This is a genomic window from Arthrobacter horti (genome assembly GCF_030731045.1).
GTDB classification, from domain to species: Bacteria; Actinomycetota; Actinomycetes; order Actinomycetales; family Micrococcaceae; genus Arthrobacter_E; species Arthrobacter_E nanjingensis.
This window is the reverse complement of record NZ_JAVALS010000017.1, coordinates 1-45,488: the sequence shown is the minus strand read 5'-3', so window position 1 is coordinate 45,488 and position 45,488 is coordinate 1. Positions and strand designations below refer to the sequence as shown.

Sequence of the window (45,488 nt, the reverse complement as noted above, 5' to 3'; positions counted from 1 at the left end):
TATCGCCACCGGCTGGACGGTGAACCGGTCCGTGCGGAACAAGGCTGCGAAGTGGGTGTTCGAGGCGCTGGAGTACGTCACCGAGGTCTTCCCGTTCCCAATCCTGGGCATCGATTCGGACAACGGCACCGAGTTCATCAACGATCACCTGTTCCGCTACTGCACCGAGCAGCAGATCACCTTCACCAGGTCCCGGCCTGGGAACAAGAACGACGGCGCCCATGTGGAGCAGAAGAACTGGGCCAGGGTGCGGGAACTGGTCGGGTATCTGCGCTATGACACCCTCGGGGAATTGGAGTTGCTGAACCAGATCTGGGACCTGGACCGGGTCTTCACGAACTACCTGTTACCGCAGCAGAAGCTGCTCTCCAAAACCCGGCACGGAGCCCGGATGGTCAAGAAACACGACCACGCCCAGACCCCCCACCAGCGGGCCGTCACCGACCCCACCCTGCGCAAGATGCCGATCATCCGGATGAACGCGGAATTCAAGAACGTCCACCCCGCCGCGCTCTCACGACAGATCCTTCAGCTCACCAAGCAGCTGCAGACCATCGCCACCGCCAAGAAACCCGCCCCCGTCAAACCACCCGTGAACACCACCTGGAACCACCCTCATCCGGAGGCCGCCAGACGAGGCAACGACTCCCCACTCCCGGAGGTATTGACATGAGGCAACAGGCTCGAGGCGAGGCCGAGCACCGGCCTCTTCAGGATTCGCAATGGGGCGGGAACCTTGCTTTGCGAACACGAGCCTCTGGCACTGCCTTCAAGGTATTTCTACATGTATAGGAATACCTGTAGAGTTGCCAGCATGGCACGGAAACAAGTCTCAGCCGAGGACCGGGAGGTCGGTCATCGGCTTGGCGCTGCCCTCCGTGACGCCAGAAACGCCGCCGGCATGTCAGCGCAGACCGTCGCCTCGGTGAGTGAGCTGAGCATCGACACGGTGCGAAGTATCGAGACGGGGCGGACTGCATCCCCATCCTTCATCACCGTGGCGCGGATCGCTGATGCCCTTGGCGTGAGTTTGGATCGGCTCCACAACGCGGTGCGGTCGGAGAGCTCCTCGTGACGGTTTCTGTCGGGCTAGGTGGGAGATCCGTCTGCGCGCTAATGCTGAACCCGAGCTTTGATGAAAAGGCTTCCACTTCCTACGCGGTCCTGGAGGTAGTTGCGGAACTTAAGGGGTGGAGCGGCGTCGAAGTCGCAAACCTGTTTCCGATGAGAACGCGCAACAGTAAGGCGCTTGCTGCCACTTCGGTCAGGCGTGCAGACATCCTGGAGGCGAGGATCAACATCGAGGCCGTCCTTGGCCGTGCAGCGGAAGTGCTATTTGCGTGGGGCGTTTCTCGTCTTCCGGGCGAGCACGGGCGGCTGCACCGCGAACAGGTTGAGTGGGTGGTTTCTCGCGTGGCCTTTTACGGCCACGAGTCTGTCTGGGTGATGGGGGGCGAAACGCGGCATCCGTCCCGGTGGCGTCAATACGTAGGCCCGCAGCGTGCCCTCATTTCAGGCGGATCGACTGTCGAGAGGCTTGATCGGGCACTTGTCCGTCGCCCGCTGCGGGATTTGGCCGAAGCGATGTCGGTAGTGCAGGGAGGAATCGACGGCGATCAGGGGGCACTTCGCAGATGACTTCGACATTAAAGCTGAACGAGGAATCCGCCGACAGCGTGGCGTCAAGGCTGCGCGACAGGCTCAATGCGCGAACCGCGAACGATCCGGACTTCTGGTCGTTCTCCGCGCTGCGAAGCCGCACAGGCAATCACGCTCTCTTCCAGTACCCAGCGATGATGGTTCCAGAACTCCAGGGTGCCTTGCTCGATGATTTGATCGCCGTTCAGCCCGACGTGGGGCTTGTGTACGATCCGTTTGCAGGTTCCGGCACGGTGATGCTTGAGAGCCTGTACCGCGGGCTCGACTTCCACGGTAGCGACATCAACCCTCTCGCCATACTGCTCTGTCAAGTGAAGGCAGACCCGCCGACCGCAGAGACTGCACTGGCCGGAGTGAACGAGGTTCTCAAGACCGCCAAGAACCTTGTCGAGCCGCCGGTGCCTGATTTTCCCGGTATCGATAAGTGGTTCAAACCGGAGATCAAATTCGGATTGGCCCTTATTAGAGAAGCCATATCGCAATTGTTAGACTTGACGACGCGCAGATTCCTTTGGGTTTGCCTGGCTGAGACTATTCGTCTTGTCTCCAATTCGCGCATTTCGACCTTCAAGCTGCACGCATATAGCGCCGAAGAGATCGCTCGTAGAGAAAGCGATGCAGTGAAATCGTTCAGCGTAGTTGCAAAGCAAAACGTCGCTCGCCTCAGGCTGCATTGGGCGCGGATGCTCACTCTTGACCCAACCAAAGCTGCACCAACGACTCTACTTCTGCCCGGTTCGGTGTCCGATCCATGGATCGCTCCTCGGCATGCTGACGTCATGATGACCTCGCCTCCGTACGGTGACAACAAGACCACCGTGCCGTATGGCCAGCACAGCTATCTCCCACTCCAGTGGATCGACCACGCCGATATTCCGGGTGTGTTTGACAACTCGCTGCTGGAATCTACTCACAGAATCGACCTGCTCAGCCTCGGGGGCTCACTGAAGTACGCGGACCTGGCGCGAGACGAGCTTTGCGAAATTTCGCCTGCTCTCGATCGATTCTTGAAAGGGCTCGGTGACGCACCAGCCCTGCGGAAGAAGGTCCTCTCGTTCGTTAGAGACTACCGCGATGCACTTACTGGCGTGCGTCCCCGACTAGTCGATGGGGCCTTCTGCTTTTTCACGCTGGGTGAGCGTCGAGTTGGCAAGCGAACGTTCCCTTTGGTCGAGATTACACGTGAACTGCTCCTGGCAGATGCGCACGAATATGTCTCCACGATAGAACGCGTTCTTCCAGGATCAAGGAAAAGGATGGCGGCCAAGAACAGTGAGGGGTCGACAATGGCACAAGAGTGGATCCTTGTTACCCGGTCGAGAGCAGCGAAGCCGTGAGCGAGAACTCAAAGTTCGACCCGAAGGTAGTCGAAACCCTCCGACTCGAAGTTCACCCCTCTGTCGTCTTCAAGCTCGGTGCCGACCTTATTACTGACGATATGCAGGCTCTGATCGAGTTGATCAAGAACTCGTATGATGCCGACGCCACCCGTGTGAGAGTCGTCATCGACACGCACACAGCATTCGACCGTGCCACCGGCGAGGTCCGCGATGATCTGCCATTCCCGGTCTCGGATAGTGCTTCTGGCGAGGAAGTCGGTCAAGAGTCAGACCCGGCCGATGACTTGCGTACTGCATCGGGAGACCTGGCGAACGACGGACAAGCTGACCCGTACCTGCTCGGTTCGATCACCATCGTGGACGACGGCGTCGGGATGGACATGGATCGCATCCGACGGGGATGGTTGACAGTGTCGCTGAGCGAGAAGCATGCGATGAAAGCCAAGGGCGAGACGACCAAGAAGAAGCGCACGCCCCTCGGTGACAAAGGTCTCGGTCGCCTCGGGGCGCAACGCCTCGGTGATCAGATGATTATGACGACGGTCCGGCGTTCCGAGGATGACGGGCCTGCTGCCCATCCGCTCCAAGTGACCATGAACTGGAGCGAGTTTGCGGACGCGGACAGCCTCAACCTCGTCCCGATTGAAGTTCACGAGCTTCCGAGTGGCGAGGCCCGACGGGGCACACGTCTGGAGATTCGAGGTTTGAGAGAACCCTCGTTCTGGCGGCAGCACGAGACGAACGATCTGCAGCGGGAGCTCGCGGCGATGATCTCTCCGTATGAGGGCGTTGCAGGCTTCAGGATGTCGTTGTCGATCGACTCAGAGCCCATCAACCTCCGCGAGAAGGCGCAGGAGGTTCTTCTTGCGGCGCCGGTCGCATACAACTTTGGTTTCGATGGTCATGTGATGAAAGTCCACGGGAGCTTTACGGCGGGCTTTCTGCGCCCGCATCAGGGTCGAGAGGATATCGCAGCGTATGAGCAGCTTATTGGGCGAGATAACGGATTCGCCTTCTCTGAGTGGCTCCTAGCCAGGCCCGGGAAGACGCGGGGGAGGCCGTTTGGTGTTGTTTCAGGGGATGACAAGCATTTCCTGAAGAGCGAGGCTGTGCTTGAGTTAGCGAATCTGAAGGAAGTCGAGTTCGAAGGAAACAGCCCGATTTCGCCGGGTCCGTTCAAAGGCGAGGTCAGTGGTATCCCGCTCACGCGAGACACCACAAGCGTCTTCGACAAGGCTTCAGACTACAAGGAGTTCGTTCGCGCACTTGTGGGCATCAAGGTGTACCGAGACGGATTTGGGGTCCGTGTCGATGATGACTGGCTCGGTCTGGGCGCGCAGTGGACTTCTGGCGGATCGTTCTACAGCCTCCGGCCAGGGAACGTGACGGGTTACGTAAGTATCTCCGCCAAGGACAACGCTGCGCTTGAGGAGACAACGAATCGCGAGGCGTTTCGCGATACTCCCGCATACCGGAACTTTCTTCGAATCATGAAGGCGTGGGCTGACTACGCGGCGCTCGTTCAAGAGCACTTGCGGCGCGGATACAACGACTACCGAAGAGAACTGCTGGCGGAATCGATCGACGTTACGCCGCGAATAACTCCGGAGTCGCTGATCAAGGAGGTCAATCGCCAGATCAATGAGGGTTCTGACCTCACGCATCAAGCCGCTGAAGCCCGAAGGTCGCTTGAAAATATCGAGGCGGCGGCTTCGGCGCTTGAAAGCGAACGACAAAACAACGGCAATACCGTCTTCCACGATCCCGCGCTCACGGCCGCTCTCGATCGAACGGTCGGACAGGTTCGTCGGTCAGTCTCCGAGGCGCAATCCATGATGGTCCACCTCGATGAACTGGTCGAAACACAGCAGCGACTCAAAGCCGGCGTCGACTTGCTGGAGCAACAGCTTCAACTTGCTCAGGAGCAGATCGGGGATGCATGGGAGTCGGTAGCCCTCGGTCTTAGCGCCGAGGCGCTGTCGCATGAGGTCCAGCACATCAGCGATGGGCTTCGAGGCCGAAGCGCTCAGATCACGCAGTATCTCAAGTCCATCAACAGCGAGGATCAGCGGGTATGGACATACGTTGAGCATGTACGGTCATCGGCCAGCGCGTTGGGCAAGCAAGTAGCCAGAGTGACCCCTTCCCTTCGCTACATGCGAGAGCGCCGTACTGAAGTGGCGATGTCAGATGTCGTTCAGAATCTCCTTGACTACTACAGCGCGCGGTGGGGGAAGAATGGACTTCGTATCGAAGTCGATCTGGTGCACGACTTCAAGATTCGAGTCAATGAAGGAAAGCTGACGCAAGTTTTTGACAACCTCGTCCTCAATAGTGAGTATTGGCTGCTCCAGCAGCTTGCGGCAAAACGGATCGACCAAGGACTCATTTCAATATCTATCGACGCACCGTTTGTGACCGTTGAGGACAACGGTATCGGTATAGATGAGTCGATTGAAGAACTCGCTTTCGACCCGTTCATCACGACCAAGCCGGCCCAGAACGGCCGCGGCCTGGGACTCTTCGTGGTACGTCAGCTGTTGGACTCAATGAGTTCAACGATCGTGCTCTCGCCGGACCGGAATCTGAACGGACGACGTTTCCGTTTCCGAATGAACTTCGGAGGAAATCAATCTGTCGAACTGGGGCATGACAAATGACCGGCGAGCCGACTTCGGGTCCTAGCCCGAAAGAACTGACACGGGATCTGCTTGCCGCGCTCGGCATCGTTCGCGTCATTAGTGTCGATGATGACCACGCTCAAGAAGCACATCAGAGTAAGGAAGACGTCCTCGGTGCGATTCGTGCAGGCACGATCGACATCGTGCTTGCAGCTCGCGTGGTGCTCCCTGATGAAGAGGACGGCGACGCCGCCAACCTGTCGACGGATGAGGTCCGCGACCTGGTCGATGAGAGCTGGGACGAGCTTGAGGACCAGGCTCGAATCGTGTTGACTCAGGCCGCGCTGCGCGCATCTAGCGCCGAGGAGGGCGCTGTAGTGACTCAGTCCCCAGCCGTCTCTGGTAACAACGCCGCGCTCCTCGCACTGCCCGAGATATTCGCCGATGTTGCCGAGTTCCTTCCTATGGGATTGAACGAATGGCGTAGTTCTGGGCAGGTCTTGCTGGACGATTCCAAGCCCACATTGCTCATTTTCGATCGGAGCTTTGAGCGGGAGGGCGGATCGGCCACAGGTGGTGATGATCTGGTGCGTGGCGTCCTATCGCGCACTGACCGCGAGCATGTCTACGTTGGCCTTCTCACGCATACAGCAAGCGACCTAGGGCGTGAAGCCGAGATCGCGGCGCAAATCAGCCAAGGTCTTGATTCAACTAGGCCGGTAATCGTAGTAGCAAAGAATCGGCTACAAGATGAGAGCTTCCCGGAGGCCCTACGAGTGGTGCTCTTCGCCTCCGAGATTGAGGCGTTTCGAGAGCACCTGATCAGAAGCTTCAGCCAAGCGACCGATACGGCCATCTCACATTTTAGGCGTATTGAGAAGTATCTGCTGTTTGCGTCGATCGAGGCCGCTAGAGCCGAGGGCGCATACGAGCCGGACCATGCGACGCGGATCGCTTCCGCATTCGCTCGCAAGACACTCGCCAGGTCCCTCCGAGATGGCGACTTCATTGCCGACGTAATGACAAGGCTAAGGCGCGCTGGTGCGGTGCGCCTCTATCTTGACGGAGCTTCCAAGCCAGCAGCTCTCGCGGAAGTCGCGTGGGATGAGCACTTCGAGACCGGCGAACTCTTGTCCGCTCTGGCTATGCCACTCGAAGTCGGGGACATCTTCAAGATTCATGATCTTCATGGAGTCGGAAAATCAAAGGGAGCTGACCGCTACTACGTTCTCCTTGCCCAAGAGTGTGACCTCAGCGTCAGGGCAGATGGCAAGCGCAGCAATGATCTCACACGGGTCGTACTGACAGAGTTGCGACAGACTGTGCACAACGAGGAGGGGCTGCCGGCCCCGCTGAAGGAGAACCAGGCGGAGTTTGGCCCGCTACAGAGGGATTCGTCGTCCCCTTGGCGAGTCCAGTTTGCCCGGCAGATTGTCGTACCAATGCTCGCCCTTGACGCCTGCGTCGTTAGCGGCACTGGGCGCGCGGTTATTTCGACTGAAGGCAAGGCCCCGTCTGCGCTTCCTGAGTCCTGGAAAGCAAGATTCACGAGGATGCAAGCCGAAGTCAAGTCCTTGATAGGTAGCTATCGGGGCATGGAGACCATGCTTTCTTCAGTTGAAGGGTCAGCGGACCAGGTTCGGCTGGCTACTAAGCACGTCACTGCCGCCGTGCTTGGGACCGCGACCAAGCACAAGGACGGACTCACCGCAAAGATAGATGTACAGAACTCGCGTGTAGAGTTCGGCATTGAGCGGTACGCGCGGCTCGCTGATGGCAGCGCCCGTGGGCTCCTGTCCCTGTTGCTCCAGCATCAGTCGCGACCGGCCTTTGACGGGAAGCTTTTTTATGAGGCTGGTGCCTAGGTTGATGCATCTGGTCGTCATGCGTCTGGGGGACTAGAAGGGGAACACAACCACGCAATCCACGCAATCCATGCAATCCATGCAATCCACGATATGCAATGAGGTGGCCTGAGCGGCAGAACCACGCGGAGAATAACGTCGAGCGTCGTTTTTTGGACGCCTGGGGGTCAGAGGTGGCAGGTTCAAATCCTGTCAGCCCGACCGCGTGTGAAGTCCCAGGACATCGTTCACTCGATGTCCTGGGACTTTTTGTTGTCTGGCGAGGCAGGCCCCGCATCATCGACCCGGGCATGTCCCGGGTCATCGGCCCGCCTGGCCAGGCCCTCATCCTAGGAGTTTCCGGCCTGCGGTCCGGTTGGCCAGCCTCCGGTCGGCACCGATGTCATCGCGAAGCAGGGCTTCCCGTACGGACAGGAACTAAGGGGCCAGGCCTTCTTCACGGTGCCGGCCAGCAGGGTCCTGACCCAGCGCGTGCTGACTGCCAATCGGCTGGCGGCTTCGGGCACGGTCAGTTCGCCCTTCACGATTGCGTGGTTCCTAGTTTGCGGGCTCTTCGCGAACAAGGGTCCGTCGCTATCGTCAGGAACATGGGCGGAGGACGAACGTATTCGGGCTCTTCGCGAACGAGGGTGTAGTCGGTTGAGCGCGTCGGTGTCCGGGTAGGGGTCGAGGTCTCCCAGCTGATGGAAGCTCTTCACGCTTGCCATCCCGAAAGACCTCGACATGTCCCACCCTACTTTCGAGACCCCTGACCTGACCACGTTCTGCCGCCTCGATGAGCTCGGTCTGGTCGCTGTCGGCCAGCTGATCCAGCCGAACCGGGCGAGGATCGAGCGCCGGCCGGTCGCGACTGATCCGTGGTGCCGGGAGTGCGGCACCGAAGGCACGCCGAGAGACACGGTGACGCGTCGGCTCGCGCACGAGCCGCTCGGGCATCGGCTGACGACCCTGCTGGTGCGGGTGCGCACCCTGCCGACGCACGTGGCGGCAGGACATGACACGCGCCGCCACGCGACGAGCGAAGATCTCCCGCCTCGGCGTGGAGTGGGCGCTCCGGGGCATCGTCATCGACCACCTCACCGTGACATGTATCGCCGCAGGCCTCGGGGTCTCCTGGAGCGCCGCGAACACTGCGGTGCTTCACGAGGGCCAGCGTCGACTCATCGACGATCCTGCCCGGTTCGATGGGGTTACCACGATCGAGGTCGACGAGCACGTCTGGCGGCACACCCGGCGCGGGGACAAGTACGTGACCGTGATCATTGATCTCACCCCGGCCCGTGAGAAGACTGGCCCCGCACGGCTGCTCGCCATTATCGAGGGCCGTTCCAAGACCGTGTTCAAGCAATGGCTCGCCGCCCGACCGAAGGACTGGACCCAGCGGATCGAGGTCGTCGCGATGGACGGGTTCTCTGGGTTCAAGACCGTCGCCGCTGAAGAGCTCCCCGACGCCGTCCCGGTCATGGATCCCTTCCACGTTGTCCGCCTCGCCGGCGACGCTTTGGACCAGTGTCGACGACACGTTCAGCAGGACCTGTTCGGCCGCCGCGGGATGAAAAACAACCCTCTCTACAGAGCCCGCCGCGCCCTCTACACCGGCGCGGACCTGCTCACAGACAAGCAGCGCTTTCGGCTGGAGGCGGTGTTCGGTAGCCAGGAACACGTCGAGGTCGAGGCGACCTGGGGCATCTACCAGCGCATCGTCGCCGCCTACCGGGAACCCGAGAAGAAGAAAGCCAAGGAGATGATGCAGGCCGTGATCACCTCCGTCACCAGAGGAGTCCCGGTCGACCTCGTCGAGTTGCGACGCCTCGGCCGCACGCTGAAGCAGCGTGCCACTGACGTCCTGGCGTTCTTCGACCGGCCCGGCACCAGCAACGGGCCGACCGAAGCGATCAACGGGAGGCTCGAACACCTCCGCGGCTCCGCTTTGGGCTTCCGGAACCTCACCCACTACATCGTTCGCTCACTACTCGAAGCCGGCGAATTCAGACCCGCGCTACACCCTCAATCTTGAAGAGCCCCTTAACCTCGGAGATCAGTCGCCGATCCCGGCGTTCTCTGGACAGCGGGCGGGGATCGGCCGTGACTTCTTCAGAGATAGACCGGTGCCCGAAGGCAGGATCGTCCCGGGGATAGTCGACGGCGGCTTGGATTAAGGGGAATCCTACTCAGTCTCGGATCGACTCTGGTTTGGCAGTGCCCTGTTCCTAGGCCAATCTGGAATAACTCAGCACTCGGCACGTCACCGCACCTGGGGAACCTTGATCGCAGCGTCGCCGGTGGCCAGCTCGCGGACCAATGGGTGCGCTATCTTTGTAGCTTGATGTCGCGGGACAGACAGGCTGTTGCACGGGTCATGACTTCCGCGTCCTCTTCCAGACGCCGGATGCGCATGTTGACCTCGCACAGGTTCGCAGCTTCGAGGGACACGACCTCGGACTTTTCGCTGCTGTCTCCTTCGCCAAACCGGACAGTCAGGTTAGCGCGAGTCGATCGAGAACCTGCCGATATTTGTTGATGAATTCGTCCGCAACCCCTTCGACATCCGAGTAAAATGCATCTGAGTCGAACCCGTGTACCTCATCGAGTTTCAACAAACTGCGTACCCGCTTGACATCTTTGACTGCCACCGGGAACTGTGGTCGAGGGTATCCCATTTTCGCTGAGAACCGTCCATTGGGCGTGTCTCGATAGACCTTTATGAAGTTTCTGCTCGGCTTGCCAAATTCGCACCCTTGTTCTTCAAGCTGTGCACGCAACTCCTGAAATTTCATCTGTCGATCACCGCGCGTAAGATCGCGAGTCTTCCCGTCCAGCCAGTTTGCCAATCCTGCGACTTCCGAATCAGAGTTTCGATTCTGTCCTGGCGGAATGTAGAATGAGTGATCTGCCACGCTTGTGGCCATTTCATACAATTCGTCCTCTGAAGTTCCTATTAGCAGCGTCCGGTTCTTTTGGAGCACGACGAGCATGGAGACTAGAGCGGTTCTCTTGTTTCCATTCTCGAACGGGTGATTCAGGGCCATGCCATAGAATAGAGTGGCTGCGACCTCAGCCACGGTCGTGTATTTCTTTCTCGCGCCCATTCCCACCGTTTGGCGGCTCACGGCACTTGCAAGTAGCGAAGGCCTCAGGGGGCGTTCGGCTCCAAAATCTAGTCCTGCTAGACCGCTAGTGGCAAGTCGCTTTCTAATCAGCAGGACATCTTCGTCGTCCAAGTACTCCACCTGATGACCATACAACACGTCAGGGCTTATACATAGATCGAAAGGCTTAGTAGTGCAGTCTTGAGCTCTAGGCGCGTGCACGGCAAGGCGGTGATGCGCCGGTTTGCGCCACGGTTTGGCCGCTATTGTAGTGATATCGATTAATGAGCCAGAGCTCTAGCTGGCTGACGCCTATGGGGTGGGTTTAACTGGCTTCGATTGATGTCGCGTTGCGATCAGGTGGGAGAATGAGCGTAGCGTTACTTAATTGGTAGCGCTCGCTGGGTGATGATTCTTCGCATCGCTGCTTTGCGGTGTTCTTCGACTTGCCGCACCGTCACAACTTGATGGACTTCATTCGCACCTTCTCACAGTCACTGGTTGTCGGCCCAGCTTGCTTTCCGCCGAGTCCCCTTAAGCTTTTGCCTCCAGCCCTGTCTGGTAGAACCATGGGCGGATCTGGTCTTTCACCGACGCTTGGTTCAGGTTTGTCTGTCATCGGTGCGATTAAGTGGTGCAGGTGCCCTCACCCCTCCATCACCCTCCTGACCTCCTCGATCACCTCCAGCGCCGCCGCCTGCGCGGCGTCGCCGTCCTGGTCGCGGATCGCCACGAACAGCGCTTCGTGACTGTCATCCAGGCCGCCGGCAGTCGCCATGGAACCAGGAGCGCTCCCGCCCACCACCGAGTGCAGCGACGCATCGAAGCTCGCGTACAGCGCAGCGAGCAGCTGATTGTGTGACGCGGCCACCACGCCGAGGTGGAACGCGACGTCGTGGTCTGTGAAGGCCTCAGCGTTCTCGCGCCGCGCCGCCGAGCGCCGCGCCAGCAGCGCCGCCTCCAGCAGAACCAGATCGGCAGGGGAGCGGTTCTCCGCAGCCTCCCGCGCCGCCAGCGCATCCAGCGCGCGTCGCACCCGCATGACCTCGCCGGCGTCGGCCACCCCGAGCGTGCGCCGCAACGCCACCTCGGTGGGGTCCTTCGCGATGACGTAGGTGCCATCGCCCTGACGCGCCTCCAGCAGCCCCAGCTGCACCAGCGAACGCACGCCCTCCCGCACGGACGGGCGGCTCACGCCCAGCTCGGTGACCAGGTCCGCCTCGCTGGGAATCCGGGCGCCCACAGCCCAAGCGCCAGAGATGATCTGGGCTTGCAGGCTGTCCACCACCGTATCCACCAGGGATCGGCGTCGAATCGGTTTCATGGGTTTCATTCTGGCCGACTCTAGCGTACGGTGTGACAAACGTCATATAACCTGATGAACGTCATTCACCTACGAACATCAGATGACCTGATGGAACCAGGGACCGCCGGCCGCGCCACAAGCACCACCCGGCCGGACCGCCCCATCATTCACCTTGCAATCCCCAACCCGAAAACACAGGAGTTCTCGTGGTCTCTCGCAAAAAGGCAGCCGGTACCGCAGCGGTCCTCACGGTCGCAGCCCTCGCTCTCGCCGGCTGCAGCGGCGCCGCCAAGGGCGGTGCCTCCGGCCCCGCCGAGCTCAGTCTCGACCTCAACAACCTCGCCACCACCACCCCGGCCGGCACCACGCCCGTCGACAATGTGAAGTGGAACCTGCCCTACGAGCCGTCCTCCATCGACCCCATCTTCACGTGGAACTACGCGGAGAACACCGTGGACGCCAGCCTCTGCGAGAGCCTCATGCGCATGAAGCCGGACCTCTCCCAGGAGCCCGGTCTCGCCAGCAAGGTGGAGACCCAGGATGACAAGACCGTCATCTACACCATCCGTGACGGCGTGAAGTTCTGGGACGGCAAGCCCATGACCGCCGAGGACGTCGCTTTCTCCATCCAGCGCCAGACCGGCTCCAGCACCAAGAGCTACTGGGCCGACTACTTCAAGAACGTCGCCTCCGTGGCCGTCACCGGCGCCAACCAGGTCACCGTCAAGCTCTCCAAGGCCGACGTCCTCTTCACCCAGGCCATGGGCTCCGCCGCCGGCGCCATCGTGGAGAAGGCCGCCGTGGAATCCGGGGGCCAGGCCTTCGGCACCCCCAAGGGCAACCTCCAGTGCACCGGCCCCTACAAGGTGGGCAAGTGGGACTCCGGCAAGAGCCTCACCATGGAGCGCAACGACGCGTACTGGAACACCGCCGTCAAGCCGCTGGTCAAGCAGGTCACCTTCAGCTTCATCGCGGATGAGTCCACCGCCATCAACGCCCTGCGCACCGGCGACGTGGACGGCCAGTTCTTCTACCTCCCGCCGGCCGGCCTGTCCCAGCTGCAGAAGAGCGACAACGTCACCACCACCTTCGGCAAGTCCTTCGTCTTCTGGACCTTGGCCCCGCTGAACAAGGACGGCGCCCTGGGCGATGAGAAGATCCGCCAGGCCCTGTCCCTGGCCATCGACCGCCCGGCCCTGACCAAGGTGGTCTTCCAGGGTGCCGCCATCCCGGCCCCGACCATCGCCGGCCCCGCCATGTGGGGCTACCAGCAGGACACCTTCGCCGAGGCCGCCAAGAAGTACGGCACGGACCCCAACATCGAGAAGGCCAAGCAGCTGGTCCAGGAGGCCGGCTCGCCGAAGACCCCCATCGTCCTGGCCGTGCAGGGCAGCTCCGCCGTCCACGAGCAGACCGCCAGCGCCATCCAGGCCGCCGGCCAGGCCATCGGCCTGAACGTCCAGACCAAGGTCATCCCGGTGGAGCAGTTCGGCAACATCTACTTCGACCCCGCCGCGCGTAAGGGCCTGGACGGCTTCTTCACCACCAACTACAGCGACTTCGCCGACCCGCTGAACGTCTACGCCTTCTTCCAGACCGGCAACTCGCACGACTACATCGGCTGGAACACCGCCGACGACCAGATCACCAAGGCCCTGGCCACCTCCAACGAGGCGGATCGCGCCAAGCTCGTGACGGACATCCAGGACAAGGTCACCACCGGCCTGCCCTGGATCCCGCTGGCCTATGAGCCCACCACGCTCATCCAGAACAAGCGGATCTCCGGCGCCGTCCCCTCCTTCTCCTACCTCTACGCCCCGTGGGCCGTGACCATGGGCGGGACCAAGTAGTCTCATGTCGTTCTCCGCTTACATCCTGAAGCGCATCGGGGGGCTGCTCCTGGTACTTCTGGTGACCTCGTTCCTCGTGTTCGGGTTGCTGTACCTGGCACCGGGCAGCCCCCTGGCCTTCATCCTCGGCCCCCGTGGCGGCACCCCCGCCCAGATCGCCGCAGTCACCCAGCAGTACCACCTGAACGACCCGTTCATCGTGCGCTACTTCGCCTGGCTGGGCGACCTGTTCCGCGGCAACCTGGGCGACTCGATCGTCTACCGGCAGCCGGTCTCCGACCTCCTCTTCTCCCGGGCGGGCACGACGACGGCGCTCGTCTCCCTGGCCGCCGTCATCATCGCGGTGGTCGGCATCCTCGCCGGCACCTTCGCCGCGCTGCGCGGCGGCTGGGTGGACCAGGTGGTCTCCACCCTGGCGGCCATCGGCCTCTCCACCCCGGTGTTCGTGGTGGGCGTGGCGCTGATCAGCCTCTTCGCCGTCGGGCTCGGCTGGTTCCCCACCTTCGGTGTGGGCTCCGGCGGCTTCGACACGATCTGGCACCTGTTCCTCCCGGCCGTCGCCCTGAGCGTCGCCAGCGCCGCCTACCTGGCCCGCATCACGCGGACCGCGGTGAACGAGGAGCGCACCCGCGAGCACGTCCAGACCGCGACCGTGCGCGGCCTGTCCCCGCGGCTGATCGTCCGCCGCCACGTCCTGCGCAACGCGCTCATCCCGATCACCACGGTGCTCGGCCTCACCATCGCCACGCTCATCGCCGGCGCCGTGGTGGTGGAGAACGTGTTCGCCCTGGACGGGCTCGGATCCCTGCTGGTCAAGGCCATCCTGCAGCGCGACTTCGCCGTGGTCCAGGCCGTGGTCCTGGTCCTGGTGGTCGCCTTCGTGGTGGTCAACGCGATCGTGGATGTGCTCTACACCTTCATCGACCCGCGCATCTCCCTGGGGAGCAAGCAATGAGTGAGCAGGCAGTGACTGAGCAAGCTTCGAGCGCACAGACCCAAGCCCCCGCCGTCGCAGTCAAGAGCGACGGCGAGCACCGCGAGCCCGTACTCCGCCGCATCCTGGACCGCCTCGGCGTCGTCGGTGTGATCGCGTCCGTCGTCCTGACGGTCATCGTGATCGCCGCCGTGTTCGCGCCCGTCCTGGCACCCTACGATCCGAACTTCCCGGATCTCATGGGCGCCCTGGCCGGGCCGTCCGCCGACCACCTCCTGGGCGCCGACGCCCTGGGCCGCGACATCCTGTCCCGTCTGATGTTCGGCGCGCAGGTCACCCTGGCCGGCCCCGGCCTGGTCATCCTGCTCTCCACCATCGTCGGCACCGTGCTGGCCCTGGTGGGGGCGTGGTGCGGCGGCCGCGTGGACGCCGTGATCATCTGGGTGCTGGACATCCTGTTCGCCGTCCCCGGCATCGTGTTCGGCCTGATCGCCGTCGCCATCTGGGGTCCCAGCCTGTTCACCGTGGTGGGCGGCCTGGCCGTCGCGTACATCCCGTACGTGGCCCGCGTGGTCCGCGGCGCCGCGCTCCGTGAGCGCAATCTGCCGTACGTCTCCGCGGCCTGGCTGCAGGGGCACTCCGGCTTCGGGATCACCACCACCCAGATCCTGCGGAACGTGCAGCCGATCGTGATCGCCCAGGCGGTCTCCTCCCTCGGCTTCGCCGTGATCGACCTCGCGGCCGTGTCCTTCCTGGGCCTGGGCGTCCAGCCCCCGACGGCGGACCTCGGCCTCATGGTCAAGAGCGGCTTCGACTCGACCCTGCGCGGCTACCCGAACGAGGCCATCGCCTCCGGCTGCCTGATCGTCCTGATCGTCTGGTGCGTCACCGTGATCGGCGACCGCCTCATCTCGAATGCGAGGAGCGTGTGATGACCGAACCACTGCTTCGGCTGGACAACGTCAAGGCCACCCTGCGGCGCCGCCGCAGCGAGCAGGTGCTGCTCAACGGCGTCTCCTTCGAGATCGGCCAAGGCGAGGCCCTGGGCCTGGTGGGGGAGTCCGGCTCCGGCAAGTCCCTCACCACCCGCGCGGTCACCCGCATGCTGGACCCCGCCTTCCGCGTGGATGGGAGCATCACGTTCGACGGCGCGTCAGTCCTGGGCATGAACGCCTCGGCGCTGCGGAAGTACCGGCAGAAGGACGTCGGGATGATCTTCCAGGATCCCCGCGCGCACGTGAACCCGGTGCATTCGGTGGGGGACTTCCTCACCGAGGCCCTGGTCCGCGACCGCGGCGTCGATCAGCGCGAAGCCGAGCGACGCGCCGTCGCGCTTCTGGACGAGGTGGGGGTGCGCAACCCGGAGGCCCGCCTCCGGCAGTACCCGCACGAGCTCTCCGGCGGTCTGCTGCAGCGCGTCATGATCGCGAGCGTCCTGCTCGCCGAGCCGCGGCTCATCCTGGCCGATGAGCCCACCACGGCCCTGGACGTCACGGCCCAGTCCGATGTGATGGCGATCCTGGACGAGCAGCGCAAGGCGCGCGGCCTGTCCCTGCTGTTCATCACGCACGACCTGGAGCTCGCAGCGGCCTGCTGCGACCGGCTCGCCGTCATGTACGCCGGCGAGATCGTGGAGCAGGGTGCGCACGTGTACGACACGCCGACGCATCCCTACACGGTCGAACTGCTCGGCGCCCGCCCGGACATCGACGCGAAGGCCGAACGGTTGCCCGTGCTGACGTACAACCGGGAGATCCACGAAAGGCTGAAAGCTGAGGCGATGGCATGAGCACCACTGACGAACCGATCATCGTCGCGAAGAACCTCCGCAAGGTCTTCCGGGCGCCGCGCGGGGCCAAGTGGGACCCGATCATCGCCGTCGACGACGTGTCCTTCGAGCTGTACCCGGACGAGTGCCTCGCGATCGTGGGGGAGTCCGGCTCCGGCAAGACCACCGTGGCCCGCATGCTCGTGGGACTGGAGACCGTCACGGACGGCTCCTTGACCGTGCGCGGCGAGTCCCGGGCCAAGGGCGTGAAGCACCTGGCAGACCGGCGCCGCTGGGCGCGCGAGGTCCAGTACGTGTTCCAGGACCCGTACTCCTCCCTCAATGGGCGGCAGCGGATCGTGGACATCATCGCGGCCTCCGTCGCGCTGCACGACACCGCCAAGGGCACGACGCCGAAGGCGGCCGCGCAGGGCATCCTGGACAGCGTGGGGCTGGGGGAGCGGTTCTGGACGAAGTTCCCGCACCAGCTCTCCGGCGGCCAGCGGCAGCGCGTGGCGATCGCCCGGGCGCTCGCGGCTGATCCGGGCGTGATCGTCCTGGACGAGGCCGTGGCCGCGCTGGATGTGTCCATCCAGGCCCAGATCCTGAATCTGCTGGCGGACATCAAGGCCGAGCGGAAGGTCAGCTACCTGTTCATCTCTCACGACCTCGCCGTGGTCAACCAGATCTCGGACCGCATGATCGTGATGGAGCAGGGCAAGGTGGTGGACCAGGGCGTCACCTCCGAGATCCTCGCCAACCCGGTCCAGCCGTACACTCGGGCCCTGCGCGCCGCGGTGCCGAGGGCCGGCTGGAAGCCGGTGCGGAGGGAGAGGTTGGCGGTGTAGGACCGGCCCTTTGAACCCCGTGCCGTGAGGGTGCCGCTCACGGCACGGACGATGCGCAGACCGCACCTGAAGAATTCTTCGGGGGCGGTCTGTTGCTTTGAGGGCCCGTGCCGCTCAGCTCGCTACTGAGGGTCCCAAATCGCTGCGGACTGTATCGATTTCAAACCTCGGATGGCGAGCTCAGCCGGTGTGGACGGTTTCGAGGAGGCGGGTGTGCGCCGTGCCGACCAACGCCGGGGAGTTGTCCCGGGTGGTCCAGACGCGGGTCCGCAGGAACTCCAGGAAGCCGGCCGCGTGGGCCTCATCGGAGAACTCGAGGTCGATCAGGACGTACGCGGGATCGTCGGACGGTCTGCGGATCGTGTACTCCAGCACTCCCGCTTCCGTACGGGCCGGGGCGAACCGTTCGAAGGCGGAATGCCAGGTTTCGAAGTCGGTCACGGCGTGCTCGATGTGCAGGGTTGTCATGGCTCCTCCTTGGGTTACAACGGGTCCATGACTCGACGCTAATGCCGGCCGCAGGGCGCTGTGCATCCCAGGAAGTTGGGTGTCTGCCGGTCCTATACTGAGGCTGTGATCGCAACAGTGGGGTCCTCCGCACTCCTGGCGAACATCGAGCGGGTCTGTGCGCACGGAGGCGCCGGGCGGGCCCTTCGGCTGAAGATCCTTGACGAATTGCGGCGCTCCGTCGCTTTTGACGCGTTCGCGTTCGTCCTGACGGATCCCATCACCGGTGTGGGCGCCTCACCCGTGGCGGAGGTGCCGTGCCTGCCCGAACTCCCACGGCTGATCAGGCTGAAGTACCTGACTGAGATCAACCGGTGGACCGACCTTCCGGACCGCTTCGTGTCCCTGCTCGCCGCGACGGACGGGGAGCCGTCCCGGAGCCTGCTCTGGCGGGAGCTTCTCAAGCAGTATGGAGTGGTGGACGTCGCCTCCGCAGTGTTCCGGGACCGTCATGGATGCTGGGCGTTCCTGGATCTCTGGCGCACCGCACCCGGACTGCCGTTCACGGCTGCCGAGCTCGCGCGATTGAGCCTGGTGGTCCCGGCCGTCACCGATGGGCTCCGCCGTGCACAAGCTGCGACGTTCGTGCAGACTCAGGCGGGCCGCGAAGCGCTCCGGGGCCCGGTGGTCCTTCTGCTGTCGCCGGACCTTGACGTGCTCGCTGAAACCGTGCCCACCTTCGAGTACCTCCGTGCCCTGATGCCGTCGTCGGACGGCCAGTCTCCGGTCCCCGCAGGCGCCTACAACGTCGCGGCCCAGCTGCTCGCCCGCGAGGCCGGGGTCGACGACGGCACGGCGAGCGCGTGCGTCCATGCCGGCGGTGGACACTGGTTCACCTTACGGGCCGCGCGGCTCGGCGGGCCTGGTCCGTCCGCCGACGGAACTATCGCCGTGACGATCGAGGACGCCTCCGGGGCGGATCGGGTGGCACTCTTCGCACGGGCCAACGCGTTGACCGGCCGGGAGACCGAACTGCTCACCCACCTCAACGCCGGGAAGGACACTCACGACATCGCCGCGCAGATGCATCTGTCCGAGCACACCATCCAGGATCACCTGAAGGCCATTTTCACCAAGACGGGCATCCGCACCAGGCGCGGTCTTCTCAGCCACGTGCGCGGCCGCTGAATTCGCTGCTGAGGTGGACTTCGGCGCATCCTGATCTCAGCGGGTCCAGACTCCTAGCCCCGCCCCCAGAGCTCCACCGCAGGTCCGGCGTGGCGGTCCAGGACCTCGGGGATCGGGGTGGCTCCGAGGCCGGGGCCGCTCGGCACGGCGACGGTGCCGTGGTCCAGCACGATCGGCTCCGTCACGTCCTCGGCGTAGAACCGCCCGGACGCGGAGATGTCGCCCGGGAGCGTGAACCCGTCCAGCGCCGCCAGCGCCGCATTCGCCGCCCGGCCCAGCCCCGTCTCCAGCATCCCACCGCACCACACCGCCACCCCGTGCGCCCGCGCCAGATCGTGGATCCGGCGGGCCTCCAGATAGCCGCCCACCCGGCCGGGCTTGATGTTGATGACCGACGCCGCACCCAGCGAGATCGCATCCGCGGCGTCCTTGGCCGATTCGATCGACTCGTCCAGGCACAGCGGCGTGCTCATGAGCTGCGCCAGCTTCGCATGCTGCAGCAGATCGTCCTCCGCCAGCGGCTGCTCGATCAGCAGCAGCCCGAACTCGTCCAGCCGGTGCAGCTGCCGCGAATCCACCAGCGTGTACGCGGCGTTCGCGTCCACCTGCAACGGCACCCCGTCCCCGAATTCCTTCCGCACCGCGGCCACCGGCTCCACATCCCAGCCCGGCTGGATCTTCAGTTTGATCCGGACATACCCCTCCTCGAGGTACCCGCCCACCGTGCGCAGCAGATCCTCCACCGAATCCTGGATCCCCACCGACACGCCGGACGGCACCTCGGTTCTCGTCGCGCCCAGGTACGTGGCGAAGGACAGGCCGTGCGCCGTCAGTTGGGCGTCCAGCACCGCCATCTCCAGCGCCGCCTTCGCCATCCGGTGCCCCACGATGTGCTCCAGCCGCGCCGAGACCGTCTCCGCCGTCAGCTCCGCACCCGCCTCCTGGGCCTCCTTCAGCGCCGGAACCAGGTACTGCTCGGTGACCGCCCGCGCGCCGCCCAGGTACTCGGAGGAGTACACGGGATCCGCCAGCGCCACGCACTCGCCCCAGCCCACCGCCTCCACGGCACCCGCCGCGGTCTGCACGGTCCCGGCCACCCGCAGCAGATAGGTGCGCTTTTGCGTCTGCGTCCCGAACGAAGTGGTGAACGGCGCCACGATCGGCAGGCTGACCTCGCGCAGCTGAAGGGACTCGATGATCATGCGGACCTCCGGGAGAACACGTAGCGGCCGGCCTGGCTGAACCCCATGGGAATCCAGTCCTCGGAACTGAGCAGGGGAGTGATGGCCTCGCGCAGCGCGAGACGCCAGGACCGGGCGAGCGATGGCGAGTCGAGCCGCATGCGCTCGATGTCGGATGGGATCTGCAGCGCCACCGTCGCGGCGGACAGCCGCGCGCTGTCGAGTACCGAGCTGTCGATCACCGGGCGGCCGTCCGGCGTCGCGCTCAGTAGCAGCGCGGCGTCGTCGTCAATGGGCGGCACGACGGCGGCGGGGGAGCCGCCGTCGTCGACCCTCCAGGAGACGGTCATGCGATCGCTCTCATCGCCCCGGTTGATGCCGTCGGTCAGGACGCCGTAGTAGTTCGTCGTGTACGCGGTGGGCGCCGCGCCGAGGGACGTCAGATTGAAGTGTGCGTTGCGCGCCACGAGCGGGTCGAACGTCCACCGGATCGTGTCGATCCCGCGCTCGCGGCACCACTGCCGCTGGTGCTCCTTGAGCCGGCGGCCCAGCCCGGCACCGGCGTGTGCGGGGAGCACGCCCGCGATGTGCGAATGCAGCGTCCGGCCCAGCGGCTCGACGTGGAAGCCGATGCAGCCTCCCACGAGTTCGCCGTCCACGAACAATCCGGATACGAAGTGCCCGCCGCCGCGCAACGCCACCAGGGTGGGGATGTCCATCATGGTGTGCCCCGGTTCGGTGCCCCAGATCCGGTCGAAGACCCGCACCAGCGCGGCGAGCTCGTCGTGCCCGTCCAGGAGCCGGATCCGGACCTCGCCGCTCACGGCGTCCTGCCCTCGGACAGGACCTCATCGATGAGGGCTGCGAGCAGCGCCATCCGTGGCGCCAGGCCGGCGACGACCGCGTGCTCACCGTCGGCATGTGCGCCACCGCCCCACGCGCCCAGGCCGTCGAGGGTGGGCACCCCGAGCGCGGCCGTGAAGTTGCCGTCCGAGCCACCGCCCACGGCCAGCGGCTCCACGACGCCCAGGCCGTGAGCAGCCGCGAGCCGTCGCGCCCGGGCGAACAGCTCCGCGCTCGCCGCCGCTTCGAGAGGTTCCCGGTTCACCCCGCCGTCGACGTCGAGCACGACGCCGGGCACCTCCGCCGTCAGCGCGCGGATCGCCGCGTCGCAGCGCAGCTGGGAGGCCGACGTCGTGGCTCGGACATCCACATCCACCCACCCCTCGGCCGGCACCGTGTTGGTGGTGGTCCCGCCCTGGATGACCGTGGGCACCACGGTCAGGCCGGGCTCGGTGCCGTGCAGCGCCGCGAGCTTGAGCACCACGTCCGCCAGGCCGACCACCGCGTTCACCCCGGCATCGGGGGCGAGCCCAGCATGGGAGGCGAGGCCGTGCGCCGTGATGCGGTACATGGAGACGCCCTTGCGTTCGGTCTTGAGCTGTCCGTCGTCCCCGCCGGCCTCCAGGACCAGCACGGCGGCGGCTCCGGCCGCGGTCTCCTCGATGAGCGCGCGGCTCGCGGTGGAGCCCACCTCCTCGTCGCCCGTCACCAGTACGGTGACGCCGTCCAGGCTCCGTCCCTGGTCCCGGAGGATCCGCAGCGCATGCACCGCCATGGCGATACCGGTCTTCATGTCCACGGATCCGGGGCCGCGGAGCACGCCGTCGCTCACCCGCGCGGGGAGACTGCTTAGGGTTCCGTGCGGCCAGACCGTGTCATGGTGGGCCAGGATCAGGACCTTCGTGGGGCCGCCGAAGCACAGCCGCAGATGGCTCACGCCGTCGACCACGATCCGTTCCGGCGCGGCGCCGAGGCGCTCCTCCAGCAGGGCGGCCACCGCGTCCGCGCTCGTGGCGACGGCGGCGAGGTCGGACGACGGCGACTCCACCCGCAGGAGCGCGATCGCGTCGTCGAGCAGGGGGCCGAGCCGGCTTTCGGCCTGACCGCGCAGGCCGCTCAGCGGAGCCCAGTCCGTCTCGACTGCGTCGGTTGGGGTGCGCATGAGTCCTCCCGGATGGATCCGCGGCCCGTGCCGCGTGCACGGCGCCTGACTCCATCCAAGCAGGGGTGCCGCTCTGCAGACGAGGGCCGCGCCGCGTCTACCGCGTGTCCACGTCCTCGAACACCAGGAAGGTCTGGGTGTCCAGGACCTCCGGCATGTTCTGCAACTGGTCGAACACCACGCGGCGCAGATCGGCGTTGTCCACGGCCCGGACCAGGAGGATGACGTCGAAGTCCCCGCCCACCAGCGCCACATGGTGCACCTCGGGGATCCCGGTCAGCTTGGACCGCAGCTCCCGCCAGGAATGCTGGCGCACCTTGAGCGTCACGTAGGCGCTGGACCGGAGGCCGGCCTTCAGTGGATCCACCAGGGTGGTGTACTTCGTGATGATGCCCTGCTCCTGGAGCCTGGCGATGCGGTTGTAAGCGTGCGCGCGGGAGACGTGCACCTTCTCCGCGATGGTGGTGACGGACTGCCGCGCGTCCTCCGTCAGGAGCGCCAGGATGGCGCGGTCCACATCGTCCACGGAACCTCCTGTGAGCCAGCTCATATTGAACGTTTCGTCTACAGAATAGCGGTGATTAAAACCACAATTCCATGATTTCCGGACTTGGTGGATACGAAACGTCGCCCAGGACCATACTGATGCCAACACGTGAGCCAGGACACCATGCTGCGAGGAGCCATCATGACCATTTCCGTCAGCTCGCCGGGAGGCGGGGAGACGAGCCTTGCGGAGGCCGTCAAGAACTTCGGGATAAGCATCGAGGACTACATGCTCCCGGTCCACGGGCAGATCCAGATCCTGTCCGAGGACGGAACCATGCTCCCGGAGGACCGCCGCGGCTCCAGTCCGGGCCATCAGTACCCGGTCCCGCCGGACGAGGAACTCCTTGCCGCCTACCGCCGCTTGGTGATCGGCCGCCGCGTCAACGACCAGAACTCCGCCCTGGTCCGCCAGGGCCGCTTGGCCGTCTATCCGTCCAGCCACGGTCAGGAAGCCTGCCAGGTGGCGTCGGCCCTCTGCCTGCGCGACGGCGACTGGATGTTCCCCACCTACCGCGACGCCGTCGCGGTCATGACCCGCGGCGTGGACCCCGTGGACGTCATGACCATCTTCCGCGGCGACTGGCACGGCGGCTACGACCCGCACGCCCACCAGGTGGGCATCCAGAGCACCCCGCTCACCACCCAGCTGCTGCACGGCGTCGGCGTCGCGCACGCCGCCAAGCTCCGCGGCGAGGACACCGTGGTCCTGGCCATGTGCGGCGACGGCGCCACGAGCGAGGGGGACTTCCACGAGGCCCTGAACTTCGCCGCCGTGTTCCAGCTGCCCGTGGTGTTCTTCGTGCAGAACAACCAGTACGCCATCTCCGTGCCGCTGGCGCACCAGACCGCCGCGCCGTCCCTGGCGCACAAGGCCGTCGGCTACGGCATGGCCGGGGAACGCGTGGACGGCAATGACATCGTGGCGCTCCTGGCCGTCCTGGACCGCGCCGTCACCCTGGCGCGTGCCGGCTCCGGCCCGCTCCTGGTGGAGGCCAACACCTACCGCATGCAGGCGCACACCAACGCGGACGACGCCACCCGCTATCGCAACCAGGCCGAGGTGGAGGCGTGGGCTGCCAAGGACCCGCTCAACCGCATGCGCCACTATTTGCGCGCCGCCGGGCAGCTGACCGACGACGTCGAGGCCTCCTTCGCGCGCGACGCCGAGGAAGTCGCCCAGCACCTGCGCGAGGGGCTGAGCGGCGAGCCGGAGATCGATCCGCAGGACCTCTTCCGCTACGTCTTCACCGAACCCACCCCGCAGCTGCGCGAGCAGGCGGCCTTCCTGGCCGATGAGATCGCCCGCTCCGCAGACACCGCACCCGCCGACCTCGCGAAGGAGCACTGAGATGACCACGGTAGCCGAGGCCGCCGCGGCCCGTGCGGCCGCGAACGCCGGACCCGAGCCGGTGACGTTCGCCAAGGCCCTCACCACCGCGATGGCGGACGCCATGCGCGCCGACGACGGCGTGGTGGTGTTCGGCGAGGACGTCGCCACTCTGGGTGGTGTCTTCCGCATCACGGACGGCCTGCAGAAGGAGTTCGGGGCGCAGCGCTGCTTCGACACCCCGCTGGCCGAGTCCGGGATCGTCGGAATGGCGCTGGGCATGGCGATGAACGGGCTGCGTCCCGTCATCGAGATGCAGTTCGACGCGTTCGCCTACCCGGCGTTCGAGCAGATCGCCAGCCACGTGGCCAAGATGCACAACCGCACCCGGGGGAAGGTGACCCTGCCGCTGGTCATCCGCGTCCCGTACGCGGGCGGCATCGGCGGCGTCGAGCATCACTGCGATTCCTCGGAGGCCTACTACGCCCACACGCCCGGGCTGAAGGTCTTCACGCCGTCCAGCGTGGCGGACGCCTACCGGCTCCTGCGGGAGGCCATCGCGAGCGATGACCCCGTGGTGTTCATGGAGCCCAAGAAGCTGTACTGGTCCAAGGAGGCCGTCTCGCTCGAGACCCTGCGCTCGGAGTTCGACGCCGGTGCCACGCCGCGCGCGGAAGGCCGCGCCGCCGTCGTGCGTCCCGGCACCGACGCCACGATCATCGCCTACGGCCCTGCCGTCCCGCCGGCGCTCGCCGCCGCGGAGGCCGCGGCGCTGGAAGGGCGGAGCGTGGAGGTGGTGGACGTGCGCACCATCGTCCCGTTCGACGACGAGACCGTCTGCGCCTCCGTGCGTAAGACCGGCCGCGCCGTGGTGGTGGCCGAGGCCCAGGGCTTCGCCTCCGTCGCCTCCGAGATCACGGCCCGCGTGCAGGAGCGCTGCTTCCACTCGCTCGCCGCGCCCGTGCGCCGCGTGACCGGCTTCGACATCCCGTTCCCGGCGCCCAAGTTCGAGCACTGGTACCTGCCGGGTGTGGACCGCATCCTGGACACACTCGACGAACTGCAGTGGGAGGACTGATGAGCCGCGAATTCCTTCAGCGCACCTTTCTTTTGCCCGATCTGGGGGAGGGCCTGACCGAGGCCGAGCTGGTCCGCTGGCTCGTGGCCCTGGGCGACGTGGTCACCATCGACCAGCCTGTGGCCGAGGTGGAGACCGCCAAGGCCGTGGTGGAGGTGCCCTCCCCGTTCGCGGGCACGGTCGCCGCGCTGCACGGTGAGCCGGGGGAGACGCTCGACGTCGGGAAGCCGCTGATCACGATCGACGACGGTGTGTCTCAGGCGTCCGACTACCGGACGGAGGAGCGTGCCGGTTCGGCGGTTCCGGCGGAGGGTTCCGGCAATGTGCTGATCGGCTACGGGACCTCCGGCGCGACGAGCGGCGGGCGGACGCGTCGGCGGAAGGGCATCGCGGACACAGCCACGGTGGCGACGTCCGTCATGGAGCGCGCCGAAGCCGTCCGGGTCGTGTCGCCGCTGGTCCGCAAGCTGGCCCGCGAACTCGGGGTGGACCTGAAGGCCGTGAGCGGATCCGGCGCGGACGGGCTCATCCTGCGGCGCGATGTCGAGCAGGCGGGGTCTGGTGCCGCTCCCGCGGCAGTCTCCGCGCCCGCACAGTCCGCCGCCGGCGAGCTGGACGCCTCGAGCGGCCTGCCCATCGCCTCCCGCACGGCAGTGCGGGGGGTGCGCCGCGCCGTCGCGCAGGCCATGACCCGCAGCCGCACCGAGATCCCCGAGGCGACGGTCTGGGTGGATGTGGACGCGACCGCGCTCGTGGAGCTGCGGGCGGGGCTCAAGGAGAAGGACCCGGAGGAGGCACCGAGCCTGCTGGCGTTCATTGCGCGGTTCGTGCTGGCCGGCCTGGCGAAGTACCCCGAACTGAACACGCGGATCGAGACGTCGGCGGACGGGAGCCAGGAGATCGTCGCGTTCGACGGGGTCAACCTGGGGTTCGCGGCGCAGACCGAGCGCGGATTGGTGGTGCCCGCGATCCGCGGGGCGCACTCGCTCAGCGCCCGTGGGCTGGATGCCGAGCTGAGGCGGCTGACCGCCGTCGCGCGTGACGGGAAGGCGACGCCCGCCGATCTGTCAGGCAGCACCTTCACGCTCAACAACTACGGCGTGTTCGGAGTGGACGGCAGCGCCGCGATCATCAACTATCCCGAGGCGGCGATCCTGGGCGTCGGCCGGATCATCGACCGGCCGTGGGTGGTGGACGGCGCGCTCGCGGTCCGCAAGGTCGTGGAACTCTCGCTCGTGTTCGATCACCGCGTCTGCGACGGCGGCACCGCGGGCGGCTTCCTGCGCTACGTCGCGGACGCGATCGAGAACCCGGGCACGGTCCTCGCGGATCTTTAGGACGTTGACTGCTCAGTTGTGGCGACCTATCCGGCCCGGAAGCCGCCACAACTGAGCACTCAACGGGGGGGGGGGACTCCTAGAATGTCTCCATGCCTCCTCTCGTCCGCAGTACCTCCGCATGAAGAGTGCCGGGGGACGCCTCCTGACCGGGCTGGAACTGGACCGTGCCGCGGACCGGCCCCTGCACCAGCAGCTGCACGAACAGCTCAAGGGGCAGATCCTGGGCGGCGCCCTGCCCAGCGGCACCCGTCTGCCGTCAACGCGAACGCTCGTCAGCGAACTCGGCGTCTCAAGGATCACCATCGTCACGGCGTTCGAACAACTCACGGCGGAGGGTTTCCTGCGCTCGCGGGCCGGGGACGGAACCTATGTGGATTCGCTGTGGAGTGACCGGGCACCCGCCCGCCCCTTGCCCCGGCCGCCCCTGTCCGAACGCGGCGCCGCCACCTCGGCTCGCGGAACCAGCTTGTTCACCGACGCTCCCCATTCATGGGCCCCGTCGGAGACCGAGTCGTTCGTCGCCAGTCAGGTCGCGGCCTCAGCGTTTCCCGCAGCGGCCTGGAAGAGGCTGCTCGGCCGTCACGCCGGGCGGACCGATCAGTCTCTCATCGGCTACGGGGACCCGCACGGGCTCCGCGCTTTGCGTGAGGCGATCTCCGAGTACGTCAACGATGTCCGCGGCCTTGACTGCACCCCCGATCAGGTGGTGGTCACCTCCGGTGCTCAGCAGGCGTTCAACGTGCTCTCCGTTCTTCTGCTCGATGCCGGCGACACCGTCCTGGTCGAAGACCCGGGCCACATCTCGGGCCGGCTCGCCTTCCAATCGCAGGGCTGTCCGCTGCACGGCGTCCCGGTGGACGACGACGGGGCGGTACCTCCCGCCGTCGACGACGGCGCGCGCCTGGCCTGCCTCACTCCGGCCCGCCAGCATCCGCTCGGCGTCGCCATGAGTCCGGTGCGGCGCGCCGAATGGATCGCCTGGGCGCAGCGCAACGGCGGCTGGATCGTGGAAGACGACTGCGACAGCGAATTGCGGTACCGGGGCAAGCATCTGCCCACGCTCTTCGGGCTGGATCCGAGCCGGCACGTGATCATGGTGGGGTCGTTCAGCAAGGTCCTGTCCCCGTCGATCCGTCTGGGGTACTGCATCCTTCCCGAGGATCTGGTGGAGCCGTTCGCGACGGCGTCCTCCGTCATCGGGCGGCCGCCGGCGGTGCTCTTCCAGGCGGCCATGGCGGACTTCCTGGCCGAGGGGCAGATGCACGCCCACTTGCGGCGCAGCCGCAAGCTGTATGCCGCTCGCCAAGAAGCGCTCCTGGAGGCGCTCGGGCAACAGCTGCCGTATCGGCTCCACGCCGCCCCGGTGGATTCCGGGCTCCACGTCATGGGGTGGCTCCACGGCGCCGAGGATGACGTGGAGGTGGCGCGGGGACTCGCGGCCCGTGGCGTGTACACCTATCCACTGGGGGAGTACCGCGTCACGCGACGTCTGCCCTCGGCACTCCTGATCGGCTTCGCCGGGACCGCTGCCGAGCACATGCCGCAGGCGGTCGGGAGGATGGCCGCAGCCTGGGACGCCTGGGAGCGTTCCTCGGCACGGCGGTAAATGGACTTAACGAATTTGACGATAATGGATATTTTTCAGCCTCCATTATGGGCGTAGAAATGAAGGGTGACTCCGGTCACCATAGCTACGCCTCCCAAGGAGCCAACGATGTCCCCTGCCGATGCCCGCTTCCGGGAACTCCTCAGTTCCCGCCTGACCGAAGCGGAATCCGCCACCCTTCCACCCCTGACGGACACCGTCGCCCGCACGCTGATCCAGCGTATCGACGGGGTCCGCCTGTTCGGCCACGCCTACGCGCTGCTGAGCAACCTCACCTACGGCTCCTTCGGACCGGATGACGTCCTCGACTTCGCCAACCGTCATGAGCTGACCGGTGTGTGCATCCACCTCCTTGACGGAGAGGAGCGGAGTCTGGGCCAGATGAGCGACGAGCGCCTGCGCGAGTTCGCCGCACGCGCCCGGAACCTGGACCTCGAGGTCCACCTGGAGATCAGCACCACCCTGGAACCGGACGTGGACGAGGTGGTCCGCATCGCCGGAGTCATGGGTGTGCGGCAGATCCGCGTCTACTCCCGCTTCGAAGGGCGCCTGTCCCAGGTCATGGACAGGGTTGAACAGGACCTGCGCCGGCTCGCCCGGCTGGCGGACCAGCACGATCTGCACTTCTCCTTCGAACAGCACGAGGAGCTGAAAGCCACCGAGATCGCGGAGCTGCTGCAGCGCGTGAACCACCCCCGGCTGCACGCCATGTTCGACTTCGGGAACATGATCAATGCCTGCGAACGCCCCCTGGAAGCCTTCAACGCGCTGGCGCCGCACATCCTCCAGGCCCACCTCAAGGGTGTCCACATCCTCCCCGAAGGGGACGGCTTCGGCCATCGGGGCGTCCTGCAGGGAAGCGCCGAGGACGACCTTCCCGGCGCCCGGCTGCTCTTCGAACTGCTGATGCTCGGCGCCGAGGAGCCTCAGGTGATCGCGTTGGCGCTCGAACAGGAGAACCTCTACTACGCGCCGGCGTTCCGGCACGCGAATGAGGAGCCCGACCCCTTCATCCCGTACCGGGACCTCAGCACCACGGGCATCCCGGACGGCTGGACGCTCCCTGACCTTCTGGCCGCCGAGCCCGGCTGGGCCGACGACCAAGCCGCCCACGTCAAGGGGCTGCTCACCACCCTGCGCGACATCGCCGTCGCGCATCTCGAATCCACCGACTCCCTGGCAGGTGCCCGATGACCACTCTCACCACAAGCTCAGACAAGACCGCCAAGCCGGTCGACTGGAGCAAATGGATCCGTTTCGCCCTCCTGGTCATGGCCGGCGGAACGATCTACAAGCTCGCCAACATCAAGGACGCCTTCTACGTCCCCATGCAGGAGTCCATGGGCCTGAGCCACACGGAGATCGGCACGCTCCTGAGCGTCAACTCGATCGTGGCCACGGCGCTCTTCGTGGTGGGCGGCTTCCTCGCGGACCGGTTCTCCACCCGGATCCTGATCCCGCTCGGCCTGGTGGGTTCCGGTGCGCTGGGCCTGTTCCTGAGCACCTTCCCCGGCTTCAACGTACTGCTGCTGGTCTTCGCCCTTCTTGCGGTGTGCTCGGACTGCCTGGTGTGGCCGGCTCTGCTGAAGAGCATCCGCCAGCTGGGCGGTTCCAAGGAACAGGGCCGGCTTTTCGGCCTGCTGGAAGGCGGCCGCGGCGTCGTCGACACGGCCGTGGCGTTCTCCGCCCTGGGCATCTTCGTCCTCCTCGGGTCGGGGACCGGCGGCTTCCGCGGTGCCATCGCGTTCTACGCCATCATCGACATCGCGGTGGGTGTTCTGCTCTTCATCTTCCTGCGCACTGCACCCGCTGGTGCCGCCGTGGAGGAGAAGAAAAAGAAGGCAGGTCTGGCCGAGATCTGGCAGGCGGCCAAGCTGCCGCAGCTGTGGCTGGTCAGCTTCACCGTCTTCATGGTCTACGTGGTCTACTGCGGACTGACGTACTTCATCCCGTACCTGACCTACGTGTACGGTCTCCCGGTGGCACTGGTGGGCGCCTACGGCATCATCAACCAGTACGGCCTGAAGATCCTGGGCGGCCCCATCGGCGGCGTGCTGGTGGACAAGGTCTTCAAGGGTGCCAGCCGTTACATCCGCCTGGCCTTCCTTCTCCTGCTGCCGGTGGTCGCCGGCCTCCTGCTCCTCCCGGCGAACCCGGGCAGTCAGGTCCCGGCCATGATCGTGACGCTGCTCTTCTCCCTCATCGTCTTCACCATGCGCGGCGTGTTCTGGGCGCCCATGGATGAGGTCGGCATTCCGGAAGGAATCAGCGGGACCGCGTTCGGCATCGCCTGTCTGGTGGGCTACGCCCCGGGCATGTTCGCCTTCATGGTCTACGGTGCCATCCTGGATGCAAACCCCGGCGCCGCCGGCTACCACATCGTGTTCCTGGTCCTGGCCGGACTCGCACTGCTCGGCTCCCTGGTCGCCACTGCGCTGACGAAGGTCGCCCGCAAGGCGAAGGCGGCAGCTGCCGCCTGACCGCTGCGGTGAACGATGACGACGGCGACCCCCGGCACCTGCCGGAGGTCGCCGTCGTCGTCCATCCAGCGTTCCGGGGGCTGAGAACCGTAGCAGTCGGACACAGAGCACACCCTGTCGGGGCGCGCCCGTAGTCTGGTGCCATGGCTCGTTTCGCACTCGACATCGACTCCGTTCCCCGCCCCGCTCGTGCCCAGGCCCTCCTGGATGCGGTGAACCAGCGGGTGGTCATCGCGGACGGGGCCATGGGCACCATGCTGCAAGGCCGCGAGCTGTCCCTGGAGGAGGATTTCCAAGGTCACGAAGGCTGCAACGAGATCCTCAACGACACCCGCCCGGACGTCATCGCGGACATCCATGACGCCTACTTCGCCGTCGGGATCGACGCGGTGGAGACCAACACCTTCGGCGCCAACTGGTCCAACCTCTCCGACTACGGCATCGACGACCGCATCGAGGAGCTCGCCCACAAGGGTGCCGCCATCGCCCGGGAACGCGCGGAAGCGGCGGAGCAGATGGACGGCCGGATGCGCTGGGTCCTCGGCTCCATGGGCCCCGGCACCAAGCTCCCCAGCCTCGGCCACACGAGCTACGACCACCTCAAGCAGACTTTCGCGCTTCAGGCCGAGGGCCTCATCGACGGCGGGGCGGACGCCTTCCTCATCGAGACCAGTCAGGACCTTCTGCAGACCAAGGCCGCCGTCAACGGCTGCAAGCAGGCCATCGTGACCCGCGGCGTCCGCCTCCCCATCTTCGTGGAGGTGACGGTGGAGACCACCGGCACCATGCTCATGGGCTCGGAGATCGGCGCCGCCCTCACCGCGCTGGAACCGCTCGGCGTCGATGCGATCGGCCTGAACTGCGCCACCGGCCCGGAGGAGATGAGCGAGCACCTCCGTCACCTCTCCAAGCAGTCCACCGTCGCGATCGCCTGCATGCCCAACGCCGGCCTGCCGGTGCTCGGCGCCAACGGCGCCCACTACCCGCTCACGCCCGCCGAGCTGGCCACGGCGCACGAGCAGTTCGTGCGCGAGTTCGGCCTCGGCCTGGTGGGCGGCTGCTGCGGTACGACGCCGGAGCACCTCGCCGCCGTCGTCGAACGCCTGGCGCCCTTCCGTGAGCCGGGCGCGGGCGGCCGGACGCCCAGTGAGCAGGACGCCGGCATCGCCTCCCTCTACCAGCACGTCTCCTTCGATCAGGAGTCCTCCTACCTGGCCATCGGTGAGCGTACCAATGCCAACGGCTCCAAGGCGTTCCGCCAGGCCATGCTGGAGGAGCGCTGGGACGACTGTGTGGACATCGCCCGCGAGCAGATCCGCGTGGGCGCCCACCTTCTGGACGTCTGCATCGACTACGTGGGGCGCGACGGCGTCGCCGACATCAAGCAGGTGGTCTCCCGTTTCGCCTCCGCCTCCACCCTCCCGCTCGTCATCGACTCCACCGAGCCGCCCGTGCTGCAGGCCGGCCTGGAGCTCATCGGCGGGCGCCCGGTCATCAACTCCGTCAACTATGAGGACGGGGAGGGACCGGAGAGCCGCTTCGCCCGCATCATGCCGCTCGTGAAGGAGCACGGCACCGCCGTCATCGCCCTGACGATCGACGAGGAGGGCCAGGCCCGCACCACCGAGGGCAAGGTGGCCATCGCCTCCCGGCTGGTCGACGCCCTGGTGGGCGAGTGGGGCATGCGGGTCGAGGACATCATCGTCGACGCTCTGACGTTCCCCATCGCCACCGGCCAGGAGGAGACCCGCCGCGACGGCATCGAGACCATCGAGGCGATCCGCCAGATCACCACCAAGTACCCCGGCATCCACACCACGCTCGGCGTCTCCAACGTCTCCTTCGGCCTCAACCCGGCCGCCCGCATGGCGCTGAACTCCGTGTTCCTGCACGAGGCGGTTCAGGCGGGCCTCTCCAGCGGCATCATCGACGCCGCCAAGATCGTCCCGCTCGCCTCCCTGCCGGAAGAACAGCGCAAGGTGGCGCTGGATTTGGTGTGGGACCGCCGCGAGTACGACGCCGACGGCAACGTCACGTACGATCCGCTGGCCAGCATGCTGGACCTCTTCGCCGGGGTGGACACGGCGGCCCTGCGCGACCAGCGCGCCGCGGAGCTGGCCGCGCTGCCCACCGGTGAACGCCTCCAGCGCCGCATCATCGACGGCGAGGGCAAGGGCTTGGAGGAGGACCTGGACCTGGCGCGATCCGAGGGCATGACCCCGCTGGGGATCATCAACGACCACCTGCTGGAAGGCATGAAGGTGGTGGGTGAGCGCTTCGGCGCCGGCGAGATGCAGCTGCCGTTCGTGCTCCAGTCCGCCGAGGTCATGAAGAACGCGGTCGCCCTGCTGGAGCCGCATATGGAGAAGTCCGATGCCTCCGGTAAGGGCACCATGGTGATCGCCACGGTGCGCGGCGACGTCCATGACATCGGCAAGAACTTGGTGGACATCATCCTCACCAACAACGGCTACAAGGTCATCAACCTCGGCATCAAGCAGCCCATCGCGGACATCATCGCCGCGGCGGAGGAGCACAACGCGGACGTGATCGGCATGTCCGGTCTGCTGGTGAAGTCCACCGTGGTGATGAAGGAGAACCTGGAAGAGCTGACGTCCCGTGGGCTCGGGAAGAAGTGGCCGGTCATCCTCGGCGGCGCCGCCCTGACCCGCACTTATGTGGAGGATGACCTGGCCGGCATGTTCGACGGCGAGGTCCGCTACGCCAAGGATGCCTTCGAGGGCCTGGCCCTCATGGAGCCGCTCGTCCAGATCGCCCGCGGCGCCGATCCGGCGGAGGTGAATCTCCCGCCGCTGAAGAAGCGCATCCACCGTGCCGGCGGCGGCCTCACCCTGACCGAACCTGAGGCGATGCCCGGACGCTCCGACGTTGCGGCGGACAATCCTGTGCCCGCTCCGCCGTTCTGGGGAACCCGGATCGTGCGCGGTGTGGCGCTGGCCGATTTCGCGGCGTTCCTGGACGAGCGCGCCACCTTCATGGGGCAGTGGGGCCTGAAGCCAGGCCGTGGTGAAGGCGGCGCCAGCTACGAGGAACTCGTGGAGAAGGAAGGCCGTCCCCGCCTGCGGTACTGGCTGGACCGCATCCTCGCCGAGGGCATGATCGATCCGTCCATCGCCTACGGTTACTTCCCGGTGGTCGCCGACGGGAACCAGGTAGTGGTGCTCCACCATGGTGAGGACCCCGACGGCGTGCTCGGCGTGCCGGGGCTGCTGGCCCCGGACGGGGGCTCGGAAGGCGCACTCGGTACCGAGCGTCTGCGCTTCGACTTCCCCCGCCAGCGCCGCGACCGGCACCTCTGCCTGGCGGACTTCGTCCGTTCCCGGGAGTCGGGCCAGGTGGACGTCCTGCCGGTCCAGTTGGTCACGGCCGGCGCGAAGATCGACGAGTTCACCGCCAAGATGTTCGCCGCGAACCAGTACCGCGACTACTACGAGGTCCACGGCCTGGTCATGCAGCTCACCGAGGCGCTGGCCGAGTTCTGGCACTCCCGGATCCGCGAGGAACTCGGCTTCGCCTCCGAGGAGCCCGCGGACAAGGAAGGCCTGTTCAAGCTCGATTACCGCGGTGCCCGCTTCTCCCTCGGCTACCCGGCGTGCCCCGAGATGGAGGACCGCCGCAAGGTCATGGAATTGCTGAAGGCCGAGCGCATGGGCGTGATCCTCAGTGACGAGCTGATGCTGCACCCCGAGCAGTCCACGGACGCGTTCGTGTTCCACCACCCGGAGGCGAAGTACTTCAAGGTGTGAGGCTGTGCCGGTCCCCGGTGGACGCGGGCTGAGCCTTCGCGGCCCGGCCGCGTCCACCGTGGCCGTGACCTGCGGAGACACTTCCGTGGGCCGCGGCGGCCGAGACCGGCTTTGCACGCCGCAGCGAGGCGAGTACGGCCCGCCCCACCAGGGAGATCCCCACGATCGTGGTGACGGCGCGCAGGGTGTCCCAGCCCGCCGTCGAGGTCAGCAGGGAATACAGCAGGAAGCTGCCCAGATTGGTGGCCAGTGGCGCGCCCGGAACGTATGAGATCCCGGTCCCGGCGCCGACGGCGAACGGCCAGAACCACAGATTGGTCAGGAGCCCGAAAGCATAGGACGCCAGCGCGCCGTACACGCACAGCATCCAGATCTCCGCACGCCCACGGACGTGCCGGGGGAGCAGCCCGGCGCCCGCGCCCACCCAGGCGCAGGCGAAGATCTGGAACGGCGTCCACGGTCCGATCCCGCCCCACAGGGCGCTGGACAGCGCGATGGTGGCGGCGCCGAGCAGCAGCCCGAAACGTGCCCCGAAGGCGCGTCCGCCCAGGATCAGCAGGATGAACACGGCTTCCACCCCGCCGACGCCGGTGCTCGCCACGCGGACCGCCGAGCCGATCGCTGCCAGCACACCGAGCAGCGCGACGGTGTGAGCGGAGCGCACCGAACCGTCCAGGGACACGACGACGGCGATCGCCGCCACCGGGATGATCGCCAATGCCGCGTACGGCGTGGCCGCGGCGGCATCCTCGGGGAGCGCCGCTGCCACGAGCGGCCAGCAGAAGGCGACCAGCGCCAGCAGGTTCGCCGCCGCCAGGACGGTGAGCTCCGCGGCGCGGGGCATCCGGAAGCGGCGGCGGGCAGCGCCGCGGGCGGTTGGGCCCGCGGTCTCGGCGGGAGCCGGGACCCACAAACGGGTGGTGGCGCCGGCCGCGGACGCGGCGTCCGCACGGGCGGGGGCCGCCTCGCCGGCCGGGCTCGAGGAGGGCGCCACTCCGTCCCGCATCGGCAGGATCCTCGCGCCGAGCCCCTGGGCGAAGCCGCCGTCGTGGGTGGCGATCAGCACCGCGGCGCCCGCGTCCGCCGCCACCTGGAGGGCGGCCGTCACGGCGGCCCGCGCCTCGGCGTCGAGCCCGCGGGTCGGCTCGTCGAGCAGCAGTACTCCGGGATCGTCCACGGTCTGCAGTGCGATGGCCAGGATCCGCCGCTCACCCGCGGAGAGATCCCGGGGATGCTCAGGGCCCCACGGCATGCGGCCGGTGCCCCTCAGAAGCGCCAGCCGCGCGGCGGCGGATCCGGCACGTGGGGCCGCGGCTGGATCATCCGCCCGGTCCCCACGCGCACGGCGCCGGGCCTTGGCGAGCCGACGGTCGGCGGCGTGCAGTTCGCCGGCCACCGTGTCGTGGGTGAACAGATCGTCGGAGGCGTCCGGGACCAGGGCGACCCGCCGGCCACCCGCGGCCGTCCCTTCGCCCAGTGCCAGTGCCACCAGCAGCGACGATTTCCCGGCACCGTTCGGCCCCACCAGTGCCACGATCTCGCCCCGCTGCAGGCTCAGTGATGCGTCGCGCACCAGTGACGTGCCGCCGCGCTGCACGGCGAGTCCGGAAACGGTCAGCACGGCTTCGGCCTCGGCTCCGTGCATCGCCGCCGCCGCGGGAGCCACGGTGGATGCCGGCGACGGCGCCTCGCCGGGGACCAGCGCACCGTCGTCGAAGGTCCACCACGCATCGGCGACGGGAACCAGCGCTTCCGCGCGGTGCTCCGCGACGACGACGCAGACGCCCGCCCCGTGGGCAAGGGCGTCGAGGACCCCGATCACGCGCCGTCGCGCATCGGTGTCGAGATCGGCCAGCGGTTCGTCCACCAGGAGGAGCGCAGGGTGATCGACGACGGCGGCCGCGATCGCCACGAGCATCGCCTCACCGGCGGAGAGGGTGGCGAGGTCGCGGTTCAGGAGAGCGGCGACGCCGATGCTTTCGGCGACCTCCAGAACCCGCGCAGTGGCGGCAGCGGCCGGCATCCCGCGCAGTTCGAGGGCCAGGCCGATCTCGTCGCGGACCCGCGTGGAGGCGAACGCCGCGCGGGGATTCTGGAGGACGACGCCGATGCTCCGAGCCGTGTCCCGCGGCGGGACGGAGGCGCGATCCGCCCCGGCGACCCGCACCGTCCCGGACAGCGCGCCGCCGTCGACGTGGGAGAGGAGCCCGCACAGCCCGCGCAGAACCGTGGACTTGCCCGATCCGGTGGGACCGGTGAGGACCGTGATGGTCCCGGGTGCGGGGGAGAAGGAGACGGCGCGGATCTGCGTCGCGGCGATCGCGAACGCGGCGTCCCGGACCAGGACCGGCTCACCGGATGCGGAGAGCCGGCGCGGTGAGGTGCTTCCGAAGCCGCGCAGCTCCAGGGCGGCGGCCACGCGGTTCGCGTGGTCCAGGGTGCGTTCCAGAATCGGGACCAGGGCACGGGGGCCGAAACGTTCGTCGCGGAGCCGGCAGGCCAGTCGGACCGAGGCGACGGCGTCGGACAGGGCCGGCAGGGCCGCCCACGCCACCACGAGCATCCGGGCCACGCCCTGCAGGGGGCCGCCACGGGCCAGGAGCCGGAAACCACGGGCCACGTCCACCAGGGAGTTCAGAACACCGAAGGCGAGGATCGTGGCGGCGATGGGGAGTGCGGAGAGGACCGCGTCCCCCAGGCCCTCCGCCGTGACCGGCCCCAGGAACGTCACCGAGGCGAAGGGGTCCGGCAGAGGGAGTGCCGGAAGGTTGAGCAGGACGGTGTCACCCGTGCCCACTCCGTTGAAGAGGATGCGGTAGAGGACCCGCGCCGCGACGAACAGGAGGGCGAGGGCCGCTCCGGCGCGCAGCGGCGCGGGCCTGAAGGTCACGCCGCGGGGGCGGCCGGTGCGCCGTCGACCACGAAGAGCAGCTCCAGGCTCTGGCCCGGGGTGACCTTCTGGGTGCTCAGGCCCTCCTGTGCGTAGCCCCAGGCGCCGGAGGCCGGCTTGATCCAGAGGGACCAGTACGCGAAGGAGGCCGGCATCTTCTGGCAGTCCTCACGGTACGTGCCGCCCTTGTGGGTGATGTCGAAGTCCGCCGCGGGCACGCCGTTGACGCGGCACGCGACGTCCTTCGGGTAGGCCTTGGTACCGGCCACGGTCACCTTGGCCTGCTCGAGGACCTTGGACGCCAGGGTCGGGCCGTCCACGGGGATGCAGCTGCCGGCGACGTCGGTGGCGGTCTGCTTGAGGGCCCCGGAGTTCACGATGACCTTCACCCCGGAGGTGCAGGCGGCATCGGCTGCGGCGGATGTGGTCCCGGCAGGGGCCGGGGAGGAGGAAGAGGAGGACGCTGCGGGCGTGGAGCACGCGGCGAGGGAGAACAGGAGGGCTGCGCCGGCGAGGGTGCTCGCGGCGGCGGTGCGGAAATCAGTCAAAGTCACGAGTCAAGGGTAGGGCGCGACGGCCCGGATCCTGCCGCCGTGGCGTTGTATGACGACGTCGGCCCGGGTCAGACGCGTCTGAGGGCGCCCGGGGCGCGTGCGCGCCGTCGTCGTCCGCCGCTACGCCCGGGAGAACGTCCGGCGCAGCGTCCAGACGTTCCCGTCACCCGCGCCGTCATGCTGGAAGTCATCCAGCACCGCGAGGGTGAGAGCCAGTCCGCGCCCCGACTCGCAGTCGGTGCCGGGCATGACGGCGGGTCCCGGGTCGAGCCCCGCCGGGGGAGCGGTGTCCCTCAGAAGCGCGATCAGCTGGTTGCCGTCCACCGAGAACTGAGCCTCGACGTGCACCCCGTCGCCGCCATGCTGGGCGATGTTGGTGGTCACCTCGCTGACCGCGAGCATGAACAGCGTCCTGTCCTCATCCGGCACGAACGGCGTGGCCTCCCAGAGGGAATCGAGCGTGTCGAGGACGTCTTCGACGAACGCCGGAGTGGCCAGTCCACCGATCTTCACGGTGACCCCGTCACCGCTCATCGAATGCCGTCTCCGGCGTCGAGTGCTCGCCGAGGACACGGTCGAGGTTGGTCAGGCGCAGCACGGCCCGCACCGCGTCCGGCACGGCGGCGATGCGCAGATCCCCGCCGGCCACGCGTGCCCGCTTCAGGCCGCCGATGAGGGCGCCGAGCCCGGAGGAGTCGATGAACTCCGTCCTGCCGAGGTCGACCACCACGCGCACGGTGCCGGCCTCGATGAGCTGGTTCACGGCAAGGCGGAGCTGCGGCGCACCGGCGGCCACGAGGCGGCCTTCGATCGAGATGACGGAAAAGCCGTCGTGGTCGTTCGTGGTGAGGTTCATGAATCTCCTTCGGTCGCTGCAACGGCCGGACCCCGGTACCGGGCGGCCTCGATGATGACGCTGAGCACCGCCAGGTCATAGGCGACCCAGACGGCGTTGACAAGGGTTCCGACGTCGTCCGCTGCTCCGGCCACCACCCGGACGACCCCGATGACCAGGGCGATGACCAGGGCCGCCATCGCGGCGAGCTGGGGCCAGATCCGCCGCCACGGCACGCCGCGGGTGTCGCGTCCGTCCTTCTTGGTCACCGCGAAGTTCAAGGGGCGGCCGAAGGCCACGTTCGCCACGGCGGTCCAGCAGGCCTGGATCCACACAGGGAAGAGCGCCAGGGAGTACTGCTGGCCTCGCCAGGTCTTCATCCCCTTGCCCACCACCAGGAAGAGCAACTGGTTGACGAGGAACGCCGGGAGGAACCGTGCGAAGAAGTCGACGCTCCACGCGGTTACCGGGAGCACCCCGAACACCAGATAGATGACAGGCGCCGCGAGGTAGGCGAGGGCCGCGAAACCGGAGAGGTAGCTCCACATGGTGGCGAAGTACATCAGGCGCTGTCCGGCGTTGAGGCCCTTCTTGACCAAAGGGTTGTCGCGCAGCATCACCTGCAGCGTCCCCTGGGCCCAGCGGAGGCGCTGGGTCAGCATGGTCCGCAGGTCCTCGGGCGCCAGGCCGTGCGCCAGGATCTCATGGTGGTAGACGCTCCTCCAGCCGAGCGCGTGGAGCTGCATCGCTGTCGCCATGTCCTCCGTGACGGAGATGGTGGCCAACGGCAGGACCGGCTGGGCCTCCTCGCCTCGGTCGATGCGGAGCGCGTCCAGCAACTGCCGGACGGCCTCGATGGCGCCCAGGGGCGAGAGCCGGGCGGTGGCGAGCCGGTCCAGCCGGGTCTCGTCCACCACCACCAGATCCAGCTGGGCGTCGCGCTCCACGGGGAGCTGCGCGATGACCTCCAGGTCCTCCCTGATCCCGGCGAAGTCGCGGGCGAGCAGCCGCTGGGCCGCGCCGTCCACGGCGTGGCCCAGCTCGTAGGTCGCCTGGGCGAGCGGAGTCCCCGCTGCGACGGCGTCCTGGGCGCGGGTGATCTCCGCGCCCAGCGAGTTCAGTTCGACGCGCAGGTCCGGGTCCTCGGTGATCCGGGCCTCCCGGACGATCAGACTCTCCGCGACGCGCAGGGTCTTCCGCGTGGACTGGGTGACGTCCCGCACGTATCCCACGATGCCGAGCTGCATGAGTGCCTCGCGCCGCAGCACCGCGTTGGAACCGCAGAAGAACGCGGCGTTCCAGCCGTCCTTGCCCTGCTGGATGGGGCCGTAGAAGAGGGGCGCCTGGCTGCCGAGCGGGTCGGCGTCATCCACATTGCTGAACCACTGAGGGGTCTGGACGAGCGCGACGTCGGGGTCGTCCGCGAAGTACCCCAGCGTGCGGTGCAGGATCAGCGGGTCCGGCACCTGGTCCGCGTCCAGGATCAGGAGGAACTCGCCGTCCGTCTCGAACAGGGCGTTGTTGAGGTTCCCGGCCTTGGCGTGCCGAGGCTTGCCGATCCAGTCGTCGGAGCGCGTCAGATAGCCGACGCCGGCTTCCCGGGCGGCGTGTTCGACGTCGGTCCGCGCGCCGTCGTCCAGGATCCAGGTGGTGTGCGGGTGGGCGATGCGCTGGGCCGCCCGCGCGGTGGCCATCACCAGTTCAAGCGGTTCGTTGTAGGTGGTGATGAAGACGTCCACCGTGCCCTGAGGGGCCGACGACGGCTCGGGGCGGTCACGGGCGCGCCACATGGTGAGGGAGAAGAGGAGGGTGTCGAACAGGCTGTACGTCTCGGCCAGGACGAGCGGGACGGCGATCCACCAGGCGGACCAGTCCACGGAGGCCAGCCAGCGCCAGACGATGTAGTTGACCCCGAACAGGACGGACAGGACCGCCAGGATGCGGATGAGGACGAAGCGCGCCGTCATCGGTCCCGCCTGATGACCAGGGCCGTGATGTCGTCCGTGGCGCGTTCGCCGCGGGCCAGGCGCAACGCTTCGTCGACGGTGCCTTCCGGTCCGAGTTCGCGGATGGCTCTTTCGACCTGACCGAACGGGTCGTCCGGGTCCAGGACGTCCAGGAGGCCGTCGCTGCAGCAGATGAAGGTGTCGCCCGGGGCCAGGCGCCCGGTGATCCGTTCGTGCTCCTCCACTGTGCCGGTCCCCATGCCCAGCGGCAGGCCGTAGGACCGGAGGTGCTGCCGGCCGCCGTCGGCGCGGATGATGAACGCCAGGCCGTGGCCTGCGTCGATCAGCTCCACGCGGCCGGTGGCCGGGAAGATGTCCGCGTGCACCGCCGTGACGAACATCCCCATGTCTCCCATGTCCTCCTCGACCAGGAGATCGGCTTCCGCGATGGCCGCGGCCAGGGACCGCTCGGGCGCGGTCCTCAGGGAGGCTCGCACGCCGGCCGCCACCAGCGCCGGGCCGGCGCCCTTCCCCATGGCGTCGGCGAGAGTCACCCGGAGCGCGTCGCCGCGAAGCATCAGATCGTAGAAATCGCCGGAGAGCTTCCCGCGGGAGAACGCGCCGGCGGCGAGCGTGTACCCGGGAACCGACGGGTGCCGCTGCGGGCTCATGGCACGCTGGATGACGCGGGCGTGATCCAGTTCCTGGTCCCGGGAGAGCTCGGCCTGCACCCAGAAGGCCAGGTCTTTCAGCAGGGAACTCTGGGACTCCGTGAACTGCCGTGGCTGGGTGTCCAGTATGCAGAGCGTGCCGATGGCCTCGCCGCCGGGCGCGTGGAGCGGGTGCCCGGCGTAGAATCGCAGGTGCGGATCGCCCAGCACGAACGGGTTGCGGGCGAACATCGGGTCGATGCTGACGTCCTCGATGACCACGGTGCGGTCTTGCCGCACGGTGTTGTCGCAGAAGGAGTACTCCCGGGGCATCTCGGAACCGCGGAAGCCGATCTGCGATTTCGACCAGAGCCGCGCGTTGTCCAGCAGGTTGACACTGACCATCGGGACCGAGAACATCTCCTTCGCCAGCCGCGTCACCCGGTCCACGCGTTCGTCCGGAGGGGTGTCGAGGATCCCCATCCTCTCGATTGCCGCTTGTCGTTTCCCCTCGTCAGCCATACCTCTCCCTTGACATTCGTCAACAGAATTCTAGACAAATCCTGTCGTGAATGCAGGTTGAGACCTTCACGGACGGCGGGCGACCCCCACGAATCCGTAACGCTGCGACATGGGCGCGGGGACGGCCAGGTAGCCCACGTCGAGGTTCTCCATGCTCAGCCCCGCATCGATGACGAGCCGGTCGATCTGCCGGGTCAGATGGCAACCGCCGGCGCAGGCGGTGTTCACGGGGCTCATGACGTTCTGCCAGGCGGCCACGCCGGCATCCGGCGAGCGGCCGTGCTCCACGAAGTGGAACGTTCCGCCGGGTCTGAGAACGCGGCGCACCTCGGCGAGGGCGGCCGCGGGGTCCGGAATGGTGCACAGCGTGAAGGTGGAGAGCGCGACGTCGACGCTCGCGTCGTCGAAGTCCAGCAGCTGGGCGTCGCGGCCGCCTCGCTCCACGGGGATGGACGATCGGGCGCGGCGTTCCGCGGAGAGTTCCCATGCGGTGTCCGATGGCTCGATGGCCAGGACCCGCTGGACCTCCTGCGGGTAATAGGGGATGTTGAGGCCGCTGCCGAAGCCGAGCTCCAGAACGGTCCCGTGCAATCCGCCGCACACCGTGCGCCGGTACGGCGCCACCTCCGGGCCCCGCAACGCCCGGTCCACCATGCGCGGGACGACCCGCTCTGTCCACCAGCCCATGCTCCGGACGGTACTCCGTGGACCGGGCCGCCGCATCATCCTGCAGGCGTCCACTCAGCTCCGGAAGACGCTCACGAATTCGTCCACCAGCCCGCTGCTCGAAGACGGCGTCACCACGCCGATCACGCGCTTGGCGGCCGGGTGGTCGATGGCGACCTCGGCCACCTCGACGCCGGAGCCGCCCCGGTGCGGGGGAAGCACGGCGATGCCCAGCCCGGCCGCGGCGAGACCACGGGCGTCCCGCGTGTCATCCACTTCGAAGGCGGTGTTGGGGATCTCGCCCTGCACACCGAGGATCCGGTGCATCGAATCGTGCAGGCCGTACCCGCGGCGCAGCACGATCAGATCCTGGGTCCGGAGATCGTCCACGGTGACGGCGCGGCCTGCGTGTGCCAAGGGGTGCTGAGGGCTCATGGTCGCCACGAGAGGCTCCGTGAACAGTTCCACCGTGTGGAGGTCCTCCACGAATGGAGGGTCCGCGACGACGGCCAGATCAGCCACGCCGTCACGCACCCAGCGGATGCATCCGCTCCGGGCCCCATGCATCAGCTCGAACCGCACCTTCGGCCGCCGCGTCCGGAAGCGCGCGATCGCTCGGGGCACGTAGCTCTCACCGAGCACGTTCTGATAGGCCACCCGGATTGTCGCGTCCTCCGCGAGCCCTTGCGCCCGCGCGGCGGCCAGGCCGTCTTCCACCGATGCCAGTGCCCGGGAGACGACCTCCGCCAGGGCACTCCCGGCCTCGGTCAGAGCCACCCCTCGGCCGGCGCGGTGCACCAGCGGCACGCCGGCCAGCTCGGCAAGACGGGCGAGCGAACGGCTGGCGGACGGCTGGGGGATGCCGAGTTCATCGGCCGCAGCGGTCACGGATCCGGTCCGGGCGAGCTCCGCGAGCACCGGAAGGTGGGGGAGCAGATGGCGCAGCAATGCCGGATTCATATCCATAGTGAATAAGTCTAGGGACAAGTGACATTAGTCATAACCCTGATGCGTGAGTACCGTCGGAAGAGTGAGCACGCACCTTGCGGACATCCCCTCCCTCAGCCCCAGGCAGCCGAGCAACGGCGCACAGGCTGCTGCGGCGGAGCACCGCCGCTACCGCCGCATGATGGGCGCCCTCCTGGCTGCCGGCGTCGCGGCCTTCGCGCAGCTCTATGCGATCCAGGGCGTTCTGCCCGGCCTGGCGCGCGAACTCGGCATCGCGCCGTCGAGCGCCGCGCTCACCGTCTCCGCGGCCACCAGCGGACTGGCCGTCGGCGTCCTTCTGTGGGCCGCCGTCGCGGACCGGCTCGGACGGCTCACCTCCATGCGGATCGCCGTGTCCGGCTCGGTCCTGCTGGGGCTCGCGACGGCGGCGGCCCCCGGGCTGGGCTCGCTGCTGGGCATCCGCTTCCTGATGGGCCTGGTGGTGGGCGGCGTCCCGGTACTCGCGGTCGCGTATGTGTACGAGCAGCTGTCCGGGGCCCGGGCGGCCGTGGCTGCCACGGTCTACATCTCCGGCACCACGGTCGGGGGAGCGCTCGGCCGCCTGGTCGCCGGGCCGCTGGGTGCCTGGATCGGCTGGCGCGGCGCTCTGCTGGGGGTGGGCCTGGTGAGTCTGCTCTCTGCCGCAGGATTCCTGCTGCTGGCGCCGGGTGAGCGGCGGACGAGGGCGGGCGTGCGCCCCAGGGAGCGGCAGTGGAGCCGGATCCGGCTGGCGCTGTCGTCGTGGCGGCTCCTTGCGCTGTATCTGCAGGCGTTCCTGGTGACCGGCAGTTTCGTCGCCGTGTTCAACTTCCTGACCTTCCGCCTGGAGGCGGCCCCGTTTCTCATCCCGCCGGCGCTGGCAGCCCTGGTGTTCCTGTCCTATTTCGCCGGGACTCTGTCCTCGCGGCTGGCCGGCCGGTGGCTCACCCGCTGGGGTTTCGCCAGGACCAGCATCCTGGGCCTGGCGGCGATGCTCTCGGGAGCGGCCGTGCTGGCCGTCGAGGAACTGCCCGCCATCATCGCCGGGCTGCTGCTCTTCACGGCCGGCAACTTCATGGCCCACGCGGCCGCCGTGGCCACCGTCGGAGCCAGTGCGGGTGCCGAGTTCCGGGGCCAGGCCAGTGCGCTGTACAACATCGCCTACTACGCGGGCTCGTCCCTCCTGGGCTGGCTGCTCGGTGTGATGTTCGACGGCGCCGGATGGCGGGGCATGACGCTCGGCATCGCAGGGGCACTCGCCGTGGTGATGGTCATGAATGTTGCGGCTCTGAATCGCCGGGGCGGGTGACGGTACAGCTCCGGCAACGCGTCACTCAGTCAGCCGGCCGGGAGTCGCCGCGGGGCCGCATCATCAGCTCGTCGAACGGGATCCCGTGCTCTCCCAGCCACATCGTGGTCACGAATGACCACTTCTCGGCCCGGCCGGTAACCACCAAGATGGCGAGTCCGGCACCGTGGGCCCGAAGAAGCAGCTCCAGCACCGCCTCATGGGGAGGACAGTCGATCGATGCGCCGTGGAATGCGTCGAAGTCCGCCTTGAATGAGGTGGACCCGGGGGGAGGCGACACATGATGCCTGATGCTTCGGACATCGCAGAGCGTGCCGTCGACGTCGAAGATCATCGCTTCGCGCAAGGGAGGCCGCCGTATGCCGCTGGGGGTGTCCATCTGCTGAATGTCGTGGAGTGGAAGAGCCACCTGCCGGTGGACTTGCGTGGTGGGTTCGGAGTGTGTAAAGTTGATCGGGTTGCCGGGCCGGTCTCCGGTTCTGGCGGCGGTCTTCAATTCTCCTTCCCTGTGAAATTCTTTCACTATTCCTGTGCCCTTTTCCGGGGTGCTGGCGGGGGTTTCTTCTGGGAATTCGAATTCCCTTCCGGTGTGATTCCGGAAGGGGAAAACGGATTTGCGGGGGAGGGCGGGGATGGGTTAGGATTGAAGGGTTGCGGCGGGAAAGCCTGAAGGAATGAATGAGTTCCTCGGTGAGTATCGCAGAGCAGTCTGTTGTTTGAGAACTCAATAGTGTGTCATGTTTTTTTGATACCAAATGTTTTGTTTGGTGGATGCCAATTCATCACCCCGTGGTGGTTGGTGTTTGCCGGGTTTTGAATTTTCTGATGGAGAGTTTGATCCTGGCTCAGGATGAACGCTGGCGGCGTGCTTAACACATGCAAGTCGAACGATGAAGGGGTGC

General features: G+C 66.9%; 35 protein-coding genes, 1 rRNA gene and 2 pseudogenes. 22 read left to right on the top strand and 16 right to left on the bottom strand.

The annotated features are described in order from the left end of the window. The 7 genes and pseudogenes from Q9R02_RS15435 to Q9R02_RS15405 all read left to right on the top strand — a co-directional run. Positions 1–673 (top strand): annotated as a pseudogene (locus Q9R02_RS15435) (integrase); the annotation flags it as partial. A 141-nt stretch (positions 674–814) separates the two neighbouring features. After that, positions 815–1,075: a helix-turn-helix transcriptional regulator gene (locus Q9R02_RS15430; protein ID WP_305997598.1), complete on the top strand. Its 261-nt coding sequence runs from the start codon at positions 815–817 to the stop codon at positions 1,073–1,075. After that, positions 1,072–1,638 (top strand): DUF1643 domain-containing protein, encoded by a 567-nt coding sequence (locus Q9R02_RS15425; RefSeq protein WP_305997597.1) that lies wholly within the window; start codon positions 1,072–1,074, stop codon positions 1,636–1,638. The genes Q9R02_RS15430 and Q9R02_RS15425 overlap by 4 nt, the downstream gene beginning before the upstream one ends. Further along, positions 1,635–2,996: a TRM11 family methyltransferase gene (locus tag Q9R02_RS15420; protein ID WP_305997596.1), complete on the top strand. Its 1,362-nt coding sequence runs from the start codon at positions 1,635–1,637 to the stop codon at positions 2,994–2,996. Before Q9R02_RS15425 ends, Q9R02_RS15420 begins: the two co-directional genes overlap by 4 nt. Continuing rightward, positions 2,993–5,659 carry an ATP-binding protein gene (locus Q9R02_RS15415; RefSeq protein ID WP_305997595.1) on the top strand — a complete coding sequence of 889 codons (2,667 nt, stop codon included), beginning with the start codon at positions 2,993–2,995 and terminating at the stop codon, positions 5,657–5,659. The genes Q9R02_RS15420 and Q9R02_RS15415 overlap by 4 nt, the downstream gene beginning before the upstream one ends. Continuing rightward, positions 5,656–7,485 carry a hypothetical protein gene (locus tag Q9R02_RS15410; RefSeq protein ID WP_305997594.1) on the top strand — a complete coding sequence of 610 codons (1,830 nt, stop codon included), beginning with the start codon at positions 5,656–5,658 and terminating at the stop codon, positions 7,483–7,485. Before Q9R02_RS15415 ends, Q9R02_RS15410 begins: the two co-directional genes overlap by 4 nt. Before the next feature lie 723 nt (positions 7,486–8,208). Further along, positions 8,209–9,502 (top strand): annotated as a pseudogene (locus tag Q9R02_RS15405) (ISL3 family transposase). A gap of 460 nt (positions 9,503–9,962) precedes the next feature. Here the strand turns inward: Q9R02_RS15405 and Q9R02_RS15400 are convergent. Both Q9R02_RS15400 and Q9R02_RS15395 read right to left on the bottom strand, forming a co-directional pair. After that, positions 9,963–10,715, bottom strand: coding sequence for a type II toxin-antitoxin system death-on-curing family toxin (locus tag Q9R02_RS15400; RefSeq protein ID WP_305997593.1), 753 nt, complete (start codon positions 10,713–10,715; stop codon positions 9,963–9,965). A gap of 505 nt (positions 10,716–11,220) precedes the next feature. Further along, a complete protein-coding gene (locus tag Q9R02_RS15395; RefSeq protein ID WP_305997592.1) occupies positions 11,221–11,898 on the bottom strand; it encodes a FadR/GntR family transcriptional regulator in 678 nt (225 codons plus the stop codon). A 188-nt stretch (positions 11,899–12,086) separates the two neighbouring features. Between Q9R02_RS15395 and Q9R02_RS15390 the strand changes: the two genes are divergently transcribed. Genes Q9R02_RS15390 through Q9R02_RS15370 form a run of 5 tightly spaced genes read left to right on the top strand, consistent with a single transcriptional unit; the run spans position 12,087 to position 17,280 of the window. Next, positions 12,087–13,730, top strand: coding sequence for an ABC transporter substrate-binding protein (locus tag Q9R02_RS15390; RefSeq protein ID WP_305997591.1), 1,644 nt, complete (start codon positions 12,087–12,089; stop codon positions 13,728–13,730). Positions 13,731–13,734: 4 nt separating this feature from the next. Further along, the gene (locus Q9R02_RS15385) at positions 13,735–14,685 is read left to right on the top strand and encodes an ABC transporter permease (protein ID WP_305997590.1); all 951 of its coding nucleotides are present in this window, start codon (positions 13,735–13,737) and stop codon (positions 14,683–14,685) included. 11 nt (positions 14,686–14,696) lie between these two features. Further along, positions 14,697–15,596 carry an ABC transporter permease gene (locus Q9R02_RS15380; protein WP_305997589.1) on the top strand — a complete coding sequence of 300 codons (900 nt, stop codon included), beginning with the start codon at positions 14,697–14,699 and terminating at the stop codon, positions 15,594–15,596. Then, on the top strand, positions 15,596–16,453 hold the full coding sequence (locus Q9R02_RS15375; protein WP_305997588.1) for an ABC transporter ATP-binding protein: 858 nt from the start codon (positions 15,596–15,598) through the stop codon (positions 16,451–16,453). The genes Q9R02_RS15380 and Q9R02_RS15375 overlap by 1 nt, the downstream gene beginning before the upstream one ends. Beyond that, on the top strand, positions 16,450–17,280 hold the full coding sequence (locus Q9R02_RS15370; protein WP_305997587.1) for an ATP-binding cassette domain-containing protein: 831 nt from the start codon (positions 16,450–16,452) through the stop codon (positions 17,278–17,280). The genes Q9R02_RS15375 and Q9R02_RS15370 overlap by 4 nt, the downstream gene beginning before the upstream one ends. A 180-nt stretch (positions 17,281–17,460) precedes the next feature. Here the strand turns inward: Q9R02_RS15370 and Q9R02_RS15365 are convergent, their stop codons facing one another. After that, the gene (locus Q9R02_RS15365) at positions 17,461–17,748 is read right to left on the bottom strand and encodes a hypothetical protein (protein ID WP_305997586.1); all 288 of its coding nucleotides are present in this window, start codon (positions 17,746–17,748) and stop codon (positions 17,461–17,463) included. A gap of 105 nt (positions 17,749–17,853) precedes the next feature. Between Q9R02_RS15365 and Q9R02_RS15360 the strand changes: the two genes are divergently transcribed. After that, the gene (locus Q9R02_RS15360) at positions 17,854–18,915 is read left to right on the top strand and encodes a helix-turn-helix transcriptional regulator (RefSeq protein WP_305997585.1); all 1,062 of its coding nucleotides are present in this window, start codon (positions 17,854–17,856) and stop codon (positions 18,913–18,915) included. Positions 18,916–18,968: 53 nt separating this feature from the next. Here the strand turns inward: Q9R02_RS15360 and menC are convergent, their stop codons facing one another. The 4 genes from menC to Q9R02_RS15340 form a co-directional block, all read right to left on the bottom strand. Further along, a complete protein-coding gene (gene menC / locus Q9R02_RS15355) occupies positions 18,969–20,117 on the bottom strand; it encodes an o-succinylbenzoate synthase (protein WP_305997584.1) in 1,149 nt (382 codons plus the stop codon). Beyond that, positions 20,114–20,920 (bottom strand): GNAT family N-acetyltransferase, encoded by an 807-nt coding sequence (locus Q9R02_RS15350; protein WP_305997583.1) that lies wholly within the window; start codon positions 20,918–20,920, stop codon positions 20,114–20,116. The genes menC and Q9R02_RS15350 overlap by 4 nt, the downstream gene beginning before the upstream one ends. Continuing rightward, positions 20,917–22,101 carry a M20/M25/M40 family metallo-hydrolase gene (locus Q9R02_RS15345; RefSeq protein WP_305997582.1) on the bottom strand — a complete coding sequence of 395 codons (1,185 nt, stop codon included), beginning with the start codon at positions 22,099–22,101 and terminating at the stop codon, positions 20,917–20,919. The genes Q9R02_RS15350 and Q9R02_RS15345 overlap by 4 nt, the downstream gene beginning before the upstream one ends. Before the next feature lie 97 nt (positions 22,102–22,198). Next, positions 22,199–22,651 (bottom strand): Lrp/AsnC family transcriptional regulator, encoded by a 453-nt coding sequence (locus tag Q9R02_RS15340; protein WP_305997581.1) that lies wholly within the window; start codon positions 22,649–22,651, stop codon positions 22,199–22,201. Between the two features lie 138 nt (positions 22,652–22,789). Between Q9R02_RS15340 and pdhA the strand changes: the two genes are divergently transcribed. The 7 genes from pdhA to metH all read left to right on the top strand — a co-directional run bounded on the left by pdhA (position 22,790) and on the right by metH (position 34,248). After that, complete coding sequence (pdhA, locus tag Q9R02_RS15335) at positions 22,790–23,998, top strand: pyruvate dehydrogenase (acetyl-transferring) E1 component subunit alpha (protein WP_305997580.1); 1,209 nt, start codon at positions 22,790–22,792, stop codon at positions 23,996–23,998. Position 23,999: 1 nt separating this feature from the next. Then, positions 24,000–25,055 (top strand): alpha-ketoacid dehydrogenase subunit beta, encoded by a 1,056-nt coding sequence (locus Q9R02_RS15330; protein ID WP_305997579.1) that lies wholly within the window; start codon positions 24,000–24,002, stop codon positions 25,053–25,055. Next, positions 25,055–26,392 (top strand): dihydrolipoamide acetyltransferase family protein, encoded by a 1,338-nt coding sequence (locus Q9R02_RS15325; RefSeq protein ID WP_305997578.1) that lies wholly within the window; start codon positions 25,055–25,057, stop codon positions 26,390–26,392. The genes Q9R02_RS15330 and Q9R02_RS15325 overlap by 1 nt, the downstream gene beginning before the upstream one ends. Positions 26,393–26,513: 121 nt before the next feature. After that, positions 26,514–28,001, top strand: coding sequence for a MocR-like pyridoxine biosynthesis transcription factor PdxR (pdxR, locus tag Q9R02_RS15320; protein ID WP_305997577.1), 1,488 nt, complete (start codon positions 26,514–26,516; stop codon positions 27,999–28,001). Between the two features lie 108 nt (positions 28,002–28,109). Continuing rightward, a complete protein-coding gene (locus Q9R02_RS15315; RefSeq protein ID WP_305997576.1) occupies positions 28,110–29,195 on the top strand; it encodes a sugar phosphate isomerase/epimerase family protein in 1,086 nt (361 codons plus the stop codon). Further along, complete coding sequence (locus Q9R02_RS15310; protein WP_305997575.1) at positions 29,192–30,481, top strand: MFS transporter; 1,290 nt, start codon at positions 29,192–29,194, stop codon at positions 30,479–30,481. Before Q9R02_RS15315 ends, Q9R02_RS15310 begins: the two co-directional genes overlap by 4 nt. A gap of 143 nt (positions 30,482–30,624) precedes the next feature. Beyond that, a complete protein-coding gene (gene metH / locus Q9R02_RS15305; protein ID WP_305997574.1) occupies positions 30,625–34,248 on the top strand; it encodes a methionine synthase in 3,624 nt (1,207 codons plus the stop codon). Here metH and Q9R02_RS15300 read toward each other — a convergent pair. The 8 genes from Q9R02_RS15300 to Q9R02_RS15265 form a co-directional block, all read right to left on the bottom strand. Beyond that, entirely contained in the window at positions 34,238–37,138 is a 2,901-nt protein-coding gene (locus tag Q9R02_RS15300) for an ATP-binding cassette domain-containing protein (protein ID WP_305997573.1), read from the bottom strand. The two genes, metH and Q9R02_RS15300, sit on opposite strands and share 11 nt — an antisense overlap. Next, positions 37,135–37,692, bottom strand: coding sequence for a hypothetical protein (locus tag Q9R02_RS15295; protein ID WP_305997572.1), 558 nt, complete (start codon positions 37,690–37,692; stop codon positions 37,135–37,137). Before Q9R02_RS15295 ends, Q9R02_RS15300 begins: the two co-directional genes overlap by 4 nt. Positions 37,693–37,812: 120 nt before the next feature. Further along, the gene (locus tag Q9R02_RS15290; protein ID WP_305997571.1) at positions 37,813–38,226 is read right to left on the bottom strand and encodes an ATP-binding protein; all 414 of its coding nucleotides are present in this window, start codon (positions 38,224–38,226) and stop codon (positions 37,813–37,815) included. Further along, complete coding sequence (locus Q9R02_RS15285) at positions 38,216–38,548, bottom strand: STAS domain-containing protein (RefSeq protein WP_305997570.1); 333 nt, start codon at positions 38,546–38,548, stop codon at positions 38,216–38,218. The genes Q9R02_RS15290 and Q9R02_RS15285 overlap by 11 nt, the downstream gene beginning before the upstream one ends. Then, the gene (locus Q9R02_RS15280; RefSeq protein WP_305997569.1) at positions 38,545–40,494 is read right to left on the bottom strand and encodes a glycosyltransferase family 2 protein; all 1,950 of its coding nucleotides are present in this window, start codon (positions 40,492–40,494) and stop codon (positions 38,545–38,547) included. The genes Q9R02_RS15285 and Q9R02_RS15280 overlap by 4 nt, the downstream gene beginning before the upstream one ends. Next, positions 40,491–41,606 (bottom strand): PP2C family protein-serine/threonine phosphatase, encoded by a 1,116-nt coding sequence (locus tag Q9R02_RS15275; protein WP_305997568.1) that lies wholly within the window; start codon positions 41,604–41,606, stop codon positions 40,491–40,493. Before Q9R02_RS15275 ends, Q9R02_RS15280 begins: the two co-directional genes overlap by 4 nt. 105 nt (positions 41,607–41,711) lie before the next feature. Further along, positions 41,712–42,332 (bottom strand): class I SAM-dependent methyltransferase, encoded by a 621-nt coding sequence (locus Q9R02_RS15270; protein ID WP_305997567.1) that lies wholly within the window; start codon positions 42,330–42,332, stop codon positions 41,712–41,714. Between the two features lie 54 nt (positions 42,333–42,386). Beyond that, on the bottom strand, positions 42,387–43,277 hold the full coding sequence (locus Q9R02_RS15265; RefSeq protein WP_305997566.1) for a LysR family transcriptional regulator: 891 nt from the start codon (positions 43,275–43,277) through the stop codon (positions 42,387–42,389). A gap of 64 nt (positions 43,278–43,341) precedes the next feature. Here Q9R02_RS15265 and Q9R02_RS15260 point away from each other — a divergent pair, with 64 nt between their 5' ends. Beyond that, entirely contained in the window at positions 43,342–44,586 is a 1,245-nt protein-coding gene (locus tag Q9R02_RS15260) for an MFS transporter (protein ID WP_305997565.1), read from the top strand. Between the two features lie 25 nt (positions 44,587–44,611). On the opposite strand, the gene Q9R02_RS15255 is transcribed toward Q9R02_RS15260, so the two are convergent. Further along, positions 44,612–45,082 carry a phosphatase domain-containing protein gene (locus tag Q9R02_RS15255; RefSeq protein ID WP_305997564.1) on the bottom strand — a complete coding sequence of 157 codons (471 nt, stop codon included), beginning with the start codon at positions 45,080–45,082 and terminating at the stop codon, positions 44,612–44,614. Between the two features lie 326 nt (positions 45,083–45,408). Here Q9R02_RS15255 and Q9R02_RS15250 point away from each other — a divergent pair. After that, a 16S ribosomal RNA gene (locus Q9R02_RS15250) occupies positions 45,409–45,488 on the top strand; the annotation flags it as partial.

Excerpts from the sequence above, each read along its gene's own strand:
- Q9R02_RS15430 (WP_305997598.1), top strand. The coding sequence starts at position 815 with ATGGCACGGAAACAAGTCTCAGCCGAGGACCGGGAGGTCGGTCATCGG.
- Q9R02_RS15420 (WP_305997596.1), top strand. The coding sequence starts at position 1,635 with ATGACTTCGACATTAAAGCTGAACGAGGAATCCGCCGACAGCGTGGCG.
- Q9R02_RS15410 (WP_305997594.1), top strand. The coding sequence starts at position 5,656 with ATGACCGGCGAGCCGACTTCGGGTCCTAGCCCGAAAGAACTGACACGG.
- Q9R02_RS15395 (WP_305997592.1), bottom strand. The coding sequence starts at position 11,898 with ATGAAACCGATTCGACGCCGATCCCTGGTGGATACGGTGGTGGACAGC.
- Q9R02_RS15385 (WP_305997590.1), top strand. The coding sequence starts at position 13,735 with ATGTCGTTCTCCGCTTACATCCTGAAGCGCATCGGGGGGCTGCTCCTG.
- Q9R02_RS15375 (WP_305997588.1), top strand. The coding sequence starts at position 15,596 with ATGACCGAACCACTGCTTCGGCTGGACAACGTCAAGGCCACCCTGCGG.
- Q9R02_RS15370 (WP_305997587.1), top strand. The coding sequence starts at position 16,450 with ATGAGCACCACTGACGAACCGATCATCGTCGCGAAGAACCTCCGCAAG.
- Q9R02_RS15365 (WP_305997586.1), bottom strand. The coding sequence starts at position 17,748 with ATGACAACCCTGCACATCGAGCACGCCGTGACCGACTTCGAAACCTGG.
- menC (WP_305997584.1), bottom strand. The coding sequence starts at position 20,117 with ATGATCATCGAGTCCCTTCAGCTGCGCGAGGTCAGCCTGCCGATCGTG.
- Q9R02_RS15345 (WP_305997582.1), bottom strand. The coding sequence starts at position 22,101 with ATGCGCACCCCAACCGACGCAGTCGAGACGGACTGGGCTCCGCTGAGC.
- Q9R02_RS15340 (WP_305997581.1), bottom strand. The coding sequence starts at position 22,651 with ATGAGCTGGCTCACAGGAGGTTCCGTGGACGATGTGGACCGCGCCATC.
- pdhA (WP_305997580.1), top strand. The coding sequence starts at position 22,790 with ATGACCATTTCCGTCAGCTCGCCGGGAGGCGGGGAGACGAGCCTTGCG.
- Q9R02_RS15330 (WP_305997579.1), top strand. The coding sequence starts at position 24,000 with ATGACCACGGTAGCCGAGGCCGCCGCGGCCCGTGCGGCCGCGAACGCC.
- Q9R02_RS15325 (WP_305997578.1), top strand. The coding sequence starts at position 25,055 with ATGAGCCGCGAATTCCTTCAGCGCACCTTTCTTTTGCCCGATCTGGGG.
- pdxR (WP_305997577.1), top strand. The coding sequence starts at position 26,514 with ATGAAGAGTGCCGGGGGACGCCTCCTGACCGGGCTGGAACTGGACCGT.
- Q9R02_RS15315 (WP_305997576.1), top strand. The coding sequence starts at position 28,110 with ATGTCCCCTGCCGATGCCCGCTTCCGGGAACTCCTCAGTTCCCGCCTG.
- Q9R02_RS15310 (WP_305997575.1), top strand. The coding sequence starts at position 29,192 with ATGACCACTCTCACCACAAGCTCAGACAAGACCGCCAAGCCGGTCGAC.
- metH (WP_305997574.1), top strand. The coding sequence starts at position 30,625 with ATGGCTCGTTTCGCACTCGACATCGACTCCGTTCCCCGCCCCGCTCGT.
- Q9R02_RS15290 (WP_305997571.1), bottom strand. The coding sequence starts at position 38,226 with ATGAGCGGTGACGGGGTCACCGTGAAGATCGGTGGACTGGCCACTCCG.
- Q9R02_RS15285 (WP_305997570.1), bottom strand. The coding sequence starts at position 38,548 with ATGAACCTCACCACGAACGACCACGACGGCTTTTCCGTCATCTCGATC.
- Q9R02_RS15280 (WP_305997569.1), bottom strand. The coding sequence starts at position 40,494 with ATGACGGCGCGCTTCGTCCTCATCCGCATCCTGGCGGTCCTGTCCGTC.
- Q9R02_RS15275 (WP_305997568.1), bottom strand. The coding sequence starts at position 41,606 with ATGGGGATCCTCGACACCCCTCCGGACGAACGCGTGGACCGGGTGACG.
- Q9R02_RS15270 (WP_305997567.1), bottom strand. The coding sequence starts at position 42,332 with ATGGGCTGGTGGACAGAGCGGGTCGTCCCGCGCATGGTGGACCGGGCG.
- Q9R02_RS15265 (WP_305997566.1), bottom strand. The coding sequence starts at position 43,277 with ATGGATATGAATCCGGCATTGCTGCGCCATCTGCTCCCCCACCTTCCG.